The organism is Nonomuraea solani (assembly GCF_900108335.1).
GTDB lineage: Bacteria > Actinomycetota > Actinomycetes > Streptosporangiales > Streptosporangiaceae > Nonomuraea > Nonomuraea solani.
The window spans coordinates 1-48,792 of sequence record NZ_FNVT01000042.1; the positions used below are offsets into that span (position 1 = coordinate 1).

46 protein-coding genes and 5 pseudogenes are annotated in these 48,792 nt (G+C 67.7%); 30 read left to right on the plus strand and 21 right to left on the minus strand.

Going from position 1 to position 48,792, the window contains the following annotated elements; genetic code table 11:
* Window positions 1–9: 9 nt before the first annotated feature.
* Window positions 10–1,434: a non-reducing end alpha-L-arabinofuranosidase family hydrolase gene (locus tag C4V41_RS58200; RefSeq protein WP_407670178.1), complete on the minus strand. Its 1,425-nt coding sequence runs from the start codon at window positions 1,432–1,434 to the stop codon at window positions 10–12.
* Window positions 1,435–1,791: 357 nt separating this feature from the next.
* Between C4V41_RS58200 and C4V41_RS58205 the strand changes: the two genes are divergently transcribed.
* Window positions 1,792–4,176: a glycoside hydrolase family 95 protein gene (locus C4V41_RS58205; protein WP_235031065.1), complete on the plus strand. Its 2,385-nt coding sequence runs from the start codon at window positions 1,792–1,794 to the stop codon at window positions 4,174–4,176.
* Window positions 4,177–4,272: 96 nt separating this feature from the next.
* Here C4V41_RS58205 and C4V41_RS58210 read toward each other — a convergent pair whose 3' ends face one another.
* The gene (locus C4V41_RS58210; protein WP_103964642.1) at window positions 4,273–5,715 is read right to left on the minus strand and encodes an endo-1,4-beta-xylanase; all 1,443 of its coding nucleotides are present in this window, start codon (window positions 5,713–5,715) and stop codon (window positions 4,273–4,275) included.
* A 397-nt stretch (window positions 5,716–6,112) separates the two neighbouring features.
* Between C4V41_RS58210 and C4V41_RS58215 the strand changes: the two genes are divergently transcribed.
* Genes C4V41_RS58215 through C4V41_RS58230 form a run of 4 tightly spaced genes read left to right on the plus strand, consistent with a single transcriptional unit; the run spans window position 6,113 to window position 11,639 of the window.
* Window positions 6,113–7,390 carry an extracellular catalytic domain type 1 short-chain-length polyhydroxyalkanoate depolymerase gene (locus C4V41_RS58215; protein WP_103964675.1) on the plus strand — a complete coding sequence of 426 codons (1,278 nt, stop codon included), beginning with the start codon at window positions 6,113–6,115 and terminating at the stop codon, window positions 7,388–7,390.
* Between the two features lie 31 nt (window positions 7,391–7,421).
* The gene (locus tag C4V41_RS58220; protein WP_235031066.1) at window positions 7,422–8,813 is read left to right on the plus strand and encodes a glycoside hydrolase family 43 protein; all 1,392 of its coding nucleotides are present in this window, start codon (window positions 7,422–7,424) and stop codon (window positions 8,811–8,813) included.
* Window positions 8,813–10,054 (plus strand): cellulose binding domain-containing protein, encoded by a 1,242-nt coding sequence (locus C4V41_RS58225; RefSeq protein WP_103964643.1) that lies wholly within the window; start codon window positions 8,813–8,815, stop codon window positions 10,052–10,054. The genes C4V41_RS58220 and C4V41_RS58225 overlap by 1 nt, the downstream gene beginning before the upstream one ends.
* Window positions 10,055–10,067: 13 nt before the next feature.
* Window positions 10,068–11,639, plus strand: coding sequence for a ricin-type beta-trefoil lectin domain protein (locus C4V41_RS58230; RefSeq protein WP_103964644.1), 1,572 nt, complete (start codon window positions 10,068–10,070; stop codon window positions 11,637–11,639).
* 38 nt (window positions 11,640–11,677) lie between these two features.
* Here the strand turns inward: C4V41_RS58230 and C4V41_RS62595 are convergent, their stop codons facing one another.
* Together C4V41_RS62595 and C4V41_RS66365 are read right to left on the minus strand one after the other, a co-directional pair.
* Window positions 11,678–11,815 carry a hypothetical protein gene (locus C4V41_RS62595; RefSeq protein WP_160150775.1) on the minus strand — a complete coding sequence of 46 codons (138 nt, stop codon included), beginning with the start codon at window positions 11,813–11,815 and terminating at the stop codon, window positions 11,678–11,680.
* Between the two features lie 55 nt (window positions 11,816–11,870).
* A pseudogene (locus C4V41_RS66365) lies at window positions 11,871–12,122 on the minus strand (hypothetical protein); the annotation flags it as partial.
* An 878-nt stretch (window positions 12,123–13,000) separates the two neighbouring features.
* Here C4V41_RS66365 and C4V41_RS58235 point away from each other — a divergent pair.
* Together C4V41_RS58235 and C4V41_RS58240 are read left to right on the plus strand one after the other, a co-directional pair.
* A complete protein-coding gene (locus tag C4V41_RS58235; RefSeq protein WP_103964645.1) occupies window positions 13,001–13,969 on the plus strand; it encodes an AraC-like ligand-binding domain-containing protein in 969 nt (322 codons plus the stop codon).
* Window positions 13,970–14,226: 257 nt separating this feature from the next.
* Window positions 14,227–14,829, plus strand: coding sequence for a dihydrofolate reductase family protein (locus C4V41_RS58240; protein ID WP_103964646.1), 603 nt, complete (start codon window positions 14,227–14,229; stop codon window positions 14,827–14,829).
* 484 nt (window positions 14,830–15,313) lie between these two features.
* Here the strand turns inward: C4V41_RS58240 and C4V41_RS58245 are convergent, their stop codons facing one another.
* Entirely contained in the window at window positions 15,314–16,075 is a 762-nt protein-coding gene (locus C4V41_RS58245; protein WP_103964677.1) for an SDR family oxidoreductase, read from the minus strand.
* Between the two features lie 463 nt (window positions 16,076–16,538).
* Here C4V41_RS58245 and C4V41_RS58250 point away from each other — a divergent pair, with 463 nt between their 5' ends.
* On the plus strand, window positions 16,539–17,402 hold the full coding sequence (locus C4V41_RS58250) for a helix-turn-helix transcriptional regulator (protein WP_103964647.1): 864 nt from the start codon (window positions 16,539–16,541) through the stop codon (window positions 17,400–17,402).
* Window positions 17,403–17,682: 280 nt separating this feature from the next.
* Here the strand turns inward: C4V41_RS58250 and C4V41_RS58255 are convergent, their stop codons facing one another.
* Window positions 17,683–18,084 carry a hypothetical protein gene (locus C4V41_RS58255; protein WP_200825000.1) on the minus strand — a complete coding sequence of 134 codons (402 nt, stop codon included), beginning with the start codon at window positions 18,082–18,084 and terminating at the stop codon, window positions 17,683–17,685.
* 257 nt (window positions 18,085–18,341) lie between these two features.
* On the opposite strand from C4V41_RS58255, the gene C4V41_RS58260 reads away from it, so the two are divergent.
* The 4 genes from C4V41_RS58260 to C4V41_RS58275 all read left to right on the plus strand — a co-directional run bounded on the left by C4V41_RS58260 (window position 18,342) and on the right by C4V41_RS58275 (window position 24,016).
* Entirely contained in the window at window positions 18,342–20,603 is a 2,262-nt protein-coding gene (locus tag C4V41_RS58260; RefSeq protein ID WP_103964648.1) for a WD40 repeat domain-containing protein, read from the plus strand.
* Between the two features lie 74 nt (window positions 20,604–20,677).
* Window positions 20,678–20,863, plus strand: coding sequence for a hypothetical protein (locus tag C4V41_RS63730; protein ID WP_146104238.1), 186 nt, complete (start codon window positions 20,678–20,680; stop codon window positions 20,861–20,863).
* Between the two features lie 1,131 nt (window positions 20,864–21,994).
* Window positions 21,995–22,948 carry a PASTA domain-containing protein gene (locus tag C4V41_RS58270; protein WP_146104240.1) on the plus strand — a complete coding sequence of 318 codons (954 nt, stop codon included), beginning with the start codon at window positions 21,995–21,997 and terminating at the stop codon, window positions 22,946–22,948.
* 372 nt (window positions 22,949–23,320) lie between these two features.
* Window positions 23,321–24,016, plus strand: coding sequence for a hypothetical protein (locus C4V41_RS58275; RefSeq protein WP_103964651.1), 696 nt, complete (start codon window positions 23,321–23,323; stop codon window positions 24,014–24,016).
* A gap of 339 nt (window positions 24,017–24,355) precedes the next feature.
* Here the strand turns inward: C4V41_RS58275 and C4V41_RS65720 are convergent, their stop codons facing one another.
* Entirely contained in the window at window positions 24,356–24,487 is a 132-nt protein-coding gene (locus C4V41_RS65720) for a hypothetical protein (RefSeq protein WP_268808952.1), read from the minus strand.
* A complete protein-coding gene (locus C4V41_RS58285; protein WP_103964652.1) occupies window positions 24,484–25,095 on the minus strand; it encodes a TetR/AcrR family transcriptional regulator in 612 nt (203 codons plus the stop codon). Before C4V41_RS58285 ends, C4V41_RS65720 begins: the two co-directional genes overlap by 4 nt.
* Window positions 25,096–25,238: 143 nt before the next feature.
* Here C4V41_RS58285 and C4V41_RS58290 point away from each other — a divergent pair, with 143 nt between their 5' ends.
* From C4V41_RS58290 to C4V41_RS66475, 3 genes and pseudogenes are all read left to right on the plus strand, one after another.
* Window positions 25,239–25,973 (plus strand): SDR family NAD(P)-dependent oxidoreductase, encoded by a 735-nt coding sequence (locus C4V41_RS58290; RefSeq protein ID WP_103964653.1) that lies wholly within the window; start codon window positions 25,239–25,241, stop codon window positions 25,971–25,973.
* A gap of 33 nt (window positions 25,974–26,006) precedes the next feature.
* Window positions 26,007–26,630: an NADPH-dependent F420 reductase gene (locus C4V41_RS58295; RefSeq protein ID WP_103964654.1), complete on the plus strand. Its 624-nt coding sequence runs from the start codon at window positions 26,007–26,009 to the stop codon at window positions 26,628–26,630.
* 851 nt (window positions 26,631–27,481) lie between these two features.
* A pseudogene (locus tag C4V41_RS66475) lies at window positions 27,482–28,121 on the plus strand (Tn3 family transposase); the annotation flags it as partial.
* Between the two features lie 81 nt (window positions 28,122–28,202).
* On the opposite strand, the gene C4V41_RS65725 reads toward C4V41_RS66475, so the two are convergent.
* From C4V41_RS65725 to C4V41_RS58320, 5 genes are all read right to left on the minus strand, one after another.
* Window positions 28,203–28,325, minus strand: a complete 123-nt coding sequence (locus C4V41_RS65725; protein WP_268808953.1) for a hypothetical protein — start codon at window positions 28,323–28,325, stop codon at window positions 28,203–28,205.
* Between the two features lie 46 nt (window positions 28,326–28,371).
* A complete protein-coding gene (locus C4V41_RS58310) occupies window positions 28,372–29,556 on the minus strand; it encodes a serine hydrolase domain-containing protein (protein WP_103964655.1) in 1,185 nt (394 codons plus the stop codon).
* Window positions 29,557–29,608: 52 nt separating this feature from the next.
* Entirely contained in the window at window positions 29,609–30,352 is a 744-nt protein-coding gene (locus tag C4V41_RS58315) for a DUF4097 family beta strand repeat-containing protein (protein WP_160150776.1), read from the minus strand.
* Between the two features lie 81 nt (window positions 30,353–30,433).
* On the minus strand, window positions 30,434–30,682 hold the full coding sequence (locus tag C4V41_RS61475) for a hypothetical protein (protein WP_146104241.1): 249 nt from the start codon (window positions 30,680–30,682) through the stop codon (window positions 30,434–30,436).
* Entirely contained in the window at window positions 30,682–30,939 is a 258-nt protein-coding gene (locus tag C4V41_RS58320; RefSeq protein ID WP_103964657.1) for a hypothetical protein, read from the minus strand. Before C4V41_RS58320 ends, C4V41_RS61475 begins: the two co-directional genes overlap by 1 nt.
* A gap of 93 nt (window positions 30,940–31,032) precedes the next feature.
* On the opposite strand from C4V41_RS58320, the gene C4V41_RS58325 reads away from it, so the two are divergent.
* Window positions 31,033–31,464: an AfsR/SARP family transcriptional regulator gene (locus C4V41_RS58325; protein ID WP_200825002.1), complete on the plus strand. Its 432-nt coding sequence runs from the start codon at window positions 31,033–31,035 to the stop codon at window positions 31,462–31,464.
* Window positions 31,461–31,763 (plus strand): hypothetical protein, encoded by a 303-nt coding sequence (locus C4V41_RS63735; protein ID WP_200825003.1) that lies wholly within the window; start codon window positions 31,461–31,463, stop codon window positions 31,761–31,763. Before C4V41_RS58325 ends, C4V41_RS63735 begins: the two co-directional genes overlap by 4 nt.
* 374 nt (window positions 31,764–32,137) lie before the next feature.
* On the opposite strand, the gene C4V41_RS58340 is transcribed toward C4V41_RS63735, so the two are convergent.
* Complete coding sequence (locus C4V41_RS58340) at window positions 32,138–33,040, minus strand: LysR family transcriptional regulator (protein WP_103964658.1); 903 nt, start codon at window positions 33,038–33,040, stop codon at window positions 32,138–32,140.
* 188 nt (window positions 33,041–33,228) lie between these two features.
* On the opposite strand from C4V41_RS58340, the gene C4V41_RS58345 reads away from it, so the two are divergent.
* On the plus strand, window positions 33,229–33,534 hold the full coding sequence (locus C4V41_RS58345; RefSeq protein ID WP_103964659.1) for a DUF1330 domain-containing protein: 306 nt from the start codon (window positions 33,229–33,231) through the stop codon (window positions 33,532–33,534).
* 672 nt (window positions 33,535–34,206) lie between these two features.
* Here C4V41_RS58345 and C4V41_RS58350 read toward each other — a convergent pair.
* The gene (locus C4V41_RS58350) at window positions 34,207–34,872 is read right to left on the minus strand and encodes an FMN-dependent NADH-azoreductase (protein ID WP_103964660.1); all 666 of its coding nucleotides are present in this window, start codon (window positions 34,870–34,872) and stop codon (window positions 34,207–34,209) included.
* Between the two features lie 96 nt (window positions 34,873–34,968).
* Here C4V41_RS58350 and C4V41_RS58355 point away from each other — a divergent pair, with 96 nt between their 5' ends.
* Window positions 34,969–35,478, plus strand: a complete 510-nt coding sequence (locus C4V41_RS58355) for a MarR family winged helix-turn-helix transcriptional regulator (protein ID WP_103964678.1) — start codon at window positions 34,969–34,971, stop codon at window positions 35,476–35,478.
* A pseudogene (locus tag C4V41_RS58360) lies at window positions 35,478–36,010 on the plus strand (transposase); the annotation flags it as partial. The gene C4V41_RS58355 and the pseudogene C4V41_RS58360, both read left to right, overlap by 1 nt.
* A 56-nt stretch (window positions 36,011–36,066) precedes the next feature.
* Here the strand turns inward: C4V41_RS58360 and C4V41_RS58365 are convergent.
* A complete protein-coding gene (locus C4V41_RS58365) occupies window positions 36,067–37,191 on the minus strand; it encodes an FAD-dependent oxidoreductase (RefSeq protein ID WP_103964661.1) in 1,125 nt (374 codons plus the stop codon).
* Between the two features lie 212 nt (window positions 37,192–37,403).
* Between C4V41_RS58365 and C4V41_RS58370 the strand changes: the two genes are divergently transcribed.
* The 3 genes and pseudogenes from C4V41_RS58370 (at window position 37,404) to C4V41_RS65085 (ending at window position 40,175) form a co-directional block, all read left to right on the plus strand.
* Window positions 37,404–39,020 (plus strand): thiamine pyrophosphate-binding protein, encoded by a 1,617-nt coding sequence (locus C4V41_RS58370; RefSeq protein WP_160150777.1) that lies wholly within the window; start codon window positions 37,404–37,406, stop codon window positions 39,018–39,020.
* Window positions 39,021–39,286: 266 nt separating this feature from the next.
* Window positions 39,287–39,634, plus strand: a pseudogene (locus tag C4V41_RS58375) (TerC family protein); the annotation flags it as partial.
* Between the two features lie 22 nt (window positions 39,635–39,656).
* A complete protein-coding gene (locus tag C4V41_RS65085) occupies window positions 39,657–40,175 on the plus strand; it encodes a VOC family protein (RefSeq protein ID WP_235031067.1) in 519 nt (172 codons plus the stop codon).
* Here C4V41_RS65085 and C4V41_RS58390 read toward each other — a convergent pair.
* Window positions 40,165–41,022 (minus strand): helix-turn-helix domain-containing protein, encoded by an 858-nt coding sequence (locus C4V41_RS58390; protein WP_103964664.1) that lies wholly within the window; start codon window positions 41,020–41,022, stop codon window positions 40,165–40,167. The genes C4V41_RS65085 and C4V41_RS58390 overlap by 11 nt on opposite strands.
* Before the next feature lie 139 nt (window positions 41,023–41,161).
* On the opposite strand from C4V41_RS58390, the gene C4V41_RS58395 reads away from it, so the two are divergent.
* Entirely contained in the window at window positions 41,162–42,199 is a 1,038-nt protein-coding gene (locus C4V41_RS58395) for an SDR family oxidoreductase (RefSeq protein ID WP_103964665.1), read from the plus strand.
* Between the two features lie 373 nt (window positions 42,200–42,572).
* Window positions 42,573–43,037 carry a hypothetical protein gene (locus C4V41_RS61485; RefSeq protein WP_146104243.1) on the plus strand — a complete coding sequence of 155 codons (465 nt, stop codon included), beginning with the start codon at window positions 42,573–42,575 and terminating at the stop codon, window positions 43,035–43,037.
* A gap of 108 nt (window positions 43,038–43,145) precedes the next feature.
* Here the strand turns inward: C4V41_RS61485 and C4V41_RS58405 are convergent, their stop codons facing one another.
* Entirely contained in the window at window positions 43,146–43,577 is a 432-nt protein-coding gene (locus C4V41_RS58405; RefSeq protein WP_146104244.1) for a hypothetical protein, read from the minus strand.
* Window positions 43,578–43,826: 249 nt separating this feature from the next.
* Between C4V41_RS58405 and C4V41_RS66370 the strand changes: the two are divergent.
* Window positions 43,827–44,087, plus strand: a pseudogene (locus C4V41_RS66370) (nSTAND1 domain-containing NTPase); the annotation flags it as partial.
* Here C4V41_RS66370 and C4V41_RS58410 read toward each other — a convergent pair.
* From C4V41_RS58410 to C4V41_RS58420, 3 genes are all read right to left on the minus strand, one after another.
* On the minus strand, window positions 44,033–44,398 hold the full coding sequence (locus C4V41_RS58410; RefSeq protein WP_103964668.1) for a hypothetical protein: 366 nt from the start codon (window positions 44,396–44,398) through the stop codon (window positions 44,033–44,035). The pseudogene C4V41_RS66370 and the gene C4V41_RS58410 sit on opposite strands and share 55 nt — an antisense overlap.
* Complete coding sequence (locus C4V41_RS58415) at window positions 44,374–44,784, minus strand: BlaI/MecI/CopY family transcriptional regulator (RefSeq protein WP_103964669.1); 411 nt, start codon at window positions 44,782–44,784, stop codon at window positions 44,374–44,376. The genes C4V41_RS58410 and C4V41_RS58415 overlap by 25 nt, the downstream gene beginning before the upstream one ends.
* Window positions 44,785–44,947: 163 nt before the next feature.
* Window positions 44,948–45,175: a hypothetical protein gene (locus tag C4V41_RS58420; RefSeq protein ID WP_146104245.1), complete on the minus strand. Its 228-nt coding sequence runs from the start codon at window positions 45,173–45,175 to the stop codon at window positions 44,948–44,950.
* Between the two features lie 471 nt (window positions 45,176–45,646).
* Here C4V41_RS58420 and C4V41_RS58425 point away from each other — a divergent pair, with 471 nt between their 5' ends.
* The 4 genes from C4V41_RS58425 to chrA all read left to right on the plus strand — a co-directional run.
* Window positions 45,647–46,159, plus strand: coding sequence for a Chromate resistance protein ChrB (locus C4V41_RS58425; RefSeq protein WP_200825004.1), 513 nt, complete (start codon window positions 45,647–45,649; stop codon window positions 46,157–46,159).
* The gene (locus C4V41_RS58430; RefSeq protein WP_103964671.1) at window positions 46,156–46,587 is read left to right on the plus strand and encodes a chromate resistance protein ChrB domain-containing protein; all 432 of its coding nucleotides are present in this window, start codon (window positions 46,156–46,158) and stop codon (window positions 46,585–46,587) included. The genes C4V41_RS58425 and C4V41_RS58430 overlap by 4 nt, the downstream gene beginning before the upstream one ends.
* A complete protein-coding gene (locus C4V41_RS58435) occupies window positions 46,584–47,576 on the plus strand; it encodes an MFS transporter (protein ID WP_146104246.1) in 993 nt (330 codons plus the stop codon). The genes C4V41_RS58430 and C4V41_RS58435 overlap by 4 nt, the downstream gene beginning before the upstream one ends.
* On the plus strand, window positions 47,573–48,792 hold a 1,220-nt coding region (gene chrA, locus C4V41_RS58440; protein WP_103964673.1), incomplete at its 3' end, for a chromate efflux transporter. The genes C4V41_RS58435 and chrA, both read left to right, overlap by 4 nt.

Below are 48,792 nucleotides of genomic sequence, written 5' to 3' on the forward strand. Positions count from 1 at the left end.
GTCAGGCCGTCAGCGTTGCAGGGTCAGCAGGCCCGGCCGGTAGGGCAGGAGGCCGTAGTCGCCGCCGGAGTTGGGGCTGCGGCCTTGGTAGAGCAGTTGGAGGTTGCAGGGGTCGACGGTGAAGGTCTGGTCGGCGCTGGTGCGGATCAGTTCGCCGTGGCTGATGTCGTTGGTCCAGGTGGCGCCGCTGTTGGCCTTGCCGGCGAAGGGGTTGCTCTCGGTGGCGGCCTGGGGTGTCCATGTGCCGTTGAGGCTGGTGGCGGTGAAGGAGCGGAAGTAGCGGCCTTGTGCGCCGATGGCCTCGACGAGCATGAGGTATTTGTTCTGGTTGTGGAGTTTGTAGACCTGGACGGCTTCGAACAGGTTGTTCCTGGTGTCGCTCATGATCACGGTGGAGGTGCTGCCGAAGCTGGCGGGGAAGTTGCCGAGGGGCATGCTGGCCCGGTAGATCCTGCCGTTGTCGCCGGCGAAGAACAGGTACATGTTGGTGCCGTCGCCGATGAGGGTCTGGTCGATGGGCCCGGTGCCGGAGTCGGTGATGCTGCCGGAGAAGAGCACCTGCTGTGCCGACCAGCCGTTCGGGTTGGCCGGGTCGGTGGAGGTGCGGTAGGAGAAGGCGGTGCCGCCCCATTGGTAGGCGAGCACCCAGATGTTCTTGGGGGCGAAGTAGAAGAGTGTGGGGGCGACGGTGGAGTTGGACATGGCGTTCTGGCCGGCGGAGGCCATCTCGGGCCAGTTGGTGAAGAGGCTGAAGTTCATCGAGCCCCATCGGGTGCCGGTGTCGTGGGTGGTGGCGTAGACGAGGTGCCGGCCGTTGTAGGGGGCGACGGTGAAGTCCTTGAGCGAGACCCAGCCCGATTTCGGGGTGGCGAGCTGGCCGGTGGAGGTCCAGCGGTAGGTCGCGGGGAGGTCGCACGGGCCGGGGTTGCCGCCGCCGACCTGGACGAGCTGCCATTGCTGGTTGGTGCCGCCCCAGTCGTCGTATTGGACGATGCCGGCGTTGTCGGCGGTGGAGGCGCCTTGGACCTCCAGGGCCTTGTTGCTGTGGCGGGAGATGAGCCGTACGTGGCCGCCGGCCGAGTCGGCCAGGCGCCACTGCTGGTTGGTGCCGTTGCCGTCGGCCCATTGCACGATGGAGCCGCCGTTGGCGGTGGAGAAGTTGTAGACGTCGAGGACCTTGCCGGAGTGGCGGGACTTGACGCGGTAGTAGCCGCCGCCGGAGTCGACGAACTGCCATTGCTGCTGGTTGCCGTTGTTGCGGGTCCACTGGGTGATACGGCCGCCGTCGGCGGTCGAGGAGTTGTAGACGTCGAGGGCCTTGCCGCTGTTGCGGTTGACCAGGACGTACCAGGCGTTGGTGTCGACCGTCGCCGCTGCCGCTTGGGGCGTGAGGAACACGCCCACGAGAAGCAGGGATGTGAGAACCGCGAGCACGCGCCTCACAGAACCTCCAAAGGTTGTCGTTCACGCCCGTTGTCGTCGGCGACGAGCGTGTTAGCGTTAACATTCGACCTTGCAAGGCGTTGTGGCGGAGTACATCCGACGGCCCCGTCCGGCGTCAATCAGGGCACCCCTCGCCGACCCGGGCGTCACCGCCGGACGCCCCTCCCCGCCTGGAGTTTCGTCTCAAGCGAGATCGCGTCGGGCTGCCCGTTCGTGTGAAAGTTTCATAGAAGTTGCCAGATGGCACCAGATAATTTACGAAGGGCATGAGGTTAAGTTTTTTGTCGAGAGGGTGAGATGTCTGATTTATCGCGAAGACAAGTATTGAGATTCGGCGCGGCCGGAGCCGTGGGATTGCCGCTCGGGTGGACGGCCACCGCCCGGCCCGCCTCGGCGCCCCCTCCGGAGGTGAGCGCCGCGAACGATCTGGCCCTGTGGTACGACGAGAGCGCCGGCACGGATTGGCTGCGTGCGCTTCCGATCGGCAACGGCCGTCTGGGGGCCATGGTGTTCGGCAACGTCGACACCGAGCGGTTGCAGCTCAACGAGGACACCGTCTGGGCCGGCGGGCCGTACGACCAGAGCAATCCCCGCGGGGCGGCGGCGGTGGGGCAGATCCGGCAACTGGTCTTCCAGAACCAGTGGAGCCAGGCCCAGACGATGATCGACCAGAACATGCGGGGAAACCCGGTGGGACAGTTGGCCTACCAGACCGTCGGTGATCTGCGGCTCGGCTTCGGCGGCGCCGCCGGGGCCACGGAGTACAACCGTCATCTGGACCTCACCACGGCCACCACGGCCGTTTCCTACCTGCAGAACGGCGTCCGGTACCGGCGCGAGGTGCTCGCGAGCGCGCCCGACCAGGTGATCGCCATCCGCTTGACCGCCGACAGACCGGGCTCGATCACGTTCTCCGCGACGTTCAACAGCCCGCAACGAGCGAAACGCTCCAGCCCGGACGGGACCACGGTCGCGCTCGACGGCATCTCGGGGGACATGGAGGGAGTGACCGGCTCGGTCCGGTTCCTGGCGCTCGCGCGGGCCGTCGCCGAAGGCGGCAGCGTCAGCAGCTCCGGCGGCACCCTGCAGGTCAGGTCCGCCAGCAGCGTGACGGTGCTGGTTTCCATCGGCTCCAGTTACCGCGACTACCGCGATACCGGCGGCGACCACCAGGGCGTGGCGCGGCGCCATCTCGACGCCGCCACCGGCAGAACCTACGACGACCTGCGTGCCCGGCACATCACCGACTATCAGCGGCTGTTCGGCCGTACGACGCTCGACCTCGGCCGCACCGCGGCGGCCGACCAGCCGACCGACGTGCGGATCGCCCAGCACGCGAACACCAACGACCCGCAGTTCTCAGCACTGCTGTTCCAGTACGGCCGATATCTGCTGATCAGTTCCTCACGGCCGGGCACCCAGCCGGCCAACCTGCAGGGCATCTGGAACGACTCGCTGACGCCCGCGTGGGACTCGAAATACACCATCAACGCCAACCTGCCGATGAACTACTGGCCGGCCGACACGACGAACCTGTCCGAGTGCTACGAGCCGGTGTTCGCCATGATCAACGAGCTCACGGTCAGCGGCGCTCGCACGGCCCGGGTCCAGTACAACGCCGGCGGCTGGGTGACCCACCACAACACCGACGCGTGGCGGGCGACGTCGGTCGTCGACGGCGCGCTCTGGGGCATGTGGCAGACCGGGGGAGCGTGGCTGGCGACCCTCATCTGGGACCACTACAGCTTCACCGGCGACCTGCGGTTCCTCCGGCAGTACTATCCCGCGATGAAAGGCGCCGCGCAGTTCTTCCTCGAGACCCTCGTGCGGGAACCGGCTCTCGGCTATCTGGTCACCAACCCGTCGAACTCCCCAGAACTCGCTCACCACGCGGGTGTCAGCGTCTGCGCCGGCCCCACCATGGACAACCAGATCCTGCGAGACCTGTTCAACGGCTGCGCCCAGGCCTCCCAGGCGCTCGGCGCCGACGCCGACTTCCGGGCGCGGGTACTGGCCGCCCGGGACCGGCTCCCGCCGATGAAGATCGGTTCGCGCGGCAACATCCAGGAGTGGCTGTACGACTGGGTCGAGACCGAGCCCGCCCACCGGCACATCTCCCACCTCTACGGCCTGCACCCCAGCAACCAGATCACCAAGCGCGGCACCCCGGCGCTGTACTCCGCCGCGCGGCGCACCCTCGAACTACGCGGTGACGACGGCACCGGCTGGTCACTCGCCTGGAAGATCAACTATTGGGCGCGGATGGAGGAGGGCAGCCGTGCGCACGCGCTGCTGCGCCTCCTGGTGACGACGGCTCGCCTGGCGCCGAACATGTTCGACCTGCACCCGCCGTTCCAGATCGACGGCAACTTCGGCGCGACGTCCGGTATCGCCGAGATGCTGCTGCAGAGCCACAATGGTGAGCTGAACGTGCTACCGGCCCTGCCGCCGGCCTGGCCGAGTGGCAAGGTGCGGGGTCTTCGGGGACGCGGCGGCCACACCGTGGACGCGACCTGGAGCTCCGGCGGGGACACCGAGATCCTTCTCAGGTTCGACCGCGACGGGACGGTCAACGTGCGCAACCGGATCTTCGCGGGAACCTACCAGGTGGCCGACACCACGACCGGCGATACCGTCACCGTCACCAAACCCGAGAACGACGTCATCAGACTGACCGGCCAGGCCGGCCGTACGTACCGCATGACCGGATCAGGACCCGCGCCGGTGAGCTAAACAACCAATGGACGATCGCGAGCGCGTGACGGTGCGGCCGGTGGACTGGCCACCGGCCGCACCGCTCACGGCCTGGCACTGTGCGCGCTGTGCGCGCTATGCGGATGCGGGGGTGTAGGTCCACTTCTGGTTGTTGCCGCCCGAGCAGGAGTAGAGCTGCAGCCCCGTGCCGTTGCCGGTGCCGTTACCGACGGCGTCGAGGCACAGCCCGGACTGGACCCCGGTGATGGTGCCGTCGGAGTTGACGCGCCACTTCTGGTTGTCGCCGCCCCAGCAGGAGTAGATCTGGATCCTGGCGCCGTTGCCCGTGCCTCCGGCGTCCAGGCACTTGTTGCCGTACACCTTCAGTTCCCCTGCCGAGGTCAGCGACCACTGCTGGTTGCTCTGACCGTTGCAGTCCCAGAGCTGTACCGCGGTGCCGTCGCTGGTGCCGGCGCTCGGCACGTCCACGCAGCGGCCGGAGGCCGTGCCCTTGATCGCTCCCGCGCCACCCCCGCCGGGCGGCGGGGTGGTGCCGCCGTTGAGCGCGTTGAGCACCGCCGTGTAGGCGGCCTTCTTGTTGCCGTTGCCGTCGAAGAGCAGCGGGGCCGCGCCGGAGCCGAGCCAGGAGTCGCTGTCGCGAACTCCCCAGACCGTGACGCCGGTACAGCGCGGCACCGCCAGGCAGTCGTTGACGACGTTGGCGTACGTGGTGGCCGAGCCGCCCTGGATGTCCAGCTCGGTGATCTGCACATCGACCCCCAGCGCGGCGAAGCTCTGGATGGTCGTGCGGTAATTGCCGTTGTAGGGGCTGTTGCCGTTGAAGTGCGACTGCAGGCCGACGCAGTCGATCGGCACGCCGCGGGACTTGAAGTCGCGGACCATGTTGTAGACGCCCTGCGTCTTGGCCCAGCTCCAGTTGTCGATGTTGTAGTCGTTGTAGCAGAGCTTGGCGGCCGGGTCGGCGGCGCGCGCGGTGCGGAAGGCCACCTCGATCCAGTCATTGCCGGTGCGCTGGAGGTTGGAGTCGCGCCGGCCGCCGGAGTTGCCGTCGGCGTAGGCCTCGTTGACCACGTCCCAGGCGTAGATCTTGCCCTTGTAGTGGCCCATGACGCCGTTGATGTGGTTGATCATCGCCTGGCGCAGCGTGCTGCCCGACAGTTGCTGCATCCAGCCCGGCTGCTGGGAGTGCCAGGCCAGGGTGTGCCCGCGTACCCGCTTGCCGTTCTGCACAGCCCAGTTGTAGACCCGGTCCCCGGCGCTGAAGTTGAACTGCCCCCGGTTGGGTTCGGTGGCGTCGATCTTCATCTCGTTCTCGGCCGTCACCATGTCGAACTCGCGATTGGCGATCGTCGTGTAGGCGGAGTCGCCGAGTTTGCCCGAGGCGATGGCGGTGCCGAAGTAACGGCCGCTCTGCGCGGCGGCCGCGCCGAGCGTGCTCGCCGCGGCGTCGGCCGGAATCGCCGTCGCCAGTGCCGTGATCAGGCCGAGTGCGCCGAGCGCGCCGGTGATCAACGCCCGGCGGCGTGCGGCAGGCGGGGACATGGCGGTGACAGGCATGGTTGAGCCTCCAGAGCGAGTCATGGATGTGGGGGATATGCCGGGCACTCAGTGTGTGGATCTCACCGAAACTTGTCAATTGATGAGTGAAACTTTCGAAAATTCCTGACCGGATGACCAGCTCATAGCCTTGAAACGTTTCGGTAAGGCAGGTTGGCATGAAAGTTTCATGGCGATGCTCTCGCTGTTCGAAAGGAAAATCCGAGGTGAGCGCGGTTGATCGAGGTCTCATGCGATCTGCCGCAAACTAAAGGCCTCTTGACAGTACCTTTCGGCTCGGATTGGCTCCGTCCAGCCACCACCTCCACCGGCCTGTTAGCGCTAACAAGGGAGAGGCGGAACAATGAAGCGAGGCGAACCGCATCCGAGAAGGTATGTGAGCATCGGCGCCGCCCTGATGGCCTTGGTCGCGGCGACGGCCACCGCTCTGGCCATGTTCCTCACGGCCACGCCGGGAGCGTCGGCGGCGGTCCTGACCGAAGTGACCGGCTTCGGTGACAACCCCGGCGGCCTGCGGATGTACCTCTACGTCCCCGACAGCGTGGCATCCCGGCCCGGCGTCCTGGTGGCGATGCACGGCTGCAACGGCTGGGCGACGGGCTTCCACCAGGGGACCGAGTTCGCGTCGCTGGCCGACCGGCACGGTTTCATCGTCATCTACCCGCAGGCCAACAAGAGCGCCAATGGCCTGTCGAACTGCTTCGACGTCTGGTCGGACGAAGCCCTGCGGCACGGGGGCGGCAGTGACCCGGTGTCCATCGTCTCCATGGCGAACCACGTGCTGCAACGCTACAACGGCGACCCGCAGCGCGTGTTCGCCACCGGCTTCTCCTCCGGCGCCATGGAGACCCTCAACCTGCTCGCCACCTACCCTGACGTGTTCAAGGCCGGCGCGCCGTTCGCGGGTGTTCCCTATGCCTGTCTCGGTCCCGCCGGGTGCGGCGACAAGACACCGCAGCAGTGGGGTGACCTGGTCAGGAACGCCTACCCCGGCTACACCGGGGCCCGCCCGCGCGTGATGGCTTGGCACGGCACCGCCGACTCCGTCCTGCCCTACACGATGCTGCAGGAAGAGGTCGACCAGTGGACCAACGTGCACGGGCTGAGCCAGACCCCCGCCTCCACTGACAGCCCGCAGTCCGGATGGACCCGGCGGGTCTTCGGCTCGGGTCAGGTCGAGGCCTACACCATCACCGGAGCCGGCCACGATCTGCCGCGACCGGGGATGGCCGCGTACGCCATCCGCTTCTTCGGCCTGGACGGCGGCTCGTCCACCACGACGCCGACTCCACCGCCCGCCGGGCAGATCAGGGGAGCCGGCTCCGGGCGTTGCCTGGACGTGCCCGGCGCCGCCACCACAGACGGCACGCAGGTGCAGTTGTGGGACTGCAACGGGCGCGGCAACCAGCAGTGGGCCACCACCTCGGCCGGTGAGCTCCGGGTCTACGGCGGCAAATGCCTCGACGCGGCCGGCACCGGCAACGGCGCCGGCATCCAGATCTACTCCTGCCACGGCGGCGCCAACCAGAAATGGCGGCTGAACGCCGACGGCACCATCACCGGTGTGCAGTCCGGGCTGTGCCTGGACGCCGTGGGCCAGGGCATCGCCAACGGCACCCGGATGCAGCTCTACACCTGCCACGGCGGCGCCAACCAGCGCTGGACCCGCACCTGACCCGCCGCGGCCCTCGACCCGGAAGGTGATCATGAAAGCCTTGTTCAGGAGTGGTGTGACGGCGATCGCGGTGCTGCTCTGCGTCGTGACGGTGATCCCGGGCACGGCCAGGGCGGACAATCCGATCGTCCAGACGATCTACACCGCCGACCCCGCCCCACTGGTGCACAACGGCCGGGTCTACCTCTACACGGGACACGACGAGGACGGCTCGACGTACTTCACCATGAAGGAGTGGCGGGTCTGGTCGTCCGCGGACCTGGTGAACTGGACCGACCACGGCTCGCCGATGAGCGTGGCCACCTTCACATGGGCGAGCGCGGACGCGTGGGCGGGCCAGGCCGTCTACAGGAATGGCAAGTTCTACTGGTACGTCCCGGTGAAGGACCGGGCGAGCGGCCAGATGGCCATCGGCGTCGGGGTCTCCAACAGCCCCACCGGGCCCTTCACGGATGCCATCGGCCACCCTCTCGTCAGGAACGGTGAGATCGACCCGACGGTCTTCATCGATGACAACGGGCAGGCCTACCTGTACTGGGGCAACCCCAACCTCTGGTACGTCAGGCTCAACGCCGACATGATCTCCTACTCCGGCAGCCCCACGAAGATCCCCCTCACCACCGCGGGCTTCGGCACCCGCACCGGCGACCCGAACCGTCCCACCCTGTACGAAGAGGGTCCCTGGGTCTACAAGCGCAACGGCCTGTACTACAACGTCTTCGCCGCGAAATGCTGCTCGGAGTTCATCGGCTACTCGACGGCACCGGGTCCCACCGGCCCCTGGACGTACCGAGGGACGATCATGCCCACGCAGGGCGGCAGCTTCACCAACCACCCCGGCGTCATCGACTTCAACGGCGGTTCCTACTTCTTCTACCACAACGGCGCCCTGCCGGGCGGTGGCGGCTTCACCCGTTCGGTGGCCGTCGAGAAGTTCACCTACAACGCCGACGGAACCATCCCTGCGATCAACATGACCACGACCGGAGCGCCCCGGGTGGGGACGTTGAACCCCTACGTCCGCCAGGAGGCCGAGACGATCGCCTGGGGGTCCGGCGTGGAGACCGAACCCGCCGGCGAGGGCGGCATGAACGTCGGGTGGATCGAGAACGGCGACCACATCAAGGTCAAGGGCGTCGCCTTCGGCTCCGGCGCGACGTCCTTCAGCGCGCGGGTGGCCTCGGCGACCAGTGGCGGCCGCATCGAGCTCCGCCTGGACGGGGTCAACGGCACGCCGGTGGGGACGTGCACCGTGCCGGGCACCGGCGGCTGGCAGACGTGGACGACGGTCACCTGTCCGGTGACCGGCGCGACGGGCACTCATGACCTGTACTTCAAGTACACCGGTGGCAGCGGCTACCTGTTCAACGCGAACTGGTGGCAGTTCACCGGAGGCTCCTCCATCCAGATCGGAGTTACGTGATGTCAGGACGCGGCTCCCTTTTCACCACGATCGCGGTCGCCGCCGCGGCGGTTCTCGTACTGGCCACGGGCCGTGCGGCGATGAGCAGCGACGCCGGCACGGCCGCGGTCCCCGCCGGCGCCCTCGCACCGACCGCCGGATGCGGCAAGACCCCGACTCTCAGGAACGGTACGCAGTCGATGCAGACCAGCGGCAAGAACCGCTCCTTCATCCTCCGGCTGCCCGACAACTACCACAACGGCACCCCCTACCGGTTGATCTTCGGCTTCCACTGGCGGGGCGGCACCGCCGCCGACGTCGACTCCGGCGGAGCCAGCGGATATCCCTGGTCCTTCTACGGCCTGCGGCAACTGTCGGGCAACGGTGCGATCTTCGTCGCACCGCAGGGCTTCAACAACGGCTGGGCGAACGGCAACGGTGAGGACGTCACCTTCGTCGACGACCTGATCCGGCTCATCGAGGCGGATCTCTGCGTCGACACCGCGCAGCGCTTCGCCACCGGGTTCAGCTACGGCGGCGGAATGAGCTTCTCTCTCGCGTGCTCGCGGCCGGCGGTCTTCCGGGCGGTCGCGGTCTTCTCCGGTGCGCAGCTCAGCGGGTGCGGCGGCGGGACCCAGCCGATCGCGTACCTGGGACTGCACGGCCTCGGGGACACGGTGCTCGGCATCGCGCAGGGACGGGCCCTGCGTGACAGGTTCGTCCGCAACAACGGCTGTACCGCGCAGAACCCGCCCGAGCCGGGCTCGGGCGGCCGCAGCCACGTCGTCACCACGTACTCCGGGTGCCGGGCCGGTTATCCGGTCGTCTGGGCCGCGTTCGACAACGGTCACACGCCCGCGCCGGTGGACGGCACCTACACCGACAACGGCGCCACGACCTGGACCAAGGCAGTGGTGTGGACGTTCTTCTCCCAGTTCGGGAGCTCCTCGACGCCGACCCCCGCACCGGGGGGATGCACGGCCACGATGGAGACCGTCAACTCCTGGTCCGGCGGCTTCCAGTCCACCGTGACCGTCCGCGCCGGTGGCAGCGCCGTCAACGGCTGGACGGTCGGCTGGAGCTGGCCGGGCGGGCAGACGATCAGCAGCCTGTGGAACGGCGTCCGCACCGGCTCCGGCGCCGGCGTGACCGTACGCAACGAGATCTACAACGGCTCCATCGCGGCCGGCGGCACCACGACCTTCGGCTTCACCGCCGGCGGCGCCCCGGCCACGCCCACCCTTTCCTGCGACGTCGCATGAGGAGGAGAGCCAGATGCGTAAGATCATCCGATTGACGCTGGCGGTGGTACTGGCCGCCGGTTCCCTGGTCGCGATCGGTGGCACGTCGTCGCCGGCCGCCGCGCTGGACAACGGGCTCGCCCGTACGCCGCAGATGGGCTGGAACGACTGGAACACCTTCTTCTGCAACGTCAACGAGGCCCTCATCCGGCAGACCGCGGACATCATGGTCTCCAGCGGCATGGCGGCGGCCGGCTACGAATACGTCAACATCGACGACTGCTGGTCCACCAGGAGCCGCGACGCCGGCGGCAACCTGGTGCCCGACCCGCAGAAGTTCCCCAGCGGCATGAAGGCCCTGGCGGACTACGTGCACGCCAAGGGGCTCAAGCTCGGCATCTACTCCTCGGCGGGCACGACCACCTGCGCGGGATACCCGGCCAGCCTGGGCTACGAGCAGCGTGACGCCGCCCTGTGGGCGTCCTGGGGGATCGACTACCTGAAGTACGACAACTGCGGCGACCACCAGGGCAGGAACGGGCAGCAGCGCTACACCGCCATGCGCGACGCGCTGGCCGCCACCGGCCGCCCGATCCTCTACAGTCTGTGCAACTGGGGCCAGGAGAACGTGTGGACCTGGGGGATGCCGGTGGGCAACTCCTGGCGCACGACGGGCGACATCGCGGCGAACTGGAACTCCATCACGGGCATCCTGGACCAGCAGGTCGGGCTTGAGGCGTACGCGGGGCCGGGCGGCTGGAACGACCCCGACATGCTGGAGGTCGGGGTCGGCTCGCTGACGGCGACCGAGGGGCGGGCGCACTTCAGCCTGTGGTCGCTGCTGAACGCCCCGCTCATCGCGGGCAACGACATCCGGTCGATGAGCGCCGAGACCCGCGCCACCCTGACGAACACCGAGGTCATCGCGGTCAACCAGGACTGGGGCGGCAGGCAGGGCCACAAGATCAGCGACAACGGGAACCTGGAGGTCTGGCGCAAGCCCATGTCCAACGGCTCGGTCGCGGTCGTCCTGCTCAACCGGGGCACCTCTGCCTCGACGGTCTCCACCACCGCCTCGGCCCTGGGCCTGGGTTCGGCGTCCTCCTACTCGGTGCGCGACCTGTGGGCGCACACGACGTCCTCCTCCTCCGGGACCATCAGCGCGCCGGTGCCCGGACACGGGGCGGCCATGTACACCGTCACCGGTGGGGGCATCGTCCCCGCGGCCGCGATCAGAGGGGCGGGCTCGGGCCGGTGCCTGGACGTCACCGACGCCTCGCAGGCCAACGGCGCGCAGGGGCAGATCTGGGACTGCGACGGCCGGCTCGGTCAGCAGTGGACGTCCACCGCGAGCGGTGAGCTACGGGTCTACGGCAACAAGTGCCTGGACGCCCACAACCAGGGCACCGCCAACGGCACCCGGGTCATCATCTGGGACTGCAACGGGCAGGCCAATCAGCGGTGGCGCCTCAACGCCGACGGCACCATCATCGGTGCGCAGTCGGGCCTGTGCCTGGACGTGCCGAACAACGCCACCGCCAACGGCACCAAGCTGGTGATCTGGTCCTGCAACGGCGGCGCCAACCAGCGGTGGACCCGCACCTGAGGCCCCGGCGGCGGTGATGCGGCCGGCCCGGCCTGGTCTCAGCCGCACCAGATTGCCGCTCCCCGTCGTCGACCTGACGAGCCAGAGCGACGAAAGCCGAGCACATCGGCGATGGCGTCGAACTCGCCGGCGGCTTCGAGGTTGAGCGCCGCGCAGACGTCCAGCAGCACAGGCACGGGTAAGAACTCCGCCTCATTCCACGGAACGGGGCTCCGACATCGTTGATCGTGGTCAGGTCCCACGCGATGTCGCAGGCTCGTCCACGGTCAACTCGGCGGTGTCGCAGCGGTCACCGGCACCGCCCGCGATGGGGTGACCCAGGCGATCGCCCGCGCCTACGCCGGCGGCCGCCGCGTCCTCGCAGCGTTTGGAGGTTGGCCACTTCGTAGACCTCCACTTGCCGAGCTCGTGCCCGTGGCCGCTGGCCTTGATGCCGCCGGTGGGAAGGTGCGGATCGGTCGTGGAGATCGTGTTGATGAAGACGGCTCCGGCTTCCGCTCACCAATGCGGCGTGCTCGCTTTACCGCGACCTCCACGCGGATCAGACGTACGGTCCGGCAGGAGACCGCCTGCTCGCCGAGGTCACCTCCAGGCGCCGCACCGTCGACCTGGCGACGTGCTTGTCGCCCGGCCTCCCGGCGAACTGTCCGACGAGCGACGCCCGCTCGACGAACAGGCTCGGCAGATCATGAGCGGCCGTTCACCGGTGCGTTGATCGGGCCTTTTCCCGTGATGCTGCGCTTTCCCGGCCTCTCCCGGCCGCTGCTGGAGTGGTTCACGACGGTCACGAACGCCAGTGTGCTTCCGGCGCGGGTGCGTGAGGTCGCCATCCTCACCACGGGTTCACGGTACGGCGCCGCGTACGAGCTCTACTCTCACAGCAGGATCGCGGTGGAGACGGGGGCTGTCGGACGGCGTCGTCGCGGGGCTGGTCGCCGGGCAACGGCCCCCGGAGCTGACGCGGGAGGAGTCGGCCGCGCACGATGTGGCGGCTTGCCTCTATGCCGGTGCACCGCTTCCGTGGAGCGCTCTATCGCTCCACGGTCGGCTCCATCAAAGCCGGGGCGGTTCAAGGTGCAATTGCTGTCAGACCTTGAGAAGTTCTTCTTCCTGGACAGCTTGGGAATGACGAACATGCGAATGAACGTCTCGTTTAGCGTCCTCGGAGCACTGCTTGGCGTGGATGGCCGTTCCGACGTGCTGTACCTGCGGAATCATGCTGCTCAGGAGATCGTCTGAGCCGTATACGCGTAACAGTTCGATCTTGGGCCTTGAGTTCTAAGCGATGACGTAGCGGCCGCTACGCAGGGGCCTGGCCCTGAGGAGCTAAATGTCCTGCGCAAGCGGGGATATGGTGAGTTGTGGAGCTTCTGATCCGGACCGCTGACATGGCTCCCGCGCGGCGCGGTCACGCCTGGCGGGAGGTCGTGTGTGACGCGCTGGGTCCGTTGGAGGTACGGATCGACCGGGATGCTCTCGTGCAGGGGGAGATCGAGGTGGGGGCCCTCGGATCAATCGGTCTGGGCCGGGTCAAGACGACGACGCGCCAGAGCGTGCACCGGACACCTGCTCTGGTGCGGAGGGATAGCCCGCAGTTTCATCGCCTCGTCCTGGCGGTGTCGGGACGGCCTCGCGTGGCGCAGAGCGGACGGGCACGGTGGCTCGCGCCCGGTGAGTTCGCCGTTTACGACTTCGCCCGGCCGTATGTTCTGGACTACGACGGCGCGGTCGAGTTGGCCGTCTTCAGCTTCCCCGTCGGCACGCTGGCCTTGCCGCCTGACTCGCTGGCGAAGCTTGCGGCCTTGCCGATCAGCGGTGCTGCTGGCACGGGGGCATTGGCGGCATCGGTGCTGCGCCGCGTGGCGGTCGACCTGGCGTCCTATCGGCCGGCAAGCGCCGGCCGATTGGCGACGGTTGTGGCCGACCTCGTCAGCGCGGCGCTCGTGGAGCGCCTGGACCAGCCCGACGTTGTCCCGATCGAGTCGCGGGAACGCGTGCTGGTCCTGCAGATTCGTGCCTTCGTCGAGCAGCACCTCGATGACCTCGACCTTGACCCCGCTGTGATCGCGGCTGCGCACCACGTCTCGCTGCGGCACCTTTACCGCCTGTTTGAGGCCGATGGCACCTCGGTCGCGGCCTGGATACGGCATCGGCGACTGGAACGCTGCCGGGCCGACCTGGCCGACCCGGCGTTGGAGGACAGACTCGTGGGCGCCGTCGGCGCTCGTTGGGGGCTGTCCGACCCCGCGCACTTCAGCCGGCTGTTTCGGCGCATTTACGGATTCTCACCCACCGAGTACCGCCAAGCCCGCCTTGAGGTGACCGGCTGAAGTACGGCCAGTTGGTTCGCCTGCTGCTGGGCCGAAGCCGGCACGGGCGGTCAACCAGTTGGCTGGCAGGTACAAGACGCCGACGACGGCGTGGGAGACACTCGGTGTGGTGGAAGCGTGCCACACCATGCCTTCGCCGCAGGGAATACCCGCGATACGACGGGCCGACGACCCGCTCGATGCGGGACGGCAGCCGTAAGGGCAGACCGTGTCCGCCGGTGCCGGCCAACTAGCATCGACCGCTAGGAGAAATCGCAATGCGCAACGTAGTGATGGCTATGATGACGACCCTCAATGGTCGCCTTGATAAGCCGGACGCCTGGGTTGCCGGTGTCGACGACGAGCAGTACGCCGACATCGACCGCCAGTACAACCGGTTCGACGCGATCATCGTCGGGTCCACCACCTACACAGAGATGCATGCCTACTGGCCCGGCGCACTAACCGACGAGACCGGCTACGCCGACTCCAACGTCGGGACCAACCAACGCATGGCTGAGAAGATGAACGCCTACCGCAAGTACGTCTTCACCCGAAGCGACGACGGCCCCAATCTCACCTGGGCCAACAGTGAGCCTGTCATCGCCCCAGCCGACGACGACGTCATCAAGTTCGTCAAGAACCTCAAGGACCAGCCTGGCCGTGACATCCACCTCGCCGGCGGAGCCACCCTCGCGCAGCACTTCGTCCGCCTCGGTCTCGTCGACCGATTCCGCTTCCTCGTCTACCCCCTTGTCTCGGCAGGCGCCCGATGGTTCGACCAGGTCGACCACCTCCCCACGCTCCAGCTCAACGAGGTCACCGGCTACGACAACGGCGTTGTCGCCCTGGACTACACAGTCGTGCAGACGAGTGAGTGACCTGACCGAACGTCAATGTCGGATCTCGGTCGCGTGGCCACGCTCGCGTCGATGGTGATGAACTGCTCGACGAAGTCAGGCCGGTGCGGCCAGATACCGGTGTTGATGAGCAGTTCAACTCCGGCCTCGACGCAAGATGGCCCGGTGGCGCCGAGCGTGAGTGCGCAGGCCGGCCCGCCGCGGGCTCAGCTTGGATCCACGGCTCGAAATCTGACGCATGCGTTGTGAAATGCGGCGAGGTGCCCTCTGACCTGGGAAGATTGGAGTTCTTCACGCTTCGATCAGCCAGCTCAGGAAGGCTGTGGGTGCCGAATACCCGGGCAACGACGCGCCCCCTCTACCGGGCCTTGCAGAACTCATGCTGGACGTCCAACGCATCAAGCGAGCAGGACGATGACTCGGCAGCACCTCGGGTGCATCAGCGATCCATCGAAGATCACTGACATGAGGATGGTGCACCAATGAGCACGCTGCCAGCCTGGAGTCAGACGGGCTGGCCGATCGGACGGATCGTCACCGTGTTGAGGTCGACGCCTGTCGGCTGGTCGAGCGCGAAGCCGATCGCCTCGGCCACCGAATCCGGGCTCATTGCGATGGGGGGAGCCTGGCCGTGCCAGAACGCGGTGTCGATCATGCCTGGGTTCACGACCGTGACTCCGATGCCGCGGGTCGTGGCGTGCAGGCGGAGATTCTCGGCGAAGCCGACCACTGCCCACTTCGTGGCGGAGTAGAGGTTGCCCGAGCTGTTCTTGATTCCGGCCACGCTGCCGATGAGCACCAGCCGGCCGCGGGACTGCTCGAGGTGGGGCAGGGTCGCCTTGGCCAGCAGAGCCGGACCGAGCACGTTGGCGAGTACCATCGGCGCCCACAGCTCCGGATCGCCGTCGTCGATGACGTCGGCACCGCCCGTCCGGAAGTGATCCGCGGACGCGCCGCCTGCGTTCGCGATTGCCGCGTTGAGCGACCCGAAGCGCTCCACCGTGCTGGTGACCGCAGTGTTCGTGGAGTCCCAGTCGGCGGCATCTGCTACCAGGCCCAGGACGCGGTCCGCGTGGCCGACTTCGTCGAGGAAGGCCTTGAGCCGACCAGGGTCGCGCCCGGTGACGGCGACCCGGTGGCCACGCACGAGCAGGAGCCGAGCGGTCGCGGCGCCGATCCCGCTCGTGCCACCGGTGATCAGGACCGTCTTTCCAGCGACCCCCGATGCGCCGGAGCCAGTGAGCGTGTCGGTGAGTGAGGTGTTCATGGCGTCCACTCTGTGGCGCGGCGTGGGTCCGCGACAGTTGCTTCCAAAGGTAGGGACGCCGTCCCCTGGCAGGCAGCGGCGTCACGCGCAGAGGCTGGACGAAACGTCAGCCAACGAAGGGACCCGCATGACCATCGACGTTCGTCACGACCATGTCGGCATCCCCATGCCGTCGAGCCTGCCGGCAACCCACGACATCCAACGGCTCCACCACTTCTGTTTGGCCGTGGCGGACCTCAACGATGTCCTAGCCCGCTTACAGGCACGTGGTGTGGCGCCCTTCGCTGGGCCACTTCAGATCGACCCATCGGCCAACGAATCACCTTCATCGTCGACAATGTCGGAACGATCATCGAGGTGACTGCCGCGATCTGAAACGCCACGAGGCGACCGTGACAGTCGCTTGCGAAGGTGGGGACGACATCCCCTGGTGCGAACGGCGCCGCCCAGGGAGGCTGTGCCTATGTCGAACACGAGGTACTCCGAACTCGGTGGCTTCCTGCGTTCACGACGCGAGCGGATCCGCCCCGAGGAGGTCGGGCTCGCGCCCGGCCCGCGGCGACGTGTCCGCGGTCTGCGTCGCGACGAGGTCGCCGTCCTGGCCGGCGCCTCGGTGGAGTACTACACCGAGCTCGAGCGTGGTGCTGGCTCGCAGCCCTCCGACCAGATGCTCGCCGGGCTCGCCCGCGCCCTGCGTCTCAGTCGCGACGAACGCGACCATCTGTACCGGTTGGCGAACCGCCCGATCCCGCACCAGGGCGGAACGGCGTCACACGTCAACCCCGCGATGCTCGACCTGCTGACACGAATCGACGGGACCCCGGCGATGGTGAGCACCGACCTGCACGCCGTTCTGGTCCAGAACCCGCTCGCCATCGCGATGCTCGGCGACCTGTCCGCGCACCACGGCCGCGCAACGAGCTTCATCTACCGATGGTTCACCGACCCGGCCTCGCGGCAGATCTACCCGCAGGAGGACCTCGCCCCGCAGTCACGCTCGTTCGTCGCCGACCTGCGCGCGGCAGTCGGGCGACGCAGCCCAGGCGACGCCGAGGCGACCAAGCTGGTGGACGAGCTGCTGCAGCAGTCGCCGGAGTTCCAGGCGCTTTGGGCCGACCAGGACGTGGAGGTGCGCAGAGACGAGCGCAAGCGGATCGTCCACCCCACCGTTGGCATGCTCGACCTCAACTGCCTCAGCCTCTTTAGCGAGGACGGCCGCCAGCGGTTGCTCTGGTTCACCCCACGCGCCGGGACCGACGCCGCCGAGAAGCTCGCGCTGCTGACCGTCGTGGGCACACAGGCGATGCAAGCCGAACCAGCCCGATGAACCGATCGAGGAGGTATCGCTCGAGCGATAGACGCGACAGACGCGACCGCTGATCGTCACCGTCTAGCGCCGCTAGGCTTGGTGCGTGCTGCCGCTGTCGGACCAGACGCAGGTGGCTGTCATCCGCACGGCACTCATCGGCCGGCCCAGATCTACACCCTCAAGCCCCGATAGAGCCTCCGCTCACCGATCATTTGCTTCCCAGCAAGATCACTTCCCACACCTGCAGGGATACTCCCGGGGCTCGCTGCCGCCTGCCTCGTGAATGCTTAGTTTCGGGTCAGCTGGTGATGACCTTGACCAGGTTCACGGTGTTCTGCGTCCGCATGATCGTGCGGAGGCGTTCGGCTCGAAGTCGCCTCCCGCGCCTGTGGTGCGCCCTCGGCCTGGTCTCGGTGACCGGAGCGGTCATGTGGGGATCGAGGCGCTTGAAGAACGCGGCGATGTCGTCGAGTTCGGCGGGGTTGTCACCAGCACGCAGCCCGCGGAAGACGCCGCCCAGGACACGCAACATGCCCACCGAGCCCAGCAGCGAGGTGCGACGAACTCTCTGGGCCGTGGTCAGCTCGTCGGGCTCGCGCTCGGCCTTCTTGCTGATCCGGCCACCGGCTCCGGCGATGACGGCCCGGGTGATGTCGGCGGCGTGCTTGGCGCCCATGAAGTTGGAGTTCTTCAGGGTCATGTGGTCCTGCTCGGCGGTCGGCCCTGCCCTTCAGGAGCGGGTGGCCGAGGACGTTGGGAAGTCCTTGACGGTGCGGGCCGTCACCGACATTTTGACCGCGTTCGGGACAACTTTGTCACCGATGACGTCTATGGTGTCCCACCATATCGGCAGGGCCGGATGGACGGAGATCGGTTGTGCGTGGCTGGGGCAGGGTCGGCGGATCGGACAAGCGGGATGAGTTGAAGGTGGCTTGGCTGCCGAAGGGGCGGGGGGCGATGATGACGGATCCGGCGTTCCTGCGGGCGCTGGACCGGAAGCGATTACCGGCCGTCATGGTCGCGTTGCGGTCGGAGCGGGGACGGCTGACGCGGCTGGTGTTCGAAGGAGTGGCCTCATCGGCTGGCTGGGCGCGGCTTGGCGGAGCGGAGCGGGTGGCGTGGGTGGTGGCCGCGGCTCGGGCTGCCGGAGCCGTGGAACTGGCCTCGTCGGTGCTGGCCTCCGGGTTGCCGGTGGCGTGGGTGACCCGGTGGGCGGCGTTTCCGCCGCCTCAGCTGCCGCTTCATGAAGACCAGGTCTTGGTGCACGCCAATTCCGTGGCGATCGGCAATGTGGACGGCCGTGCGACGATCGTGTCTGGTGGAAGCGATTGCAGGGTGCGCATGTGGGACGCGGCCACCGGTGCCCCCATCGGTGCCCCCCTCGATTGCGCCGCCCACGACTACGACAGGGTGCGCACTGATGAGGTGTATTCAGTCGCCATCGGACGCATCGATGGGCGATCGGTGATCGTGGCCGGTTGTGGCCACACGACCGCAGTCGTGTGGGACCACCTGACTGAGGAGTCCCCGCGCCGCCGCCGAGTCTGGCGTTCCCTGTCCGAAGGCCGGGCGGCGGTGACGATCTGGCCCGACGACGAACATGTTTCGCCGGTCATTGTCCGCGGTGGTGGCTTCGACCACACGATTGAGCGTATGGACGCCGGGTCAGGTGGTCTGCTGGGCAGGCCCATCGAATGCCGGTCGAGGACGGTGAACTCGGTGGCGATGGGGCTGATCGGCGACCGACGAGTGATCGTCTCCGGCCACGCTGTCGAATTCGACGAGGAAGGGGAAGGCGAAGAGGCAGGCGACGGAGAGGTACGACTGTGGGACGCGGTCACCGGTTCCCCGATCGGTGAACCCCTGCGTGGCCACATCGGTGCCGTCCGGTCCGTGGCGATCGGGGGTGTCGACGGCCGGGAGATCGTCGTCTCCGCGGGCGACGACGGCACGGTTCGGCTCTGGGATCCGGCGACCCGAACTCCGGTCGGCGAACCTCTCCGAGGCCACACCGCCGCGGTGCAGGCGCTGGCGATCGGGCAGATCGACAGTCGAACGGTGATCGTCTCCGGCGGTGCGGACAACAAGGTCCGGGTGTGGGACGCGGTCACCGGTTCCCCGATCGGACCCCTGCGCGGCCACCTGACCGCGGAGAAGTCGTTCCATCACAACGTGGTGAAGTCGGTGGCGGTCGGCCAGGTCGAGGACCGGGCGGTGATCGTCTCCGGCGGCGGTGACGGCGTGGTGCGGATGTGGGACACGACGGCGGACCTCCCGCAGGGCCATCTCGACGAGGTGCTCTCGTTGGCGCTCGGCGTCGTCAACGACCGCTCCGTGATCATTTCCGGTGGGAACGACGGCACGATACGGATGTGGGACGCGACGACCGGTGCTCCGGTCGGCGAACCACTGGGCAATGGCATCGGTGCCGTGCATTCGGTGGCGATGGGGCACACCAGGGACGGCCATGTGCTGCTGGTTGCCCTCACCTGGGGCCGTGCCCGGATATGGGACGCGGTCACCGGCGCCCTTGTCGCTGAGCTGCCGAATCAATCCGTCAACAGGATCGCGGTGGGGACTGTGGCAGGTCGATCGGTGATCGTCACCGTTGGTGCCGTCTATGACAAAGCCGACAAAACCTGGAAAAAGGAGGTGCAGCTGTGGGAGATGGCCACGGGAACCCCGATAGGTGAGCCCTACCTTGTACCGGATCGCGTGACATCGCTGACCGTGGTAGAGGTAGGAGGCCGTACGATGATCGTCTCCGGGCGCGAAGACCACTCCCTGCGTGCGTGGGACGCCGTGACCGGGGCCCCGATCGGCGAAGCCATGCGAGGTCACACTGGCAGCGTGGTCGCCGTGGCGGTCAAGGAGGCGGAAGGCCGCACCTTGCTCGTCTCGGGTGGTGCCGACAAGACGGTCCGCGTGTGGGACGTGATGACCGGCACTCCGGTCGGCGACACCTTGCGCGGTCACACCGCAACGGTCTCCTCAGTGGCCTTCGGCGAGGTAGGCGGCGGGTCGGCCGTCGTCTCCGGCAGCCGGGATGACGGCACGGTGCGGATCTGGGACGCTGCCGCTCACCCTGACCGGTCGGGGCGATGCATCGACCTCGGCGTGCCGGTGACCGGGGTGGTCCCCACCGGACCCGATGAACTGGTGGTGAGCACCGGCATCGGAATCATCGGCTTGACTCTCGCTGAGCCCTCTCGCTCCTGAGTGGGCCGGCGCGGTCTCAGCTCTCCGTCGGCCGGGTCGATGGCCGGCACGCCGCCCTGGACGACCCGCTCGGGGTGGGCATGCTGCTGTACCGCCTGCAGGAGGCCAGGGCCCGAAGATCAGGTTCGCGCGCCGGGGCCGAGGAGCCGGGCCATGCGCCCACTGGGCGGTTGTCTGCTGCGGAACTGTTCGATCAGCTCAAATGGATCGGTGATCATCCAGAGCGGTTCCGCCGCTTCGGAACCTGTCAAACCTGGTGAGACGTCAGGCTACTCGCGTGCTTTGTGGTGAGGTGCCGGGCTCGGAGGCCGTGGGTGGCTGGTTGATCCACACCTTGGTCGGCAGCGGCGGTGGCGGGAAGGGCCGTCGGCTGCGGACGTGGACGGCGGTGCCGTCGTGCACCGAGGCGGGTGTGTGCATCGCGATTCCGAAATGACGATGCTCGTGATTGTAGTAACGGAAGAATTGGCCGCAGAAGACGTTGGCATCTTCGATGGACCCGAACCGTCCAGGAAATGCCGGACAATATTGAATGTTCTGAACTGCGCTTCCAGGTACGGGTTGTCGTTGGACACGTGCGGCCGGGAATGCGATTGGTCGATGCCGAGCAGTGCGATCAGGCCGGTGACGATGTTAGAGGTCATCGACGTGCCGCGATCGGCGTGGATGGAGCGAGGTGCGACGGCGAATCAGCGTCTACGCACCCGATGCGCCACCACCCGACGCGGTCGTGGATATCTCAACCCCGCTTAACTTCGAAGAGCCGATATGCCTCGATCGGCTGAATCGGACCGTCGTCGTCGCCCAGGACGGTCCATGACTCCAGCCCTGTGACGGGCGACAAGACCCGCTGCACCTGCATGTTTCCTCCGGTGATCTGCGTGGCGGACGGCGGCGGACAACCACATCCAGCAGGCGCATCACCGGGGAAGAGTCGTTCGTCAGGGAGGTCGTGGACAGCAGCTCAAGCCCTGCAGGTAACGAGCGCTTCTTCGACAATCTCGACGAACGCCCACCACATACCGTCCGCGCGCCAACGCCATTCGAGCAGACCGCCAGCGGGCGTCCGAAGGCGCGGCGGCTTCGTGAGAAGTGACAAACCCGCCCCGCTCATCTTGACCACCGATCATGCCCGGGCCGACCGTGGGGGTGTCGAAGATCCAGGAGGGAACGCCGTGGTCACGTTCCGGAACAGATGGACCCAGGCGGTTGCGTCGCTGATGGCGCTGACGGTGGCCCGTCTCCGGCGAGCCGGGCCGAGTCGCGAACATCATCCGCTCGTACATAATTTCGGTCATCGCCGCGGCGCACGCGGAACATGGTCTGGAGGTCGGCACAGGCTGTCTGCTGAATCCCACCCTGGACCCGGAACGAGATTCACCGACCGGCCCGTGCGTCTCGGGACCGCGCGATGGCGGATGGCCCTGGCTGCGACGCTGCTCGGCGTCGCCGCGATTCAGGGCGGTACACCCGCGAGCGCCGCGGTCAACCCGGCAACAGCCGTCTCACCCAGATATCTGAACATTCACCAGTGCGTGTACGAAACCTACGACCCCAGTCCCAAACTCAAGGACTTGTACACGACGATCCTGCGCAGCAGCGCCGGCGGCACCCATGTCAGCAACGTTCCCGAGACCGGGATGAGCTGCCCGCCGAAAGCCGAAGGTGACAGGTTCCTCAACTCCGCACTGTCGGGCATCGTCGCACTCGACCTGAACGCGGGCCGCTACCTCAACCTCCACCAATGTACGTACTTCCGCATCTACCGCGAGTGGTTCACCACGATCCTGCCTGGCAGCGTCGGCGGCACCAACGTCAGCAACGTTCCCGAGACCGCGGCGAACTGCCCGCCACAAATGGTGGAGGGTTTCAACGTGCCCTCGCAATCGGGTGTCGTGGCACTCGACCTGAACGCGGGCCGTTATCTCAACCTCAGCCAATGCGTCTACCTCACCGACGACAACGACCTGGCCACGACCGTCCTGCCGTGGAGCCTCCTCGGTAACGGTGGCGGCACCAACATCAGCGACCTCCCCGATACCGGGGTGAATTGCCGAACGTATCCGGCGTGGGCATCCCTGCAGTCGCTGAAGGGCGTCATGGCACTCGATCTTCAGTCACCGGACTTGACCGGGCCTGTGCCGAATGTGCTGGACTGGTCGAGCAGCATGGCGGTTTCCGCCATCCGAGCAGCCGGCTTCGTCGCCCAAACCGTGCAAGGGAGTTTCGACTGCGGGCCCCCCTACGTTCAAAGTCAGTGGCCCGCTGGCGGCACCACGGCACCACTCGGCTCGACCGTCCACATCACCATCAGCCGGCAACCCCGCCCGGACGACTGCCCATAGCGCCAGTTCGCCCGTGTGCAGTTAAGGCAAGTGGGTGGTCTGGGAACGCGCCTGACGAGTATTCAGGGGTTGTAAAGGCACGTTAGCCATGTGAGGCACCGGCTGAGGCGGGCGCATCGCCGGCGGTGGGCGAATGCCGGCGGCCGTCACCCTGACCGGGCCATCACCGGCAAATGAGATGGGTGCGGCTCGTCTGCAGGGACCTACTGAACTGGGTCAGACGAGCCGCACCCATGTTGGATTCGGTGCTTTATTCCACGGTTGTCTGAGAGGCTCTGAGGCCTGATCGGTGCGGCGACGTTTCTTGATCGTCCGAACAGGGCGCCGAACGGCTGGAAGGATGCTGGGGACACGTTGACCCGAAGACCGGCGGTGGCTGTGCAGGACGACTATCTCGCCAGATGCGCACAGGCGATCGATGAGCTCAAGAGCAGTGACTTCATCCAGGTGGAGAAGGCTGAGCTTCGACCGACCACTCTCGATGTGCTCAGAGACCCCGACTGGGTGTTCGGAGACATCGCCGAGCGAACCGGGCTGAGCTTGGAGTCTGGCATTCGTGAATACTTCTTCGCAGCCGACCGAGTGCAAGTGTCCTGGTACAGCATGAGCGAACCTGATCTGAGGGGTGAGTTCTGCCTCAAACACTTGCACTGGGCGCTGCTGAGGGGCGAGGTGCCGCAGGACGCTTTCGGGACGATCAGCAGGGACCCCGTGAAGATGGAGGTGCTTGGCCAGCTCCGCTTCCTGGACCAGGAGCCGATGGCCGGAACGGCCCGGCTGACCGCGTTGCGCATCACACCCGGCGGGGACGACCTGCAGGTGTGGCTCTACGACATGAACAACGAACGCCTCGAACCGCTCGACCTCGACTACGCGAGTTACCTGGAGAACCTTCTGATTACCAAGGGTGCCTACCAGTGGCAATATCTCTTCGCCGAGGTCGATTTCAAGGAGCCGGAGTTCCACGACACCGCACGCCACCTGTCCGAAGTGTTGTGCTTGTTTCCGGAGATGTTCCCGGGTCATGACTATGCGCCTTTGCAAGAGCGTTTGGAGGCGCGGCTCTGAACGTGTGAGGGCGCGGAGTTGAAGTACTTCGCCGAACGGCTGCCGGCCACATTCGTCTACGCAGGCACCGACGTCGAAACCCAAGGTCTGTTCGCCGGGGTATGGGGCCGTCAGATCGTCTGGTCGCAGAGGTGAAGCGCGACGGCGAGCATGGCGTCGACCGTGATGACGGCCCCGCCGAACGACTGCTGCTGCCCCGATCGTCTCGTCTGAGCTGTCCGGTAGAGCGCTGAGGCTGTTCAGCACTATGGCAGCGTGCGGGGCCGGCATTTGCCAGGCCGACCACGTCGGCGGGTCCTCGGGGGGCGCCGATCTCCCCGGCGGCTTCTGCCGCCGCCTTCAGCAGGCGGGCGGCCAGTTCCCAAAAGCCGGCAGGTCCGGGCCAGGTGCCGGGCGGCTGGTGTCGCGTACCAGCGGGTGCAGCCGCGCGACCTGCAGCGCGTCCAGCCCGGCCGCGGAGTGCCAAGTCAACTCGACACTTCCTCCCGCCGCCCGTCATCGCCGGCTGTGGCGGGGATGGCGTTGTCGATGAGGACGGCGGCGATGGCGGCGGCGGTGGGGAAGGCGTCGGCATTGAGGACCCGGGTGCGGGCCGCGGCGCCGTCGATGAGCAGCGCGAGCTGCTCGCCGAGCTGTTCAGGGTCGGCGGCGCCGGCTTCGCGGGCGGTGTCGGCGAGCCGCGCGGCGACGGCCTTCTTGTAGTCGCGTGCGTACTGGGATGCGGGGTGCTGGGGGTCGTGCAGTTCGACGGTGGCGGCGATGTAGGGGCACAGGGGGGTGGTGGGGGGGATGTCGAAGGCGGCGAGGAGCCGTTCGCGGGGAGTGAGGTCGGTGCGGTCGAACACGCCGGACAGAACGGAGGGGTCGAACCGGCGCAGGTACTCGGCGACGAGTTCGTCCTTGCCGGTGAAGTGCTGGTAGGCCGTGCGCTTGGACACTTGGGCCGCCGCGCAAAGCTGGTCCATGCCGGTGCGGTTGACGCCCTGCTCGCGGAACAGTTGCTGGGACGCGCTGAGGATGCGCTCGCGGGCGCCCCGGCCGCGGCGGCGGCCCTGGGGGCCCTTCTCCAACTCCGTCACGAGCCCATGGTACCCGAGCCGGGTAACGATCGGTGTACATAGTTTGCGTCCCGGCCGCGCGCCCCCTACCGTAAGCACACAGAGCGGTGTACATAATGCCGTCATCCCAGGTGCGCACGGCACCACCGACCCAAAGGAGCAACATGGGAAAGCTCGACGGCAAGATAGCGGTCATCACCGGCGGCACCACCGGCATGGCGCTGGCCGGCGCGAAGCTGTTCGTCGACGAGGGAGCGCACGTCTTCATCACCGGCCGCCGCCAGGACGCCCTGGACGAGGCCGTGAAGCAGATCGGCCGCAACGTCACCGGCGTCCAGGGCGACGCCGCCGACCTGGACGACCTGGACCGCCTGTACGACACCGTAAAGCGGGAGAAGGGCAGCCTCGACGTGCTGTGGGCCAGCGCCGGCGGCGGCGAGCCCGCCCCGCTCGGCGAGATCACCGAGGCCCAGTTCGACACCTGGTTCGGGCTCAACGCCCGCGGCACCCTGTTCACCGTCCAGAAGGCCCTCCCGCTCTTCAACGACGGCGGCTCCATCCTCATGACCGGCTCCAACGCCTCCCTCGGCGCCTTCCCCGGCTGGAGCGTCTACGCCGGCAGCAAGGCCGTCCAGCAGGCCTGGGCCCGAATCTGGCTCAACGAACTCAAGGAACGCCGCATCCGCGTCAACGTCCTGACCCCCGGCCAGGTCGCCACCGCCAAGCAGGAAGAACTCTTCGACGAGGCCACCAAGCGCCAGTTCGAGTCCCTCATCCCTCGCGGCCAGATGGGCCGCCCCGACGAAATCGCCACCGCCGCCCTCTTCCTCGCCTCCGACGACTCCAGCTACGTCAACGGCATGGAACTCGTCGCCGACGGCGGCACCACCGCCATCTGAACCGAACAACACACAACTGGGGCAGGACATCTCATGAGCAACATCAGCATCATCGGCACCGGGAACATGGCCCGCACCATCGGCGCGCGGGCGGTGGCGGGCGGCAACACCGTCGAGGTCATGGGCCGCGATCAGTCCAAGGCCGCTGACCTGGCCAAGGCTCTCGGCGGCGGCACCACGACGGGAGAATGGGGCACCGCTCCGGCCGGGGACATCGTCATCGTGGCCCTGCTGTACGACGGTGTCGTGCCGGTCGTCGCCGAGTACGGAGACGCTCTCGCGGGCAAGGTCATCGTCGACATCAGCAATCCCTTCAATTCCACGTTCGACGGGCTGGCTCACCGCGAGGAGACCTCGATCGCGCAGGAAGTCGCCAAGGTCGCCCCGGCCGGCGCCAGCGTGGTAAAGGCGTTCAACACCGTCTTCCGTCATGTCCTGGAGAAGGGTCGGCCCGACGTCTTCATCGCTGGCGATAACGCGCAGGCCAAGGCAAGTGTGGAGGCGTTCGTCGAGAGCCTCGGGCTGCGCCCGCTGGACGTCGGTGGCCTGAAAATGGCGCACTGGCTGGAAGGAGCGGGCGTGGTCACAGTGGGCCTCGCCAACCACGGGGTGGGGAACGTGGACTTCGCCCTCAGCATCACCGAACTTCCCGTCTGAGCAAACGGTTGACGGATTACCGAAAGGAAAGCGCCCGCCGCATAACGGCGACGGGCAGGAAATGGCACTCAAGCCATGCGAGGTAGGCCTACCTCCTGGTGATGGCGAACCTACTGTCCATATCGGGTCTGGCCGGAGTACGCCAGAGTCCTGGGGCGCCGGCCTCGAACTGGTCGAGGAGCAGATCCTCACTCGCGCTCCGGAGGTAGCCCGGTTCCCGCAACCCCTGCGCGCGCTGACCCGTCTAACCGCCCGCAGCACGGCCTTGTCTCGGCAAGGGGCACGCATTCTCGTATGCGAGTGCGCCCGCCCAACGAGATCGCGCGCTATCAGTGACTTGGGCGAACGGGCCTTGGCGTACGTTTTTGTTCGCGCACACTCCGACGGCCGAGACGAGCAGTGCTCGATGGCGAGCTTGAGCCGGGTCACCGGGGTCTGCTCGGGTGGCGTCAGATCAAGGGTCCAGTTAGCGAACCTGCGCACGGTGTGGGTGATGTAGGGCGAGATGGTGGCCAGGTCGTCCAGGTCGACGGTCCTGCCTTCGGCGGCAACCAGTCGGCGAAGCCGTGGAATGCCTCATTGCGGTTGGTGACCTGGGTGATCTGCTCATGTAGCTGCAGTTCCGACAAATAGCGCAGCATTATGTGGAATCTGTCTCGTCAAGCCATGCTGATCGGTCGCGATCAGTTGGATGAATGACCCCAGAGCAGGATGACCTTGCTGACAACGGGATCGAAGCCGAGGATCGGGTGTTCTTGGCTTCCACCTTCCGGGGTCATCAGCACCGGCTTGCCGAGTTCGCTCCCGATCGCCCGCAGGAAGTCGCAGAGTGTGCCGACCCCCTCTTGACGATGCCACGCATCCCCAACTTCAAAGACCTGATCTTCTTCCGCGCCTCCGAGAAGATCGCCTATCCGCACATCGACCAGCTGTTCGGCGAGAGCGGCCGCAACGTGATCGACTGGAAGCTGATCGACAAGCACGGGGTCGACCTGATGCAGGTGGCGATCTCGATCAGGTAGGGCCGCCTGTCCTCGGCCACGTTGATGCGGCGCCTGCGGCCCGACTCCCGCAAGAACCGCATCTACAAGGCCTTCCGTGAGGTGGGCCGCAGCGTACGGACCGTCGCCCTGCTGCGGGCGCGCGTCAGCGTGGCGACCAACAAGGTCGAGTTTTCCAAGTGGCTCGGCTTCGGCGGGGTGCCGGCCGACAACGACCCCGAAGAGCAGGAGAAACTGATCAAGTTCAACACGCTGCCGGCCAACCTGGTCGTCTTCCACAACGCCCTGGACAATCTCCGACGTCGTGCGGCAGCTGGCTGCCGAGGGCCGGCAGATCACCGCCGGCCAACTCGGCCAGATCGCGCCCTACCTGCGGGCCCGCATCAGCCGCTTCGGCGCGTACGCCACCGACGAGCTGCGCCATCGGCCGGATCCGTTCGACCCCCCGCTGAAAGAGGTCGACTTCACCGACGTCGAACTGGCCGCGTGATCTCCGAGGCGCCGGCGGGGCGTCTGAGCGGAGCCGGTTCAGCAGTCCCGGTAGCGTGCGGTCATGACCGAGATGCCGGCGCTAACGCCCGATGATGCCTTGGCGATGCTGCTGGAGGGCAACCAGCGGTTCGTCGCCGGCGCGCTCCAGGTTCGGCATGGCCGGGAAGGTGTCCGCCGAGCCGCATGCGGTGCGCGAGCTCATCCGGCCTCGTACTCGTGAGGTCGGATGAGCCGGTGCTATTGAGCGGTCATCGTGATCTCGGCGGGCACATCTCGGCTTCCATTTCCTCGGTGAGGATGCTGATCGGGTTGCCCCAGTCGCCGTTGATGTTGGTGACGACCATGTGTCTGCCGTCTCGGGTGCCCATCGCATAGGTCCAGGAGCCGTGGATCCTGCCGCCGTTGCCCCAGACCGTCACGCCGCAGGACAGCTTCTGGGAGAAGATTCCGAGCCCGTAGGCGGTGTTGTCGATCCACTGCGCGCCCTTGGTGGAGACGGTGGTGAACATCTCCTTTTGCAGCGCGGGCGGCAGCAAACGGCCGTTCAGCACTGCCCGATAGAAGGTGTGCAGGTCGTTCATGGTCGAGACGATGCTGCCGGCTGCCCCGGCCCAGGAGGGGTTCATGTCGGTGAGGTCGTAGGGGGTTGTGGTGTCCTCGCCGACCGGGAACTTGACGTAGTGCCGTGCGTGCGGCTTGCGCAGCTTCGTGTCTTCGCCCGGCAGGTACGTCTTCCGCAGGCCGAGCGGGCGGATGATGCGCCGGTTGATCTCTTCGGCGTAGGACCTGCCGGTGACCTTCTCGATGATCATTCCGGCGAGCGTGAAGTTGGTGTTGGAGTAAGCCCACCCCTTGCCAGGCGCGAAGGAGGGCGGGTTACGCATGGCTGTCTTCACCAGTTGCTCGGGACGGTAGCTGTTGAAACGGGCCTTGAGGAAGGCGGTGCTCCACTGTTCGGTCGCCAGGTCCGCATCCGAGGTGTAGGAGAAGATGCCGCTGGTCTGGTTGAGCAGTTGCCTGATGGTGATCTTGCTGCCGTCGTGGCCGTTGCCCTTCACCACGCCGGGCAGCCACTTGTCCACGGTGTCGTCCAGGCTCAGCCGGCCCTCGGCCACCAGCTTCAACACCACGACCGCGACGAACGTCTTGGTGGTGCTGCCGGCCCGGAAGTACTCCTGCCGGCGGCGCTTGAGGTCGGTGTCGGTGTCGGCCACGCCTGCCGTACCGAACCATGATCTGCGGCCGTCACGGACTTCAGCCATGGCGCCAGGCATGCCGTCGGCCACGGCTCGGTCAAGCACTTGCTGGAGCCGGGCATGGTCGTCGGTGCGGTGGCCGGCGTGGTCGCCGGCCGCCGCCGGCGACGCGCTTACGGTCACGGCGACTGCGGCGGCGAGCAGGCAGGCGGTGGTGGTGCGGAGGATCTTGGTCATGGGTCGATCGCCCTTCATGCAGGTGGAGTATTGGTGTGGGGGAATACGTGAGTCAGCTGGTGACACGGTGGAGCAGGATGTCGCCCTGGGCGACGTGGGCGTGGAGCTCGACGGTGTTGCCGTCGGACACCTCGGAGTCGTCGCCCAGGTTGTCGCGGACCTTGCCGAGCGTGGTCTTGGCGTCCAGTAGTACGGCGATGCCATCCGGGACCCCGACGTTGATCGTCCCGGCGCCGACGTCCAGATCGGCGCGCCCGCGCGCCATCGCGCCGACCTTGACGGCGCCTTGCCCGACGGTCACGCGCAGGCCGTCTTCTGCCCGGTCCACCGTGACGTTCCCGGCGCCGTTGCCGATCACGGTGGCGCCGATACTCTCGCCGACCTTGATCTGGCCGTGGGCGGTGGTGAGGGCAGCCGGGCCCCCGGACGTGGCCACGGTGATGTCGCCGTCGTCGGTGCTCAGGCGCGACTCGCCGGTGCGGGCGAGGCGGATGTGGCCACGGGAGACGTGGGCCCGCACCTCGCCCAGGCGGCCCTGGCCGTTCAGGTGCCCGTCGCGGAGGCTGATGTCGAGCGCCGAGCCGTTGGGCAGTTCGACCGTCACTGCGACGCGTCCGGGAAGGGAACGGATGCTCGAGCGGTCCTTGACCGTCAGGCGGCCGCCTGTGTAGGTGACGCGGGCGCGTTCGGCGGCTGCGACGTCGGTGGCGTCGGCCGGATCGGCCGGCCGTACCATGACGGTGGTGTCGGTGCGCTGGGTCGCGCTGATGCGGATGTCGGCCGCGGTGAATGACAAGGCCGCGACGATCGGCTCCGGTGTGTCAAAGGTATCCATTGGTGGTTCACTTTCAGCGGGGGTCGGTGGCGGGCGGCGTGCTTACGCGCCGATGGAGACGCCGAACTCGGCTTCGATGACTTTGAACATGGGGTCCCAGGACTTCCACTCGGTGTTGGTGTGCATGGTGACGGTGTGCCGGCCATCGGGAGTGCCGACCGCGAAGAAATAGAAGCCCCAGAAGCTGCCGCCGACGCCGCGCAACGTCCGGTCGTCTGCTCGTCGAACTCGAACATGCCCAGGCCGTAGCGGGCGTATGGCATCCAGAGGCGGCAGGCCGGGCTCCTCCATCAGCGGTGGCTGAGCTCCGGGGCCAGAAGCGTCGCGGACGTGAAGGCCTTGCCGCTGCTGTCGCGCGGGGAAGCGGTTTTGATGTCGGCCACGCCAGCGGTGCCGAACCAGGTGCGGTCGCCGTCCTTGACATCGGTGACGATGCCGGGAATGCCGACCTCGGCCACCGACCAGTCGAGCACCTGCTGCACGTTCTCGTGGGCTGCCATCGCACTGCCTTTCGGGCGTTTCTTCCGTACGTCCTCCACGGTGTCCACCGGCGCTTACATACGTCTTAGAACGCTCTTTTAGCCGGTATGGCGCCACTTTCAAACGGCACGTGCGCGTCTTTGCGCTCATAGCCTTTGTGCATGCGGATGGAGTTGCCGGGACCGGTCCGGGCCTGTGCCGACGATGGCACGCCGATCGAGGTCGGCGGCGTCATGGTCCGAGCGCTGCCGGCCCGGCTGGCTCTGGGCGAGGCCGAGGTCGTGGAGAGGGCGGCCGACGGGTACCGCCTGCACGTACGCGCCGAGGACGTCGACGCCTGTCGGTTCGAGGAGAAGGCGAAGCGGGGTGGTCGCGAACTGGCCGCGGGTGACGTGCGGCCAGCGGCCTCGCTGCCGGACGAGGCGCTGGCGCTGTGGAGGGGAGACGCGCTGGCCGGGTTGCCGGAGTCCTCCCGGCTGGTCACCGTCGTGGGCCCCGGAGGAGTGGGCAAGACCCGGCTGGCCGTGGAGGCCGTGAGCCGGCATCGGTCCATCAGCGAGGCCGGGCCTGGCTGGTCTTCCTGGCCGCGATGAACACGGCCGATGGGTTGGTGGAGGCGGCGCTGAGCACGATCAGCCTCGCCGGAGCCCAGCCGGCCGGCACGCCACTGGAGCGGGTGGTCAACCTGCCCGCCGGTGGTGAAGGCGTGCTGGTTCTGGACAACTGCCAACAGATCTCCGGAGCCGCCTATGGTGTCACGGTGGTTCGGGCGTTTCCGCGGTGGTCTGCGGAGGTGGCGGGCGGCGTTGGCGTAGCGGATGGCGGTCTTGTCATCGATGCCGACCACGGTGGCCAGATGCAGGGGATCGGGGCTGCGGGTCAGAGCCGGTGACCAGCAAGGAGGGATGGCGAGCGTTCGTCGCCGAGCACCCGCTGTCCCCGGTGCTGCCGCTGACCTTGGAGAAGGTGGCGCACCTGCTGTGACGGGCTGGGCTCCGGCGACATTCTCGTGCCCGGTTCACGTCGCCGCGCCGACCGCGTCGGCGAAGGCGCGGTATCCGCCGAGATCTCGCGCTGTGCGAGGACGTCGCCGCGGTGTACGACTCGGACCGGATCCGGGGCCATCATCGGATGCTGATCCGCCGGCGGAGCGAGGTCGTGTCGGACGTTCAGCAAGACCGCCGTCGTCATCACCGCGAAGTCCGCCGGGCGCAAGGTCTTCGGCCTCGCCACCGCAGGCGTCCGTCTCGCTTGACCTCTTGCGCGTCAGTCCGGCAGCCAGTGCAGCTCGTGCGCCAGGGTTTTGGCGACGGCACGGATGCGGCGGTGAAGCGGCGACTGCTCGCGTGGGAGGACCAGGTGGATCGTCAGGCTGGGCGCGCCCCGCAGCGGTCGCCAGGTGAGACCGGCCGGTTGTGCCGTGACCGCGGCTTCTCCGGCCGGGGCGAGGGTGATCCCGTCGCGCAGGTCGCGCTGAGACATGTCGAAAGAGACTGCGGGCGTGTGGAATCGGGGGTGTGGTCGGATGTCTCGGAAAAGGGCGGACAGCTGATCGTGGATCACGGGGTTGGCCGCACGGTCCGGGAGTCGCAGCGGATACGCGGCCGCGTCGGCGATCTCGATCTCCGGGTGTTCGGCCAGCGGATGGTGCTGCGCCAGCTGGACCCCGACGCGCATACGCCGCAGCAGGGACCGGCGCACGCCACGGCCCGGCTGTTCACCGCGGGTGATCCCGGCATCGATGCGGCCGTCGGCGACCGCGGGGGAGATCTCCGGTGTCGCCATCGGGACCGCGCCGACCTCGAGTCCGCTGTTGCCGCGAATCAGCCTGTCCACCAGGGCCGGTACCGTCTCGGCCCCGGCGCTGAGGCTGTACCCGATGCGCAGCGTGCCCAGTTCACCGGCCGCCGCGCTCCGGGCGGTGTCCCATGCCCGGTCCAGCGCCGCCAGCGCGGGCGGCGCGGACTCCGCCAAAGCCGCACCGGCCGTGGTCAATACGACGCTACGCGTGTTGCGGACCAGCAGGGCCGTACCGAGTTCCGCCTCCAATCGGCGTATCCGGGCGCTGAGTGCGGGCTGTGCGATACCGATCCGTGCGGCCGCGCGGGTGAAGTTCAACTCCTGCGCCAGCACCAGGAAGTACCGCAGGCTCACCGTATCCGGCGCCACGTGCCCTCCCTGCCGATTGATAACGATCCGTTCTGAGTCTATCCCGTACCGATCTTTCCCTCGACTGCACATCAAGCCCTAACCTGCGCATATGACGATTCAACTGACCGCAGTACCCGTCGCCGGGATCGATCGATCTGAGTGTCAATTCGAAGTCGGACGTGTCCGGCCCAACACAGGAGGTTTCCATGGCTAAGGGCTACTGGGTCAGTGTCTACCCCGCCATTTCCGACCCTGAGAGGCTGACGGCCTACGACAAGCTGGCCGGTGCGGCCGTCCAGGCTGGGGGAGGGCGCGTCCTGTCCCGGATCCCGTCCCATGGCGGTCGAGTCGTCGCCCACGAGGCCGGAATCACGCAACGCGTCGTTCTGATCGAGTTCGACAGCTTTGACCAGGCCGTCGCGGCATACGAGAGCGAGGCATACCAGAAGGCGCTGGTGGCCCTCCCCGACGGCTTCGAGCGAGACTTCCGCATCATCGAAGGCATCGACTGACCGGCGGGCCAGCCATCGCTGAGCATCCGTGACCTGATACGCACACGGTGCTGAACGACGACTCACGAGACGAGTTCGAAGCCATGCCCCGCGTCCCGGTTCGTCGTCGACGTCCTCGACGTCCTCGACGGCCTGATCCCTGCCGGGCGGATCGAAGAAGCGACGTGACGTCCGGGGCGGCTGGACTGTCTCGCTGACCTCATCGACGAAACTCACCCTCGCCCGAAGCGAACGCGAACCGCTTCTCACACGACAGATCGGTCCAGCGAACACACGGCTTCGATGACCAGGGACGCATCCTGCATCCATCTGCCGTGTGCCCCGTCGGGGCTACTCAGAGTTTGAAGAACCGCAGGTCAAGACCTCTTTCGAGGGGTTTCGATCTGCGGTTCTTCTGCTGTTGAAGTAGCCCAGGGGCGCGCCTGGCCGCGCCAGGATGGCGCACTGGAGCCGGCGACGGCGTGCTGCGGTGGGCCGGCACCCGCGCCGACCTGCCCAGGGTGCGGGTGTGGATCGGCCCCTACAGGTAGGGCCCACCATCCAGTTCAACGACTCCTTCGACAACGACGGCCAGGGCAAGGACGCCCTGATCGGCGAGCCGGCCTCGAAGGGCTCCCGCGACTGTGGGTTGTCCTTCTGTCTTGGCTTTGCTGATGGTTCGGGGAGTCGTGGTCATGACGGCGTCTCGGTGCGCACCCGGGTTGCCAGGGCGTGTACCGCGTCGAGCGCCGCGGTATGGGAGGTCTCGTGCTGGTCGCGGAACTGTGCGAGGAAGGGCATGACCGTGGCGTGGGTGAGTTCGGCATGGACGAAGGTGACGTCGTCGAGTCCGAGCACGGAGAAGTAGGCGCGCAGGTAGGGCTCGTAGAAGTCGAAGTGCTCGCGGGGGGTGCCGGGTCCGTAGGCGCCGCCGCGCGCGCTCAGCACCACGGCTGACTTCCCCTTGAGCGGTAGCCAGGGCAGGGTGACGCGGTCGATCCACGCCTTGAACGCGGCGGGCACCGTGAAGTTGTACATCGGCACGCCCAGAAGCAGGACGTCGGCCGCGAGGAGTTGCTCCACCAGCGGGCGGGTGGCCGCCCAGCTCCTGGCCAGCTCGGGAGCGCCGACGGCTATCTGGTCCATGGTCGCGATGTCGCGCACCCCGTTCACCGATGACTGGGTGGCGAGGCGGACCCGGTCTTCGTCGATGGGCGGCACCGGATCGGCCACCAGGTCCAGGTAGGTGTAGACACCGTCCGGGTGGGTGGCCCGCCAGTCGGCCACGAAGGTCTCGCCGAGCCTGCGGGAGAACGACTCGCTGCGTCCGCTGGCGTCCAGATGCAGAAGATGCGTCACAAGATTGCCTCACATTCAAGATGGTCTGGAATCGCAATCAATATAGACCAAGATAGTTTTAAATCAAGAACATCTTGGCTTGGTATCATGCTGTCCATGGCCCACGCCCCCACATCCGAAGGTCCGCACGGGAGCGGGCTACACCAGGACCTGCACTGGCTGTTCGCACGACTGAAGCAAGGCCTGGCCACCGCCGAGACCGCCGCGGTGCGCGAGCACGGCATGACCCTGTGGGGCTACACGGTGCTGGTGGCCGTCGTCGAAGCCCCCGCCCGCACCCAGCTCGCCCTCGCCCAGGCCGTATCGGTCGACAAGAGCAAGCTGGTCCTCATCCTTGACGAACTGGAAGACGCCGGCCTGGTACGCCGCCGCCCCGACCCCGCCGACCGCAGAGCCCGCATCATCGAGGCCACCCCCGAGGGCGAAAGCGCCCTCAAAGCCGCCCGCGCCGACATCGAGACGATCGAGAACCGGCTCTTGGCCGACCTCGCCCCCTCGGCCCGGACCACACTGCAGAGCTCGCTACAACATCTCGCCGGCGAGCCCATCGCAAAGGTCGAGGACGGACGGTCACCCGAAACCGCCTGCGCGCCCGACCCGGCCTGACCGCCCGGCGCTCCGACCTGGCCGGGTGGGCGCAGTACGGCTACTGCGCCTCCCACACGCGCTCCTTCTGGGGGCTGCGGCTGCACCTGCTGTGCACGCTGGGCGGACTGCCGCTGCTATTCGCCCTGACCGGCGCCAAAGCCGATGAGCGCGAGGTCCTGATCGGCATGCTGCAGGACGCGCCGGACGTGCTCGCCGCACACCCGCATCAGACGATCATCGCCGACCGGCAGTACTACGGCTGCGCCTTCGAAGCCACGCTGGCCGAAAGCAAGCTGCAGTTGCTGCGCCCGGCCCGCCGCGGCGAGCCGGAGCGGGCCGGCTTGCGGTTGTTCAAGCCGCTGCGACAGACCATCGAGTCCATCAACCAGATCTTCAAAGGCCAGCTCGACCTGGAGCGTCACGGGGCCGCACCCGCTCCGGTGTGGTCATCCGCGTGCTGGCTCGCATTCTGGCGCTGACTGCTGCGATCTGGCTGAACGACAGCACAGGCCAGCCCATCAAGCGATCATTGATCGCCTACGACCACTGAACGTGACCGCATCCCTTTGCGTCAACCATCTAGGTGAGGCGGGGTACCGCCGCCGGTCACAAGGAGATCGACAACCTCGGATCGACCAGACGTTCGTTGCGCGGGTGGTGGATGTGGAACTCCGGCATCGGTACCGGCGGCCGTTGACCGAACGCCCCGGCCATGTACTCCACCAGCTCTCGGCACCTCTCCGGATCGAACGTCTCATCGCAGGTTTCCTCGACGGTGCCCCCGATGATGACATGGTCGTTGCGCGGGAACAGGTACCCGTTCTGGCCGTAGAGATATTCCAGGTTCGGCTGTGGACGCAACATCGCGAGCTGTCCTCTGAGCGGGAGCATGTCGGAGTCGTTCCACAGGTCCTTCGCGCCGAGCCCGGTGCAGTTAATGATGGTCTTCTGCGTCAAGGACGTGAGCACGTCCGCGCTGTTGATGAATCTCCGGTTCACGAACGTGACCCCACGCGCTTTCAGATCGCGTTCCAGCCTGGGGATGAAGATCGGCGGTTCGACCAGCAGCGTCCGGTACCTGTAGCCGGAGGTGTCGTGTCCCTCGAACGGCAGGCGCTTCAGGTATTCGCGCTGCGGCAGCAGTCCCGGGACGAGGTCGTGCACCACCTCGATGCCCGACGTGGCGTTGACGCTGTAGTTGTCGACCTCGGAGACGCCGAAGCCCTTGCCGATGCTGGCCTTGAACATCGTGTAGGCGGTCCTGAGGATGTACTGGAGCTCCTGCACCTTGGCGAAGTCCTTGGAATACTCCAGGAGGGACACGGCCCATTGGCCGCCGGCCTTGTATGACGTGGTCTCGACCGGCTTGCGGTCGAAGTAGATCGTGACGTCGAGTCCGAGGTCGAGCAACAGCGTGGCGGCGGTCAGCCCCATGACGCCGGCGCCGAGCACCGCGACCTCCCGTTCGGTGGTCTCGTTCTGGATCCGGTGTCTGAGCACCATGTCCCGCACCTTGGCTGCACAGCCCCAGCTCAGCGTGATGCCTCCGCCGCCGTGGCCATAGTTGTGGACGACGAGCTTGTCGCCCAGCTCCTCCCCGTCGAGCCGGTAGGACTTCGTCCGGTAGGGCCTCAGACCCGCGACGCACGCGCCCGGCTGATAGGGATCGAAAGTGAAATCCGCAGTCGGCAGATTCGACAGGGTGCTCACACCACGCTCGTCCAGCAACATGTCCGGCTCCGATGATCAGATGCTTGGCCATCGGTACGCCTACCCGATCGACCGGCCGGACGCTTCTGACCTGCGAAAACATAAGGTCAAGCCTTGGATCCCGCGCGTTCGCCCGGCCGCGCGCCCGGGTAGGCGTCCGAGCGGCCGGGCGATCCGTGCCTGTCAGTTTCCGACTGATCTGCCGTACGGCGGGCATGACCAGGAGCGTTATCGTGCCATTCACCGTCGCCGACTACATCCTCAAGCGGCTGAGCCAGCACCAGGTCGACACCCTGTTCGGCGTGCCCGCCGCATACGGTGCGCCGCTGTTCGACGCGGTGGGCGCGCATGACATCAAACCGGTCGTGACCACCACCGACCTGGAAGCGGGATACGCGGCCGACGGTTATGCGCGTACGAAGGGTCTCGGCGTCGTCTCGGTGGCCAACGGCGTCGGCGTGCTCAGCATGATCAACGCCATCGCCGGAGCTTTCGTGGAGCGCAGCCCGGTCGTCGTCGTGAACGGCGGTCCGAACGCCGCCAACCTGGCCAACCTGAAGGAGCTCGACGTCCTGTTCTCGCACTCGACCGGCCAGCCTGACGGTGATCTCAACGCCTACCGGCTGGTCACCGCGAGCGCGGCCCGCGCCGAGCAGGCCGCCGACGTGCCCGCACTGGTCGACCACGCGATCTCGACGGCCATCAGGCGGAAACGGCCGGTCTACCTCGAAGTCAACCGGGCTATCTGGACGGCCGACTGCACGCCCCCCGACAGTTCGCTGCCCGTCACCAACCCGGCGGTGGGCACCGAGGAGCAACTCGCCATCACGATCATCGGGCTCATCCGCGCCGCCACGAAGCCGGTGCTTATCGTGGGCCTCGAGATTCAGCGCTATGGGCTCGCCGGAACGATGGCCGACCTGATCGCCAAACTCGGGATCCGCTGGTCGGCCCAGGTGCCGGCCAAGTCGGTGCTGTCCGAGGAGGAAGACGGCTGGGTCGGGATCTTCGCCCCGCCCAGCTCCCAGCCCGCCGCCGTCCAGGAGGCGGACCTGATCGTGATGCTCGGCTGCGTCTTCCCCAGCAGCTATGCCACCTTCATCCGCAACGGCACCAACCGCATCGTCACCGCCTACGACGGCAAAGTGAAGATCAAGAACGGGACCAAGCAGGACGCGGACATCCTCGCCCTGATGAGCGCGCTCGTAGCCGAAGCGGCCAAGCAGGCGCCGCAGCCCGTACCCGCGGCCGTTGACCCGGCCCCGCCCCCCGCCTCGGGCCCGCTGACCTACGCCCAGGTGTTCGACCGCGTCGGCGCCGCGCTGGACGACTCATGGCTCGTGATACCCGACACCTTCCTCGGCAGCGCCTCAGCCGCGAACCTGCCGGTCAAAGGCCGCGACGGGTACCTGTCCGGTGCCGTGTGGGCCTCCATCGGCCACTCCGTGGCCGCCGCGGTCGGCGCGTCCTTCGGGTCGAGCCGTCGCCCCCTGGTCATCTGCGGCGACGGCGGCTTCCATACGAGCGCCCAGGCACTGTCCACGTTCGCGCACTACTGCCGCAATCCCGTCGTCCTGGTCATCGACAACGGCGTCTACGGCCTGGAGCAGTACATCATCGATTCGAGCTACTACAACGACCCCAACGCGGCGCCGAAGCCGTATGTCGTGCTCAACCCATGGGATTTCGCCAAGTTCGCCCACAGCCTCGGCCTCGGCGTCCGCAACACCTACTCCGTGGACACTGCGGCAGAGCTCGCCCAGGCGCTCGCCGACGCGGCGGAGTCCGCTGCCCCGGCGCTGATCGTCGCGAAGGTCAGCCCGCGGAGCCTGCCCTCGCTGTTGCCCTGAGTCGCGTCCCCGGGCCGCCCCGGCGGCAGCGTGTTCGCCACCAGCCGTCCGGCCCAGGCGACGGCCTGCGCCGGAGCCAACGCCACTGAGCCCGCCCCGCTCCCGCCCTCGCATCCGCCCCGCTCACGAGCGCGTCCGCCTGTGCGCGGCCGCTACCGTCGCTGAGCCGAGGCTGGATGACGCCGAGTTCATCGAAACCGTGCTGATGCCGGTCGGCGCGTTCATCCAGCACGCGCTCAGCGGGCATATGACCGACCACCGACGTCGCCTTCACGGTCGATTCGGTGCCCGCGGTGTACGGCGTCACCGAAGACCCCTTCTCGTCCGCCGCCGTCGCCTTCTCCCTGCTGGGGCTGCGGGCGCTGTACTTCGTGCTGCCGGGCGTGCTGGAGAAGCTGCGCCACCTCAACCACGGGCTTGGCGTCATCCTGGGCTTCATCGGGTTCAAACTCCTCCTGCACTGGGCGCACGGCATCTGGCCCGCGATCCCGGAAATTCCCACCCTGGCCTCGCTCGGGGTCATCATCGTGGTCCTGACGACCGTCGCGACCACGAGCCTGCACGCCGACCGCCGCGATGCCCAGCGTGCCACCAGCTCACGCTCGGCCGGTTGACCGCGGGCCCACGATGGCGTTCATGCGCTGCGACCTCGGCTCGGTACCGGCGGATCACCACACGCTCGCCATGCACCTGGGGCCACGTGTCGGATACGTGCACTCGGCCTACCAGGTCACCGACCTGGACGCCGTGGCAGCGGGCGGACAGCACCTCGCCGACCAGGGCTACCGGCGCGTGTGGGGCATCGGCCGGCACATCCAGGGCGGCCGGATCTTCGACTACTGGCGCGACCCCGACGAGATGATGGTCGAACACTACGCTGACGGCGACCTCTTCGACGCCACCCTCACCCCGGGGTGGGCGCCCATGAGCGGCAGCGGCGAGAACGCGGTCGGGCAGCAGGGCCCTGCCGCCGGTGGCGAGCCGATGCGGCATGTCACGCCGCGCGATCAGATCGTCGATCCGGTCGGTGAGGCGCCGTTCGACGTCGCGGGTGCGGCGGCGAACCGGTCAGGATCGGCGTCGAGTATCGCCCCGATCTCGGTCGGCGGCACGCCGGCGGTGGCCGCGGTCGCGCTACGTCACGCTACGACCTGATGGACGCTGAGTCGTCGCTGTACGCGATCGCCGCCGGTGCGGCCATGGAGGCGAGGAGGGTGAGCTTCTCGCCGCTGTCCGTCTGGGGCTCGGGGTGATAGACGACGAGCATCGCGCCCTCGGCGCCGCTGACGGCGAGTTTCTCGCGGTCGAGCCGGATGGTGCCGACCTGCGGGTGGTGGAACGTCACGGTTGCTCCGGCGCGTGGGCCGACGTCGTGGCGCGCCCACAGGCGGCGAAACTCCGGGCTCGCGAGCGTGAGCTCGCCGACGAGCTCGATGACCCGTGGGTCGTCGATCCTGCCCCCGACCGATTGGCGGAACCCGGCGAGCAATCCGGCCGCGGCGCCCTCCCAGTTGGAGAAGAGGGCTTGTTCCGCGGGGTCGAGGAAGACGTCACGAAGCCGATTGCCTCCCACTCGCAGCCGTGGTGAGAGCGCCGCGGCGAGCGGGTTGGCCACGAGCACGTCCAGGTAGCGACCTTCGATGAAAGCAGGAAACGGAATTTCTCCAACGAATCGGGCGGTGCTCGCTGGAACGGTCTCGCGCCGGACTCTCCCTCGGTTCCGGCGCGGCCGCTCCGCCGCGAGGCCGAGCAGGTACGTGTCGTCCTCGAGTTGCAGGACACGTGCGATCGACCTGAGCACCTGGACCGACGGGTTGCGGTCGCGGCCCTGCTCGAGGCGCAGGTAGTACTCCGCGCTGATCCCCGAGAGCATCGCGACCTCTTCGCGGCGCAATCCCGGGACGCGGCGCGTTCCGCTCATCGGGATCCCGACCTGCTCGGGAGTGACGAGCTCGCGGCGAGCCCGGAGGTACTCGCCGAGAACGTTCGGCTCATCGGTCATGCCTGCCACGGTATCCGCAGGGCGGTTCTGCCTGGCTACTCCCTGCCACTACCAGGGTCACGGGGAGCCTGGTCCGCCGGCGCCGGCGCGCGGAAGGTTGATCTCGGCTGGAAAGACGTCCCCTTGAAAGGAATGGCCCATGACCCGGGAGCGCGTTCTCGTCACCGGCGGATCCGGCTTCATCGCCGGGCACTGCATTTTGCGGTTGCTCGAACGGGGCTACGACGTCCGCACCACTGTTCGCTCTCTCCGTCGCGAGGCGGAGATCCGTGCCGTTTTCGAGGAGGCGGGGATGCGCCGAGGTGACGCCCTGAGCTTCGTGGAGGCGGATCTGACGAAGGACGGCGGCTGGGCCGAGGCGGTCGAAGGCGCCGGCCACGTCCTGCACGTCGCCTCGCCTGTCCACACCGAGAACGTGAAGGATGAGAACGAGGTCATCACCCCGGCGCGCGAGGGCACCCTGCGGGTCCTCCGGGCGGCGCGCGATGCCGGTGTCCGGCGTGTCGTGCTGACGTCGGCCTTTCATGCCGTCGGGTTCGGGCACGGCCGCATCGACCACGTCTTCACGGAGGACGACTGGTCGCCCCTTGGCGGCCCGGGCGTCGATGCGTACGGCAGGAGCAAGATCCTCGCCGAACGAGCGGCTTGGGAATTCATCCGCGCTGAGGCAGGCCGTACCGAGCTGACCACGATCTGCCCGGTGGCCGTCATGGGCCCGGTCATGGGCACGGCCGTCTCCGGCGCGAACCGCATCGTCCAGCGCAGCCTGAACGGGGACATGCCCGGATACCCGGACATGTACGTCCCGGTGGTCGACGTTCGCGACGTCGCGGCCGCGCATGTCGCGGCGATGACCGCACCGGGCGCCGCCGGCCAGCGGTTCCTCGTCGCGAGTGGTGAGGACGCCATCGCGATGAAGGAGATCGGCGCCATCCTCCGCGAGCGTTTCGGCGATGCGGCAAAGCGCGTCCCGACCCGCTCCATCCCGAATGTGGTCGTCCGTCTCGCCGCGCTGTTCAAGGCGGAGTTCAAGCCCGTCGCCGCGGACCTCGGCTACGTCAAGCGCGTGTCGAACGAGAAGGCACGCAGGCTTCTGGGCCTGCGACCGCGAACCTCCTTGGAGGCGATCATCGCGTCCGCCGACAGCATGATCGCCAAGTCGCTCGTCAAGGCTTGACCGACTCCACCCGACAGGGATCTGCGACCGTGTGTCGCATACGAGCGAGCACTCAGGACGGCACCGTGATCGTCGCACTCATCAGATCGCTCACCGATAGTAGCGGCCCCCCGCTCTCGTACGCAGTCACCGATTTCCCTTGCACGAACGGGCGAGGCGCCGTACACGCAGAACACAAGCATCACTGCGCGCCCGTCGCAACGTTCGCGATCCTGAACGGCGGCCGCAGAACAGTGAAATTATGATCTGGTCGGCGATCACCCAGATGACGCGCCGTCTTACCCGCAGCGCCCGCGCTCCTGCGGGTTACCATGTCTCGGAACCCATCAAACGAGACAGGCCGATCCGCAGCCATACGGCCACGAAACCCTTGGTGAGTGCCTCTCACGGGATCTCGAACCGATCAATCCTGAACTGCGAGGCGCCATCGCCCACGGCGGCCGGTCTCGCAAGTACTGCTCCGACACCTGCCGATGGGTCTTCGGCCGGACACGCGCCAGACGCTGGCGCCCGCTCACCCAGCGGCACCAACGTCAGGACGGCACCCGCAAACAGCGCCGCCATCTCCGCGACCAGGCTGAACACCTCGCTCAGGCGGCCGGGAAACGGGCCCTCGACCTGCACGCCGAAGACCTCGCCCCGCCCACCCGGCAGACCGGGCTGGAAACCCGGCCCCATCGCCGGCTACACCAACGCCGCGCTGCCCCTGCTCGCCCAGGCCCGCGCAGTCCTGGCCGCGGCCGTCACCACCGACCGAGCGACCGGAGCCACCTGGCAGGAGATCGCCGCCGTGCTGGATGTCAGCCCTGACACCGCCGCCCGCCACTACCGCAACTGACGGCGGGCCAGGCCCCGCGGCTCAGTCCTCGGGAAGGAACGAGTCGCCAAGAATGACCTCTGCGCGCGCAGGGCGGGCCAGTCGTCCACTTCGCCGTGAAAGTCCGCATCACCAGTCGCCTTCCTGGAGGCCGACCTGCCCATGCCAGTCGTCAATTCCGCGGGCTGCTGCGCGTTCGGCGGCGTAGTCTTCCGCGGTGGGTCGATACCACTGGAGCCCGGTGCGAATGGTGAGCAGATCAACCACGTAGGCGCTGATATCCACTTGGTCATATTCGACCGAGTCGCTGCCATCCGGAGCGTAGAGGAAACCCTCTTCAATGACTTCGCCGACGAGTTTGGCCACCTTCTTGCCACCAATACCATACTCGCCTACCACGGAGATTTTGAGGCCGAAGACGTCCGCCACTTGTGCATGCCACCGTTGGAATTCGCCCCGGGCGAAGGTGCAGCTCAATGCTTGTCCGACGCGCGCGGCGACCTGCTCCAGTGTCTCGTCGGTATCCAAGCGAGCGCTGAAATGTATCTCCTGTCGCTTCATCTGAACACTTTCCCCCACCAAGGCTGCTCCACCTCAAGAACGATCACGGATTCCTCGATTCCCCCAGACGTGCGGGAAAGCCACGATTCTGTCCCGCCCTGCGCCATCACGGAACCCAAAATCAAAGATCTGATCATGTTGTGACACAGGCATCTACCCCTGCTTCCTCCGCAGCCAGGCCGGACCAGCAGCACCGCGCGGTCCTCGCAGTCTGTGCATCGCGCGCTCCCTGCCGCGGCCGCCGGGCTGATGCTCGAGGACGGGCTGATCGAGACCGTGCTCCGCGGCCTCCGCTCGCGGGACGGCTACGGGGCCGGGACGCTGCCCCTGTTCTCCCGGGCGATGCTGGCCACCTGGGAGAACCGGGACGGGGACACCCTCACCATCGCCGGATACGGGCGTGGCGGCGGGTGGAGCACGCAGTGCCACGCAGTGCAGACCAGCGCGGACGCCGTCTACGACAACGGGCTCACGCCGGAGGGGCGGGCGCACGTGCGCGCCCTGTTCCGCATGATGATGGCGATGACACACGACGGCCAGCCGAGCCGCAGGCGGATTTCCCGGACGAACTCGCCCCCTACGGGGAGATCGTCAGCGCGTTCGCGGCCCGGCGGCTGGTGGTCGTGCACGAGAGCGGAGCCGAGCCCGCCCATGACCGCCTGCTGCACGGCGTTGCCATTCACACCGGCCACGACTCCCGCCCAAACGGTCACCGCCACGCTGGGGCGGCGGCGCAGCCACCCTGCGCGCGCGACCAGCGGACCCGCGAGGTGGGCCAACAGGAACGCGGCGACGATCAGTCCCGCGATGGTTCCGGCCATGGCCCCTCACTCCGTGCCGGGGTGCTCGTGCTCCGGTCGGCCAGCGCGTCCAGGAGCCTCTGGGCGTCCTCGGAGTCGACGCTCTCGGCGAATCTCGCCAGGACGGGGCCGCGATCAGGAAGGTCCGACAGCGCGTCCAGCATCACGGCGACGACGTGTTCCTCGCGCGAGTGTACGGGAGCGTAGGCGATCGCCGCGCCGGCCCGGCTGCGCGTGACCAAGCCCTTGCGAGCGAGCCGATCGGCGACCGTCTGGACCGTCGTATAGGCGAGAGGCCGTTCCCGTCCACGATTCACCTGTTCGAGCACGCCACGGATCAGGAGCGGCCGGCCCGCCGCCCAGAGGCATTCCATGACCGTCTGCTCCAGCGGCCCGAACTCCGCCATCCGGCGTCTCCCCTTCTCCGGAGCGTTACCACCGCGTTTTGGCTACGACTCTCAAAACGGTACCGAAAACCTGTGCGTCAGCCCATCGTGCCGGGAGACGTGCCAATTGCCACGAGAGAGTCAGTGGCCCTCTGCTATGAGACTGTCAGTGACGCTTGTCACATCACGTCTCCGGGTCGAGCAGCAGGGGGTCGTGGAGATCGATGGGGATGTTCAGGCTGAAGGCGACGTCGGGGGTGAGCGTGATCGCGGTGGGTCGGCCGTTGGCATCTATACGGCAGGTGATGTAGCCGGCGGCGTCCAGCAGTTCGGGATTGCGGACCAGCACCTCGCGGATGCGCCGGCGGTCACGGTATCCGGCGCGGTAGGCGATGAGGGCCATTCCGGTCATGGGGCCTTGTTGCTGGTAGGCGAGTTGCTGAAGCCGTGTGCGGGCATCGGGGTCGAGGATGTCGGACGGGGCGATGAGCCGTAGGGTGCGGTCGTCGCTGGTGATGAGACGAAGGCTTTGGCGCCCGGGGAGCCGCTGGGCGAGGTGGTCCGTGGCCGCCTGGGCGCGTTCGAGTGGCCAGTTCAGGATGTGAGCGATCTGGTCCAGGCGCGCTGGACGGTGAGCTCATGCAGGACGGTCGAACATCAGGCGTAGCCGATCAGTTCTCCCACCCGCCGATCGTACCGTTTGGCCCCCATCACCGGACAGTTTCGCGGACTGGTCTAACGAGACGACGTTTCCGCAGGTCGCCATGCCGGGCAACGGATGATCTCGGTGTCCCGTTGAGGGATCTTCTAATGGACGCTCTAGCCGCCGGAGCTCCGGTTGCCGAAAGAGTGCAACCGTGGTTACTGTAACTCTGGTTGCGCCGTGGAGGTGGGGTATGGCATGGAGGCGATGGTGACGGGCACGGCCGGGCAGTGGGTGCTGCTGGCGTATCGCATCCCGCGCCAGCCCTCGACGTTGCGGATCTCGATCTGGCGCAAGCTGGACCGGCTTGGCGTGGCGCGGCTGGGTGACGGGCTGGTGGCCTTGCCCGCCGACGCCCGGACTCGGGAGCAGATCGACTGGATCGCCGAGGAGATCGGTGAGCTGGGCGGCAGCTCCACCGTGTGGCTGGCCGCCGCCGGCAGCGCGGCGCAGGAGAAGGCCATCGCCGCCGAGATGCGCGCCGCGCGGGCAGCCGAGTATCGGGCGGTGCTTGAGCAGGTCGAGGCCGCAGAACGGGCGCGGCCCGGCGAGCGCAGCCGCGTCCTGAAGAGGCTGCAGGCCGAGCTGCGCAGGATCGGCCGGCGCGACTACTTCCCACCCGCCGAGCGTGAGGCCGCGCAGCGCGCGGTGAAGGCGCTGGCCGAGGCGAGCCCGAGCGAGGTTGTGCGATGAGGTGGGCGACGCGCGCCGGGGTGCACATCGACCGGGCGGCGTGCGCCTGGCTGATCCGCCGCCACCTTGATCCCGAGCCGGAGTTCGTGTTCGTCGACGATCCCGCTTCGGTGCCCGCGGACGCGACGCCGTTCGACATGCGCGGGGCCGAGCTGTCGCATCACGGCCACGACTGCAGCTTCGAGACGATCCTGCGTCGCTACGAGCTGGATGACCCGGTGTTGTGGAAGGTCGCCGAGATCGTGCACGAGGCCGACATCGACGATGAGCGGTTCGACGCGCCGGAGGCGCGCGGCGTGGACGTGATCCTGCGCGGGCTGTCGATGATCTGTGACGACGACCGGGTGCTGGAGATCACCGGGCCGATTTTCGACGGCCTGTACGAGTTCCACCGGCGCGCCCTGCTGCTGGGGCGGGAACCGGCATGAGCCGAGCCGGCCGCATGGTCGGTGGCGTGGGTGGCGGCGGAGTCGGCCTGTTGCTGACCTCCCAGGCGCTGCGCGGTCTCGGCTACGGCATCGCGGCCGTGCAGCTCGGCGCGATCCTGCGGCTCGACGGCCTGACCCTCGCCGGGGTGGGGCTGATGCTGGCGGCCATCCTGGCCGGCACCGGGCGTCCGCAGCGCGAGGTGGTGCGGGGTTTTGGTCTGTACAACGCGGTCGCCGCCGTCGCGGGAACGGTGGGCGCGCTGCTCGGTGCGCTGCCGCCGGATCGGCGGCTGCTCGGCGGGGTCCTGGCCGTCGTGGGGGTGGCCGGGGTGGCGCTGGCCGCGCGGTTGCCGGCGAGTGTCGAGGCGCCCGCCGTGCCACCCCGAGGCCGGGTGCTGGCGCGTTCGCGCGGCCCGGTGACGCGGCTGGCCGCGTTGTTCGCCGTCGAGAGCCTCGCTGGGGGTTTCGTGGTGCAGGCCTACCTCGGCTACTGGCTGAGCCTGCGCTACGGCGCCACCACGCAGACCATCGGCGTCACCTTCGCCATGCTCGGAGTGCTGCAGACCGCGTCCCTGCTGGCCGCGCCCCTGGTGGCGGCCAGGGTTGGGCTGCTGCGCACGATGGTGTTCACGCACATCCCGTCCAACCTGCTGCTGGCCGCCGTCCCGTTCGCGCCCGGCCTCGGTGGCGCGATCGCGCTGCTGATGGCGCGGGCCTGCCTGTCGCAGATGGACGTGCCCACCCGGCAGGCGTACGTGATGGCCCTGGTCCCCGAAAGCGAGCGGACCGCGGCCGCGGCCGTCACCAACACCGCCCGCTACCTCACCCGACCGGCCGGGCCCGCCCTGGCCGGGCTCATCCTGCCCTTCGGCCTGGCGCTCCCGTTCGTCATCGCGGGAGCCGCCAAGACCGCCTACGACCTGACCCTGTGGCGGATCTTCCGATCCGCCCGCCGACCAGCACTCTCTCCGATAGAGGCCATGTCATGACGATCGAAGCGCCCCGCGATGTGATCCCGTTCCGGCAGGCCGTGCGCGCCTGGTTTCTGATCTCGCTGCAGACCTTCGGCGGCCCGGCCGGGCAGATAGCCGTCATGCAGCGCACCCTGGTGGAGGAGAAACGCTGGATCGGCCAGCAGCGTTTCAACCACGCCCTCAACTACTGCATGCTGCTGCCCGGACCCGAAGCCCAGCAACTGGCCATCTACGTGGGCTGGCTGCTGAACGGCACCCGTGGCGGGCTGGTCGCCGGCACGTTGTTCGTGCTGCCCGGCATGCTCGCGCTGCTCGCCCTGTCGGCCGTCTACATCGTGTGGCAGGACACCGGCCTGGTGACCGCCCTGTTCGCCGGGATCGCCCCGGCGGTGCTGGCCATCGTCGCCCAGGCCGTCATCCGGGTCGCCAGGCGCTCGCTGACCCACCCGCTGTTCGTTGCCGTCGCGGTGGCCGCCTTCGGCGCGCTGGCGCTGTTCGGGGTGCCGTTCCCGATCGTGATCGCCGTCGCCGCGCTCATCGGCTGGACGGCGCACCGGCTGGCCCCGCAGGTCCTCACGAAGAGCGACGGGCACGGCGGCGACGGCGGCCCGGCCCCGCTGATCCCCGACGACGCGCTGCACCACGCCCAGCCCAGCCGGCGGTCGGCGATCAAGATCCTCGCCGTCGGGCTGGCCGTCTGGTGGCTGCCGGTGGCCGCGGTGGCGCTGTTCCTCGGCACGGACAGCGTGTTCACCACCCAGGGGTTGTTCTTCTCCGGCACGGCGGTGGTCACCTTCGGCGGCGCGTACGCGGTGCTGGCGTTCGTCGCCCAGCGGGCCGTGGAGGTCTACGGCTGGCTGAGCCCGGGGGAGATGGTGCGCGGCCTGGCGCTGGCCGAGAGCACGCCGGGCCCGCTCATCATGGTGGTGCAGTTCGTCGCCTTCCTCGGTGCCTACCGCGACCCCGGACTGCTGACGCCGTGGGGCGGCGCGCTGCTGGGAGCGTTGCTGACCACGTGGGTGACGTTCGTGCCGTGCTTCCTGTTCATCTTCCTCGGCGCCCCGTACGTCGAAAAGCTGCGGCACAACGCGGCCATCAGCGCGGCGCTGACCGGCATCACCGCCTCGGTGGTGGGCGTCATCGCCAACCTGGCGCTCTACTTCGCCGAGCACACCCTGTTCGGGCGCACCTTCACCTGGACGTGGGGCCCCTTCAACCTCCCGCTCCCCGA

Coding starts and splice junctions, on each gene's coding strand:
- C4V41_RS58240 (WP_103964646.1), top strand. CDS start 14,227: ATGCGCAACGTAGTGATGGCTATGATGACGACCCTCAATGGTCGCCTT.
- C4V41_RS58435 (WP_146104246.1), top strand. CDS start 46,584: ATGAGCCGAGCCGGCCGCATGGTCGGTGGCGTGGGTGGCGGCGGAGTC.
- C4V41_RS65725 (WP_268808953.1), bottom strand. CDS start 28,325: ATGAGCTCGCGCACCGCATGCGGCTCGGCGGACACCTTCCCGGCCATG.
- C4V41_RS58260 (WP_103964648.1), top strand. CDS start 18,342: ATGATGACGGATCCGGCGTTCCTGCGGGCGCTGGACCGGAAGCGATTA.
- C4V41_RS65085 (WP_235031067.1), top strand. CDS start 39,657: ATGCGCTGCGACCTCGGCTCGGTACCGGCGGATCACCACACGCTCGCC.
- C4V41_RS58345 (WP_103964659.1), top strand. CDS start 33,229: ATGGCTAAGGGCTACTGGGTCAGTGTCTACCCCGCCATTTCCGACCCT.
- C4V41_RS58245 (WP_103964677.1), bottom strand. CDS start 16,075: ATGAACACCTCACTCACCGACACGCTCACTGGCTCCGGCGCATCGGGG.
- C4V41_RS58230 (WP_103964644.1), top strand. CDS start 10,068: ATGCGTAAGATCATCCGATTGACGCTGGCGGTGGTACTGGCCGCCGGT.
- C4V41_RS58215 (WP_103964675.1), top strand. CDS start 6,113: ATGGCCTTGGTCGCGGCGACGGCCACCGCTCTGGCCATGTTCCTCACG.
- C4V41_RS61475 (WP_146104241.1), bottom strand. CDS start 30,682: ATGGAGGAGCCCGGCCTGCCGCCTCTGGATGCCATACGCCCGCTACGG.
- C4V41_RS58250 (WP_103964647.1), top strand. CDS start 16,539: ATGTCGAACACGAGGTACTCCGAACTCGGTGGCTTCCTGCGTTCACGA.
- C4V41_RS58430 (WP_103964671.1), top strand. CDS start 46,156: ATGAGGTGGGCGACGCGCGCCGGGGTGCACATCGACCGGGCGGCGTGC.
- C4V41_RS58295 (WP_103964654.1), top strand. CDS start 26,007: ATGAGCAACATCAGCATCATCGGCACCGGGAACATGGCCCGCACCATC.
- C4V41_RS58255 (WP_200825000.1), bottom strand. CDS start 18,084: ATGACCCTGAAGAACTCCAACTTCATGGGCGCCAAGCACGCCGCCGAC.
- C4V41_RS58415 (WP_103964669.1), bottom strand. CDS start 44,784: ATGGCGGAGTTCGGGCCGCTGGAGCAGACGGTCATGGAATGCCTCTGG.
- C4V41_RS58220 (WP_235031066.1), top strand. CDS start 7,422: ATGAAAGCCTTGTTCAGGAGTGGTGTGACGGCGATCGCGGTGCTGCTC.
- C4V41_RS58395 (WP_103964665.1), top strand. CDS start 41,162: ATGACCCGGGAGCGCGTTCTCGTCACCGGCGGATCCGGCTTCATCGCC.
- C4V41_RS58410 (WP_103964668.1), bottom strand. CDS start 44,398: ATGGCCGGAACCATCGCGGGACTGATCGTCGCCGCGTTCCTGTTGGCC.
- C4V41_RS58290 (WP_103964653.1), top strand. CDS start 25,239: ATGGGAAAGCTCGACGGCAAGATAGCGGTCATCACCGGCGGCACCACC.
- C4V41_RS58325 (WP_200825002.1), top strand. CDS start 31,033: ATGCGGATGGAGTTGCCGGGACCGGTCCGGGCCTGTGCCGACGATGGC.
- C4V41_RS58405 (WP_146104244.1), bottom strand. CDS start 43,577: ATGAAGCGACAGGAGATACATTTCAGCGCTCGCTTGGATACCGACGAG.
- C4V41_RS58355 (WP_103964678.1), top strand. CDS start 34,969: ATGGCCCACGCCCCCACATCCGAAGGTCCGCACGGGAGCGGGCTACAC.
- C4V41_RS58310 (WP_103964655.1), bottom strand. CDS start 29,556: ATGACCAAGATCCTCCGCACCACCACCGCCTGCCTGCTCGCCGCCGCA.
- C4V41_RS58365 (WP_103964661.1), bottom strand. CDS start 37,191: ATGTTGCTGGACGAGCGTGGTGTGAGCACCCTGTCGAATCTGCCGACT.
- C4V41_RS58390 (WP_103964664.1), bottom strand. CDS start 41,022: ATGACCGATGAGCCGAACGTTCTCGGCGAGTACCTCCGGGCTCGCCGC.
- C4V41_RS58420 (WP_146104245.1), bottom strand. CDS start 45,175: ATGACCGGAATGGCCCTCATCGCCTACCGCGCCGGATACCGTGACCGC.
- C4V41_RS63735 (WP_200825003.1), top strand. CDS start 31,461: ATGAACACGGCCGATGGGTTGGTGGAGGCGGCGCTGAGCACGATCAGC.
- C4V41_RS58225 (WP_103964643.1), top strand. CDS start 8,813: ATGTCAGGACGCGGCTCCCTTTTCACCACGATCGCGGTCGCCGCCGCG.
- C4V41_RS58210 (WP_103964642.1), bottom strand. CDS start 5,715: ATGCCTGTCACCGCCATGTCCCCGCCTGCCGCACGCCGCCGGGCGTTG.